At 35.1% G+C, this 57,671-nt stretch carries 58 protein-coding genes and 1 pseudogene (2 of these 59 running past the window's edge); 42 read left to right on the forward strand and 17 right to left on the reverse strand.

Annotated features, from left to right (window positions below; genetic code table 11):
• Positions 1–229, reverse strand: the 5' portion of a protein-coding gene (locus LA20249_RS00930; protein WP_057739168.1) for a DUF4430 domain-containing protein. It extends 152 nt beyond the left edge of the window; 229 of the gene's 381 nt are visible here — the first part of the coding sequence; it begins with the start codon at positions 227–229; its stop codon lies beyond the left edge, outside the window.
• A gap of 116 nt (positions 230–345) precedes the next feature.
• Here LA20249_RS00930 and LA20249_RS00935 point away from each other — a divergent pair, with 116 nt between their 5' ends.
• Genes LA20249_RS00935 through LA20249_RS00945 form a run of 3 tightly spaced genes read left to right on the forward strand, consistent with a single transcriptional unit; the run spans position 346 to position 3,414 of the window.
• On the forward strand, positions 346–1,227 hold the full coding sequence (locus tag LA20249_RS00935) for an energy-coupling factor transporter transmembrane component T (protein WP_057739169.1): 882 nt from the start codon (positions 346–348) through the stop codon (positions 1,225–1,227).
• Positions 1,161–2,756, forward strand: coding sequence for an ABC transporter ATP-binding protein (locus LA20249_RS00940; protein WP_057739170.1), 1,596 nt, complete (start codon positions 1,161–1,163; stop codon positions 2,754–2,756). The genes LA20249_RS00935 and LA20249_RS00940 overlap by 67 nt, the downstream gene beginning before the upstream one ends.
• Complete coding sequence (locus tag LA20249_RS00945; protein ID WP_057739171.1) at positions 2,746–3,414, forward strand: ECF transporter S component; 669 nt, start codon at positions 2,746–2,748, stop codon at positions 3,412–3,414. Before LA20249_RS00940 ends, LA20249_RS00945 begins: the two co-directional genes overlap by 11 nt.
• 50 nt (positions 3,415–3,464) lie before the next feature.
• Here LA20249_RS00945 and LA20249_RS00950 read toward each other — a convergent pair whose 3' ends face one another.
• Positions 3,465–4,184, reverse strand: a complete 720-nt coding sequence (locus LA20249_RS00950) for an MIP/aquaporin family protein (RefSeq protein ID WP_057739172.1) — start codon at positions 4,182–4,184, stop codon at positions 3,465–3,467.
• Between the two features lie 142 nt (positions 4,185–4,326).
• Here LA20249_RS00950 and LA20249_RS00955 point away from each other — a divergent pair, with 142 nt between their 5' ends.
• Both LA20249_RS00955 and LA20249_RS00960 read left to right on the forward strand, forming a co-directional pair.
• Positions 4,327–4,896: a cob(I)yrinic acid a,c-diamide adenosyltransferase gene (locus LA20249_RS00955; RefSeq protein WP_057739173.1), complete on the forward strand. Its 570-nt coding sequence runs from the start codon at positions 4,327–4,329 to the stop codon at positions 4,894–4,896.
• Between the two features lie 33 nt (positions 4,897–4,929).
• Positions 4,930–5,541: a sugar O-acetyltransferase gene (locus LA20249_RS00960; RefSeq protein WP_057739174.1), complete on the forward strand. Its 612-nt coding sequence runs from the start codon at positions 4,930–4,932 to the stop codon at positions 5,539–5,541.
• A 183-nt stretch (positions 5,542–5,724) separates the two neighbouring features.
• Here LA20249_RS00960 and LA20249_RS00965 read toward each other — a convergent pair whose 3' ends face one another.
• Both LA20249_RS00965 and LA20249_RS00970 read right to left on the reverse strand, forming a co-directional pair.
• Positions 5,725–6,525 (reverse strand): Cof-type HAD-IIB family hydrolase, encoded by an 801-nt coding sequence (locus LA20249_RS00965; protein WP_057739175.1) that lies wholly within the window; start codon positions 6,523–6,525, stop codon positions 5,725–5,727.
• A 37-nt stretch (positions 6,526–6,562) separates the two neighbouring features.
• Entirely contained in the window at positions 6,563–7,378 is an 816-nt protein-coding gene (locus LA20249_RS00970; protein WP_057739176.1) for a Cof-type HAD-IIB family hydrolase, read from the reverse strand.
• Positions 7,379–7,584: 206 nt separating this feature from the next.
• Between LA20249_RS00970 and LA20249_RS00975 the strand changes: the two genes are divergently transcribed.
• A complete protein-coding gene (locus tag LA20249_RS00975) occupies positions 7,585–8,628 on the forward strand; it encodes an alpha/beta hydrolase fold domain-containing protein (RefSeq protein WP_057739177.1) in 1,044 nt (347 codons plus the stop codon).
• Positions 8,629–8,682: 54 nt separating this feature from the next.
• Here LA20249_RS00975 and LA20249_RS00980 read toward each other — a convergent pair whose 3' ends face one another.
• Both LA20249_RS00980 and LA20249_RS00985 read right to left on the reverse strand, forming a co-directional pair.
• The gene (locus LA20249_RS00980) at positions 8,683–10,029 is read right to left on the reverse strand and encodes an MATE family efflux transporter (protein ID WP_057739178.1); all 1,347 of its coding nucleotides are present in this window, start codon (positions 10,027–10,029) and stop codon (positions 8,683–8,685) included.
• Between the two features lie 108 nt (positions 10,030–10,137).
• Positions 10,138–12,840 carry a glycoside hydrolase family 65 protein gene (locus LA20249_RS00985; RefSeq protein WP_057739179.1) on the reverse strand — a complete coding sequence of 901 codons (2,703 nt, stop codon included), beginning with the start codon at positions 12,838–12,840 and terminating at the stop codon, positions 10,138–10,140.
• Positions 12,841–13,044: 204 nt separating this feature from the next.
• On the opposite strand from LA20249_RS00985, the gene LA20249_RS00990 reads away from it, so the two are divergent.
• On the forward strand, positions 13,045–15,012 hold the full coding sequence (locus LA20249_RS00990; RefSeq protein WP_057739180.1) for a PTS sugar transporter subunit IIABC: 1,968 nt from the start codon (positions 13,045–13,047) through the stop codon (positions 15,010–15,012).
• Positions 15,013–15,463: 451 nt separating this feature from the next.
• On the opposite strand, the gene LA20249_RS11625 is transcribed toward LA20249_RS00990, so the two are convergent.
• Together LA20249_RS11625 and LA20249_RS01000 are read right to left on the reverse strand one after the other, a co-directional pair.
• Positions 15,464–15,616, reverse strand: a complete 153-nt coding sequence (locus LA20249_RS11625) for a hypothetical protein (RefSeq protein ID WP_157054441.1) — start codon at positions 15,614–15,616, stop codon at positions 15,464–15,466.
• Positions 15,617–16,302: 686 nt separating this feature from the next.
• Positions 16,303–17,022 (reverse strand): GntR family transcriptional regulator, encoded by a 720-nt coding sequence (locus tag LA20249_RS01000; protein WP_057739182.1) that lies wholly within the window; start codon positions 17,020–17,022, stop codon positions 16,303–16,305.
• A gap of 186 nt (positions 17,023–17,208) precedes the next feature.
• Here LA20249_RS01000 and LA20249_RS01005 point away from each other — a divergent pair, with 186 nt between their 5' ends.
• The 7 genes and pseudogenes from LA20249_RS01005 to LA20249_RS01030 all read left to right on the forward strand — a co-directional run bounded on the left by LA20249_RS01005 (position 17,209) and on the right by LA20249_RS01030 (position 26,704).
• Entirely contained in the window at positions 17,209–18,612 is a 1,404-nt protein-coding gene (locus LA20249_RS01005; RefSeq protein WP_083477940.1) for a PTS sugar transporter subunit IIC, read from the forward strand.
• 25 nt (positions 18,613–18,637) lie between these two features.
• Positions 18,638–21,250, forward strand: a complete 2,613-nt coding sequence (locus LA20249_RS01010; RefSeq protein ID WP_057739820.1) for a glycoside hydrolase family 38 N-terminal domain-containing protein — start codon at positions 18,638–18,640, stop codon at positions 21,248–21,250.
• Positions 21,251–21,305: 55 nt separating this feature from the next.
• Positions 21,306–22,604 carry a glycoside hydrolase family 125 protein gene (locus LA20249_RS01015; RefSeq protein WP_057739183.1) on the forward strand — a complete coding sequence of 433 codons (1,299 nt, stop codon included), beginning with the start codon at positions 21,306–21,308 and terminating at the stop codon, positions 22,602–22,604.
• Between the two features lie 290 nt (positions 22,605–22,894).
• Positions 22,895–23,652, forward strand: a pseudogene (locus LA20249_RS11790) (glycoside hydrolase family 3 protein); the annotation flags it as partial.
• A gap of 114 nt (positions 23,653–23,766) precedes the next feature.
• Positions 23,767–24,897 (forward strand): glycoside hydrolase family 3 C-terminal domain-containing protein, encoded by a 1,131-nt coding sequence (locus LA20249_RS11795; RefSeq protein WP_235806790.1) that lies wholly within the window; start codon positions 23,767–23,769, stop codon positions 24,895–24,897.
• 220 nt (positions 24,898–25,117) lie between these two features.
• On the forward strand, positions 25,118–25,303 hold the full coding sequence (locus LA20249_RS01025) for a hypothetical protein (RefSeq protein WP_057739184.1): 186 nt from the start codon (positions 25,118–25,120) through the stop codon (positions 25,301–25,303).
• A 102-nt stretch (positions 25,304–25,405) separates the two neighbouring features.
• Positions 25,406–26,704 (forward strand): SLAP domain-containing protein, encoded by a 1,299-nt coding sequence (locus tag LA20249_RS01030; RefSeq protein WP_057739185.1) that lies wholly within the window; start codon positions 25,406–25,408, stop codon positions 26,702–26,704.
• Positions 26,705–26,840: 136 nt separating this feature from the next.
• On the opposite strand, the gene LA20249_RS01035 is transcribed toward LA20249_RS01030, so the two are convergent.
• On the reverse strand, positions 26,841–27,698 hold the full coding sequence (locus LA20249_RS01035) for a MurR/RpiR family transcriptional regulator (protein ID WP_057739186.1): 858 nt from the start codon (positions 27,696–27,698) through the stop codon (positions 26,841–26,843).
• A 139-nt stretch (positions 27,699–27,837) separates the two neighbouring features.
• Here LA20249_RS01035 and gnd point away from each other — a divergent pair, with 139 nt between their 5' ends.
• From gnd to LA20249_RS01055, 4 genes are all read left to right on the forward strand, one after another.
• Positions 27,838–28,740: a phosphogluconate dehydrogenase (NAD(+)-dependent, decarboxylating) gene (gnd, locus tag LA20249_RS01040; protein ID WP_057739187.1), complete on the forward strand. Its 903-nt coding sequence runs from the start codon at positions 27,838–27,840 to the stop codon at positions 28,738–28,740.
• Between the two features lie 80 nt (positions 28,741–28,820).
• Complete coding sequence (gene gntK / locus LA20249_RS01045; RefSeq protein ID WP_057739188.1) at positions 28,821–30,356, forward strand: gluconokinase; 1,536 nt, start codon at positions 28,821–28,823, stop codon at positions 30,354–30,356.
• A gap of 69 nt (positions 30,357–30,425) precedes the next feature.
• A complete protein-coding gene (locus tag LA20249_RS01050; protein ID WP_057739189.1) occupies positions 30,426–31,778 on the forward strand; it encodes a gluconate:H+ symporter in 1,353 nt (450 codons plus the stop codon).
• Positions 31,779–32,056: 278 nt separating this feature from the next.
• Entirely contained in the window at positions 32,057–32,776 is a 720-nt protein-coding gene (locus LA20249_RS01055) for a DPBB and LysM peptidoglycan-binding domain-containing protein (RefSeq protein WP_371861832.1), read from the forward strand.
• A gap of 86 nt (positions 32,777–32,862) precedes the next feature.
• On the opposite strand, the gene LA20249_RS01060 is transcribed toward LA20249_RS01055, so the two are convergent.
• Both LA20249_RS01060 and LA20249_RS01065 read right to left on the reverse strand, forming a co-directional pair.
• Entirely contained in the window at positions 32,863–33,510 is a 648-nt protein-coding gene (locus tag LA20249_RS01060) for a TetR/AcrR family transcriptional regulator (protein WP_057739191.1), read from the reverse strand.
• A 64-nt stretch (positions 33,511–33,574) separates the two neighbouring features.
• Complete coding sequence (locus tag LA20249_RS01065) at positions 33,575–33,844, reverse strand: hypothetical protein (RefSeq protein WP_057739192.1); 270 nt, start codon at positions 33,842–33,844, stop codon at positions 33,575–33,577.
• Between the two features lie 195 nt (positions 33,845–34,039).
• Between LA20249_RS01065 and LA20249_RS01070 the strand changes: the two genes are divergently transcribed.
• The 4 genes from LA20249_RS01070 (at position 34,040) to LA20249_RS11630 (ending at position 36,881) form a co-directional block, all read left to right on the forward strand.
• A complete protein-coding gene (locus LA20249_RS01070; RefSeq protein ID WP_057739193.1) occupies positions 34,040–35,467 on the forward strand; it encodes a C69 family dipeptidase in 1,428 nt (475 codons plus the stop codon).
• Between the two features lie 350 nt (positions 35,468–35,817).
• Positions 35,818–35,949, forward strand: coding sequence for a hypothetical protein (locus tag LA20249_RS11955; protein ID WP_257790475.1), 132 nt, complete (start codon positions 35,818–35,820; stop codon positions 35,947–35,949).
• 3 nt (positions 35,950–35,952) lie between these two features.
• The gene (locus LA20249_RS01075; protein ID WP_057739194.1) at positions 35,953–36,636 is read left to right on the forward strand and encodes an alpha/beta hydrolase; all 684 of its coding nucleotides are present in this window, start codon (positions 35,953–35,955) and stop codon (positions 36,634–36,636) included.
• 92 nt (positions 36,637–36,728) lie between these two features.
• Positions 36,729–36,881 (forward strand): hypothetical protein, encoded by a 153-nt coding sequence (locus LA20249_RS11630; RefSeq protein WP_157054442.1) that lies wholly within the window; start codon positions 36,729–36,731, stop codon positions 36,879–36,881.
• Positions 36,882–36,954: 73 nt separating this feature from the next.
• On the opposite strand, the gene LA20249_RS01080 is transcribed toward LA20249_RS11630, so the two are convergent.
• A complete protein-coding gene (locus LA20249_RS01080) occupies positions 36,955–37,389 on the reverse strand; it encodes an ACT domain-containing protein (RefSeq protein WP_057739195.1) in 435 nt (144 codons plus the stop codon).
• 122 nt (positions 37,390–37,511) lie between these two features.
• Here LA20249_RS01080 and LA20249_RS01085 point away from each other — a divergent pair, with 122 nt between their 5' ends.
• From LA20249_RS01085 to LA20249_RS01120, 8 genes are all read left to right on the forward strand, one after another.
• Positions 37,512–38,204 (forward strand): NAD(P)H-dependent oxidoreductase, encoded by a 693-nt coding sequence (locus tag LA20249_RS01085; RefSeq protein ID WP_057739196.1) that lies wholly within the window; start codon positions 37,512–37,514, stop codon positions 38,202–38,204.
• Between the two features lie 3 nt (positions 38,205–38,207).
• On the forward strand, positions 38,208–38,390 hold the full coding sequence (locus tag LA20249_RS01090; protein ID WP_057739197.1) for a hypothetical protein: 183 nt from the start codon (positions 38,208–38,210) through the stop codon (positions 38,388–38,390).
• Positions 38,391–38,476: 86 nt separating this feature from the next.
• Entirely contained in the window at positions 38,477–39,334 is an 858-nt protein-coding gene (locus tag LA20249_RS01095; RefSeq protein WP_057739198.1) for an NmrA family NAD(P)-binding protein, read from the forward strand.
• Positions 39,335–39,475: 141 nt separating this feature from the next.
• Complete coding sequence (locus tag LA20249_RS01100) at positions 39,476–40,108, forward strand: DUF6198 family protein (RefSeq protein WP_057739822.1); 633 nt, start codon at positions 39,476–39,478, stop codon at positions 40,106–40,108.
• Between the two features lie 133 nt (positions 40,109–40,241).
• Positions 40,242–40,517, forward strand: a complete 276-nt coding sequence (locus LA20249_RS01105) for a hypothetical protein (protein WP_057739199.1) — start codon at positions 40,242–40,244, stop codon at positions 40,515–40,517.
• A 117-nt stretch (positions 40,518–40,634) separates the two neighbouring features.
• Positions 40,635–41,087 carry a MarR family winged helix-turn-helix transcriptional regulator gene (locus tag LA20249_RS01110; protein WP_057739200.1) on the forward strand — a complete coding sequence of 151 codons (453 nt, stop codon included), beginning with the start codon at positions 40,635–40,637 and terminating at the stop codon, positions 41,085–41,087.
• Complete coding sequence (locus LA20249_RS01115; protein ID WP_307724095.1) at positions 41,084–41,596, forward strand: GNAT family N-acetyltransferase; 513 nt, start codon at positions 41,084–41,086, stop codon at positions 41,594–41,596. The genes LA20249_RS01110 and LA20249_RS01115 overlap by 4 nt, the downstream gene beginning before the upstream one ends.
• A 3-nt stretch (positions 41,597–41,599) precedes the next feature.
• Positions 41,600–42,313 (forward strand): B3/B4 domain-containing protein, encoded by a 714-nt coding sequence (locus tag LA20249_RS01120; RefSeq protein ID WP_057739202.1) that lies wholly within the window; start codon positions 41,600–41,602, stop codon positions 42,311–42,313.
• Between the two features lie 75 nt (positions 42,314–42,388).
• Here the strand turns inward: LA20249_RS01120 and LA20249_RS01125 are convergent, their stop codons facing one another.
• Both LA20249_RS01125 and LA20249_RS01130 read right to left on the reverse strand, forming a co-directional pair.
• Positions 42,389–43,552: an MFS transporter gene (locus LA20249_RS01125; protein WP_057739824.1), complete on the reverse strand. Its 1,164-nt coding sequence runs from the start codon at positions 43,550–43,552 to the stop codon at positions 42,389–42,391.
• A 138-nt stretch (positions 43,553–43,690) separates the two neighbouring features.
• A complete protein-coding gene (locus tag LA20249_RS01130) occupies positions 43,691–44,464 on the reverse strand; it encodes an NrtR DNA-binding winged helix domain-containing protein (RefSeq protein WP_057739203.1) in 774 nt (257 codons plus the stop codon).
• Between the two features lie 236 nt (positions 44,465–44,700).
• Between LA20249_RS01130 and LA20249_RS01135 the strand changes: the two genes are divergently transcribed.
• On the forward strand, positions 44,701–45,330 hold the full coding sequence (locus tag LA20249_RS01135; RefSeq protein WP_057739204.1) for a WxL domain-containing protein: 630 nt from the start codon (positions 44,701–44,703) through the stop codon (positions 45,328–45,330).
• 66 nt (positions 45,331–45,396) lie between these two features.
• Complete coding sequence (locus LA20249_RS01140; RefSeq protein WP_057739205.1) at positions 45,397–46,437, forward strand: WxLIP family cell surface protein; 1,041 nt, start codon at positions 45,397–45,399, stop codon at positions 46,435–46,437.
• 121 nt (positions 46,438–46,558) lie between these two features.
• Here LA20249_RS01140 and LA20249_RS01145 read toward each other — a convergent pair whose 3' ends face one another.
• Positions 46,559–46,870 (reverse strand): DMT family transporter, encoded by a 312-nt coding sequence (locus tag LA20249_RS01145; RefSeq protein ID WP_057739206.1) that lies wholly within the window; start codon positions 46,868–46,870, stop codon positions 46,559–46,561.
• Positions 46,871–47,056: 186 nt separating this feature from the next.
• Here LA20249_RS01145 and LA20249_RS01150 point away from each other — a divergent pair, with 186 nt between their 5' ends.
• From LA20249_RS01150 to LA20249_RS01165, 4 genes are all read left to right on the forward strand, one after another.
• Positions 47,057–47,770 carry a hypothetical protein gene (locus LA20249_RS01150; RefSeq protein ID WP_057739207.1) on the forward strand — a complete coding sequence of 238 codons (714 nt, stop codon included), beginning with the start codon at positions 47,057–47,059 and terminating at the stop codon, positions 47,768–47,770.
• Positions 47,771–47,800: 30 nt separating this feature from the next.
• On the forward strand, positions 47,801–48,595 hold the full coding sequence (locus tag LA20249_RS01155) for a DNA/RNA non-specific endonuclease (protein ID WP_057739208.1): 795 nt from the start codon (positions 47,801–47,803) through the stop codon (positions 48,593–48,595).
• 81 nt (positions 48,596–48,676) lie between these two features.
• Positions 48,677–49,384 (forward strand): AzlC family ABC transporter permease, encoded by a 708-nt coding sequence (locus tag LA20249_RS01160; RefSeq protein ID WP_057739209.1) that lies wholly within the window; start codon positions 48,677–48,679, stop codon positions 49,382–49,384.
• On the forward strand, positions 49,371–49,697 hold the full coding sequence (locus LA20249_RS01165; protein WP_057739210.1) for an AzlD domain-containing protein: 327 nt from the start codon (positions 49,371–49,373) through the stop codon (positions 49,695–49,697). The genes LA20249_RS01160 and LA20249_RS01165 overlap by 14 nt, the downstream gene beginning before the upstream one ends.
• A 92-nt stretch (positions 49,698–49,789) precedes the next feature.
• Here the strand turns inward: LA20249_RS01165 and LA20249_RS01170 are convergent, their stop codons facing one another.
• Both LA20249_RS01170 and LA20249_RS01175 read right to left on the reverse strand, forming a co-directional pair.
• Positions 49,790–50,833 carry a zinc-binding dehydrogenase gene (locus LA20249_RS01170; RefSeq protein WP_057739211.1) on the reverse strand — a complete coding sequence of 348 codons (1,044 nt, stop codon included), beginning with the start codon at positions 50,831–50,833 and terminating at the stop codon, positions 49,790–49,792.
• A 52-nt stretch (positions 50,834–50,885) separates the two neighbouring features.
• On the reverse strand, positions 50,886–51,686 hold the full coding sequence (locus LA20249_RS01175) for a fumarylacetoacetate hydrolase family protein (RefSeq protein WP_057739212.1): 801 nt from the start codon (positions 51,684–51,686) through the stop codon (positions 50,886–50,888).
• Positions 51,687–51,835: 149 nt separating this feature from the next.
• Here LA20249_RS01175 and LA20249_RS01180 point away from each other — a divergent pair, with 149 nt between their 5' ends.
• From LA20249_RS01180 to LA20249_RS01205, 6 genes are all read left to right on the forward strand, one after another.
• Positions 51,836–53,026, forward strand: coding sequence for an NADH-dependent flavin oxidoreductase (locus tag LA20249_RS01180; protein WP_057739213.1), 1,191 nt, complete (start codon positions 51,836–51,838; stop codon positions 53,024–53,026).
• 154 nt (positions 53,027–53,180) lie between these two features.
• A complete protein-coding gene (locus tag LA20249_RS01185; protein WP_057739214.1) occupies positions 53,181–53,714 on the forward strand; it encodes a PadR family transcriptional regulator in 534 nt (177 codons plus the stop codon).
• Between the two features lie 30 nt (positions 53,715–53,744).
• Entirely contained in the window at positions 53,745–54,914 is a 1,170-nt protein-coding gene (locus LA20249_RS01190; RefSeq protein WP_057739825.1) for an MFS transporter, read from the forward strand.
• Positions 54,915–54,977: 63 nt separating this feature from the next.
• A complete protein-coding gene (locus LA20249_RS01195; RefSeq protein WP_057739215.1) occupies positions 54,978–56,144 on the forward strand; it encodes a cation:proton antiporter in 1,167 nt (388 codons plus the stop codon).
• Between the two features lie 86 nt (positions 56,145–56,230).
• Positions 56,231–57,331: a lactate oxidase gene (locus LA20249_RS01200; protein WP_057739216.1), complete on the forward strand. Its 1,101-nt coding sequence runs from the start codon at positions 56,231–56,233 to the stop codon at positions 57,329–57,331.
• Positions 57,332–57,509: 178 nt separating this feature from the next.
• Positions 57,510–57,671: the 5' end (the start) of an ABC transporter ATP-binding protein gene (locus LA20249_RS01205; RefSeq protein ID WP_057739217.1), read on the forward strand. The gene runs 1,596 nt beyond the window's last position; only the first 162 of its 1,758 coding nucleotides appear in the window; the start codon lies at positions 57,510–57,512; its stop codon lies off the right edge, out of view.

Consider the following 57,671-nt stretch of genomic DNA (forward strand, 5'->3'; position numbering starts at 1 on the left):
TAAAACCACCTTTTTCAGTAACTTTCCAGCCTTTTTTGAGACCTTTAGTTACGGTAGAGTTCTTCTTTAATTTAATGTTCTTCTTGGCAATTTGTTTCTTATTCTTCTTTAAGATGTAAGTCACCTTAATATTTTTAGTAGACTTAGCTTGAACTGTGGTAGCTGTGGCTGGAGCGAATACTCCTAGCAACATTAATAATGACAGTAGAAACGCTGTAATTTTTTTCATTGTTTTCCTCCTCGATTTTTACAACATCTTAAATTATAACAAAATTAAATCTTGATGAATCAAATAGATTTTTTTTTATTAATAAGTTAAAATAGGAATATTGAGGATAAGGGAAGGTGACTATAATTAATCAATTGGTTTTCAATTTTCAAAAGCGGACTAATAGTCTGACGGCTTTTATTTATTTGGTCAATGTAGTGTTGATTGCTTTGCTTTTTAACAAGCCACTGATTTCCTTAAGTACTTTATTTGCTTTATTAATAATGTCTTTTTTAGTCAAACGAGAAAATATCTTGAAATATTTGAGATTCTCAATCGTAATTTTTATCGTAACTTTTCTTTTTAATTTAGTTTTGAATCAGCGTGGAACTCATCTGCTGTGGGAATTATCCTTCTTAAGAATAACGCAAGAATCACTTCTGAACGGTGTCACTTTTGGTCTCTCATTTGTGAATTTGTTGTGGGCATTTTATTTATACGACGCCTTAGTACGTGTTAAAACAGTCTTTGAACTGTTATCAAGTGTTTTTCAAAGTATCGCTATAATTTTTATTCTAACAATTCAATTCATTCCCAGAATCGTACAACTTTATACCGAAACTAAGATTTTACGACTATTTCGAGTGAGTCAAAAGCAATCAGGAGTTAAATACACGATAAATTTAACAGAAAATGTTTTGAATAAGGCTATTGCCAATTTCATGAATGTCTCTGATACCTTGATTTTGCGCGGATTTCATAATCGGAAAAAGAAATTGGGAAAAGTAGAATTTCAAAAGCTTGATGGGATCATTTTAGGTATACTTTTTATAGCAATAATATTTAACTTAGTTTTGACGACTATTCAATTTCCGCAAAAAGAAATAATACTTATGGTCACTAATTTTTGTTTGATTATTTTGCCAATCTTAGTAGGAGGGATGGATTATTTATGGTGGAAATTTTACGGTTCGAAGACTACAGCTTCAAATATAATAACAGCCAAAAATTATCGCTGAAAAAAATTGATCTCTCCATTCGAAAAGGCGAATTCTTAGTTCTGATCGGAGAAACTGGCAGTGGCAAGAGTACGTTGTTGAAACAATTGCTGGCAGATCTGGTAGTGGGGACAAAAACTAGTGGTCGGGTGGTAACTGATTTAGCTTTGAATAATAATAATTTTTCCTACGTATCACAATTTGTCGACAATCAGATGATAATGGAAACGCCACGAGATGAGTTGAAATTTGTTTTAGATAACCAAGGCTGTACTCAAAATGAGATTCAACTGAGAATTACAGAAATAGCTAGCTATTTAGGAATTATTGACTTGTTAGATGTTGAAGCCAAGCATTTATCTGGTGGACAGAAACAATTGGTTAATCTGGCCAGTGCCTTGATTTTGAAACCGAAAGTGTTGTTGTTAGATGAGCCCACTTCACAGCTAGATCCGATTGCCTCAGAGAAATTGATGCAGATGATTCATAAAATAAATGAAGAGTTAAATGTCACAATTTTATTGGTTGAGCACGAATTAGAGTATGCAATTAAATTTGCCAATAGAATTTTGGTAATGGATGACGGTCAATTGATAGAAAATCAGCCTGTAAGAGACGGCTTAAAAGCTATTTATCAATTACCACGATTTAAAAATTATTTGACCCAAGTTGATCGGTTAGCACTGGAATTAAATTTGTCCGATGAACTGCCCTTGAGTAATAAGAGAGTCGGTCAATTAGTTCAAAAAAATTTGCAACAGTTGGTGCTTTCACCACAAATAAAGCCAAACACTAAAACTAAGGATGTTTTGAATGTTAAAAAAGTCAGTTTCCACTTCGATTTCAATGGACGTGAAGTAGTTGATAACGTTTCATTTGAACTACAGCAGGGACGCTCATATTGTGTAATTGGACCCAATGGCATGGGGAAGACGACACTTATGAAAGTGATGACGAAGCAATTGTCATCGCAGTCCGGTCAAATACGATTTCTGGGTAAAAAGTTACAAGCAGACTTTTATCAAAAGGCATTCGTTTTGCCACAGAATCCCGCAACTTTATTCATGAAGGACACGGTAGCTGAAGAAATAAATTATCAATTGCAGGAGAGTCGGAGTAAGCAATCACTCAATTCTATTTTAGAGAAATTTTCTTTACAAGGATTAGAAGAGATGAGTCCGTACGATTTAAGCGGTGGTCAACAAGAATTCTTAGCATTGGCATTAGGTTTCATTAAGAATCCCTTAATACTATTTTTAGATGAGCCGACTAAAGGACTTGATCCCAATAAACGGATTGAATTAGGCAAAATGTTACAAGCATTTCAAAAGCAAGGTGGAACTATTTTTACTAATAGTCACGATTTGTTATTTGCGGCACGGTATTTTGATCGAGTTGCGATGATGTTTGATGGTAAGATCAGTCAATTTGCTGAGCCGACTGAGTTTTTTAAAGACAAGTTTTTTTATACAACTGAAATCAACAAGGCTGTTCGGGATACTTTCCCTACGGCTTTAACTTGGGAGGATATTAAGAGACGTGAATCGTAAATCAATTTTATTATTAATTTTATCAATTATAGTTTTAGGATTAATGGCAGTTATTTCCAATAAGAATTATTTATTAGTGTACTTTGCTTTTTTGATCTTAACTTTTGGGATTTACTTTTGGAAATTTGAAAAAACAGCTCACAGCTCACGAGAAATCGTCTTTATTGCAATAATTTGTGCTTTGGCAGTCGTTGGACGAATCATTTTTGCGGCGATTCCATCAGTTAAGCCAGAATTGTTTATTTTAATTCTAGGAGCGATCGTCAGTGGACCTGAAACTGGTTTTTTAATGGGGACGATCATTGCCTTGGCTTCTAACATGTATTTTGGTCAAGGTGCTTGGACGCCATGGCAGATGTTTGCTTTGGGAATCATTGGGCTAGTTTCAGGCTTGATGCAAAACAAAGATATAGCTATTTGGAAGTTGACCATTTGGGGTTTTCTTACAGGATTCTTGATGGGGTGGATCATGGATATTTACTATATTATCGGTTTTGTAAATCCTATCAGTTTGAAGAGTGTCGTGACTTCAATTGCAGCAAGCTTTTACTTTGACTTCGTCCATGCTATTTTCACAGCAGTATTAGTTCTTATAGTGGGGAAACGCTGGATGAAATTGTTCAATCATTACAAACAGAAATATAATTTATTCCAATAAAATAAGTCAGGCAATCTATTTTGATTACCTGACTTATTTACTTATATAATTTAAGGTATTAATAGGTAGATCCAAGCTCCAACGGCACCACCAGCCAATGGTCCTAGAATAGGTACCCAGCTGTATGCCCAATCGGAGTCACCCTTGTTAGCAATCGGTAAGATTTGATGGGCAATTCTTGGTCCGAGGTCTCGGGCAGGGTTGATGGCATAGCCAGTTGTCCCACCGAGTGAGAAACCAATAGCAGTAATCAAGAGTCCCACCACGATTGGATTAAGCCCTTGAGTAAATTTGCCTCTAGTGAAAGCTAATAATGCAAAGACTAAAACAAAAGTTCCGATGAATTCACTGATGAAGTTCATTGGATAGTTTCTAATTGCTGGTTCAGTAGCGAAAACACCTAGAATTGCTTGTGAGTCATCAGTTTCTTTCCAATGTGGATAGTAATTGATCCAAACGATTGTAGCTCCTACGATTGCCCCTAAAGTTTGTGCAATGATATAAGGAACTACGTATGACCAATTAAAGACACCCGCAATTGCCATTCCCAGAGTAACGGCTGGATTTAAATGAGCTGGACTCAAAAAAGCAGAGCAGTATACTCCTAAAGTAACAGCTAATCCCCAACCTAAAGCAATGGCTACCCATCCGGCACCTTGAGCTTTAGATTTGTTCAAACTGACGGCGGCAACAACCCCATCACCTAAAAGAATCAAGATCATCGTACCAATAAATTCACCGATTAATTGTAACGTTAAACTATCGTGCATAAATTTTCCTCCCAATTAACTATGTCGACGCTTACATATTTTGATTATACATAGATACCGGAAAGAAAGCGAAAAAAACCTATCTCAAAAGTATTATTTGTTGGTATGATTTACACAAGAATAATTTTAAGGAGCTTATAAAATGAAGATATATACGCGAACAGGCGACAAAGGCAAGACAAGAATTATTGGAAATGACGTTTTGTATAAGTCAGCTCCAAGAATTGAATCTTATGGAACAATTGACGAATTAAATTCACTTGTAGGAGTAATAATTGCTAATCTATCAGATAAGACAATTATTTTAAAAGATGAACTTCAAGAGATTCAACAATTGTTGTTTGACTGTGGAACTGATCTAGCTATTTCTCCTAAGGATAAAAAACATGAATTCATTTTTACCGATGATAATAAAGCAGTCGATTGGTTAGAAAAGAAAATTGATGAATATTCTGATAAAGTTCCGGCGACACAAAAATTCATTTTACCTGGAGGTTCTAAAACCGCTGCTAATTTGCATTTAGCACGAACGGTTACTCGCCGAGCTGAGCGTCAAATAGTGGCTCTGTTACAAGAAGAACCAATCAATGATTATGTTTTGAAGTTCATTAATCGTTTATCTGATTACTTCTTTGCGGCTGCACGTTTCAGTAATGTATTAGATGGAGTAGAGGATATTCAGTATCGTAATAGTAAGCCGGTTTTCAGATAGAGCAATAAAATTTTTTTAGATGGAGGAAGATAAATGCGTTCAGAAAAAGAAAAAATGCTGGCAGGGGATTTGTACGTCGCTAATGATCCTGAGTTGAGAAGTGATTTTAAAAAGGCAAAGAAGTTATTGCGTGAATACAATCAGACTACCGAAGATCAAGGAACTCGCCGCCAAGAGATTCTAAAGGATTTGTTTAAAAAGACCGGTAATAAATTACCATCAATCACGCCGCCTTTCTATACTGATTATGGTTGTAATACCGTAATTGGGGATGACTTTTATGCTAATTATGAATGTATTATCTTAGATATTGCGAACGTTAAAATCGGTGATAATGTAATGTTTGGACCTAGAGTTGGTCTTTACACAGCAGGACATCCCATTGACAAAGTGATTAGGAATGAACATTTTGAATACGGCAAGCCGATTGAAATTGGCGATAATGTTTGGATCGGTGGCAACGTCGTGGTTAATCCGAATGTTAAAATTGGCAATAACGTTATTATCGGTTCTGGTTCTATCGTAACTAAAGATATTCCAGATGATGTGGTAGCAGTAGGAAATCCTTGCAGAGTCTTGAGAAAGATAGACGATAACGATAAAAAATATTGGGAATCAGAAAAAGCTAGATATTTTGAAAATTAGAAAATAATAAAAAAGCTAGGTAATCAAATTACAATTGCCTAGCTTTTTTAGATTAATTCATACATTAAATGTAGGGGGGAGGATAACCAAATATCTCCTATTTGATTATAGATACATCCTACCAACTACTTATGAATTTAGTATTTAGGAATTTTGATAAAGATTTAAAGTAAATGTGAAGAATTAGTGACGCAAATCAAAGAGTTCTTCCAAATGGCTTAGAACACCTTGTTGATTGTTGTCGACCGTTTGGTAAGGAGCAGTTTTTAAAACAATTGGACTAGCGTTTTTCATAGCGACCCCGTGACCGACAAAACGAAGCATTTCCAAATCATTGCCGCCATCGCCGAAAGCACACATTTGTTCAGGCTTGATTGATAATTTTTCCGCAAGATACAAAAGACCAGTAGCCTTATTGACTTGTGCTTGAATAATATCAATATCGCCGTGACCACTAGTTACGATTGAAACACTGGGACCAATCGCACTACTAAGCTTTTCCATGTATTCTTCGGTTTCATCTTTAGGACAATCAACTGAGAATTTTAAAATTTTATCGTTCAGATTGGCAAAATTACTGACACGCTTAGTTTTGGGGAAGTAGAATTTAGTCATCTCGTAGTAATCCTTCGGAACTGATTCCAAGACGTAAGCTGACTTTTGACCACAAACGACATAATTAATGTGTTCGATATTTTCAAGAGCGTCAATAATCTTTTCGACAAGTGACTGTGGAAAATTCCAGGTCTTAAAAATTTCTTGATGACTTCCGACCAGAGCACCATTCTCGGCTACAAAGAGTGTTTGCGGGTAATCTTTGAAGAAATTTTTGAGTTGATAATATTGATTACCACTGGCAGAAACAAAGTAAATCTGATTTTTGACCATATAATCGTAAATTTTTGAGAATCTCTTATTGTCAAAATGTTTGTCATCATCTAAAAATGTTGCGTCCATATCTGTTGCAACTAATTTGATAGTCATAGTAATTCCTTTCGAATTGGGTATTAGAGGATTTTTATTAATCATTAAAAACCAATTTATCTAAAGCTTTTGCAATACCGTCATTGTCGTTACTGTCTGTCACATAGTCAGCACGTTCCTTAGCGACATCAGAGCCATTGCCCATAGCGATCGCGTGTCCCACGTAATCAAACATAGGTAAGTCATTTTGCTCGTCGCCAAAAGCCATTATTTCGTCTTTTTTAAAGCCAAGAATCTTTACTAGAGTTTCCAAACCAGTACCTTTATTGGCAGTTGGATTCATTATTTCAATAAAATTGTCACCGGCTCGAACAACATAATAGTCGTTACCAAATTGATCTTTCACTGGTTGTTCATATTGATCAAGTTGATCTTTTTCGCCAACAACAGCTACCTTAGTGATTTCAAAGTCGTCGGGGAAATCTTGGGGAGTCCTGACAAAGATACCAGCTTTATTTTCCCAAGCTTGAACGATTGTAAAACGGTTGATATTCTTGTCGGCTGTGTAAACGTTACTTTGATCATCTAAGAAATAATAAGGCATCTTTTTTTCAGTCGCAAAACCAACAATTTTCTTGAAACCTTGATTGTCGATAATCTTTCGAGAAAGGATATCGCCGGAAGCCGTTTCGACTAAACCACCGTTATAGGTAATAACGTATTGTTCTTTACCTGAAATATTTAATTCCTCAAGATAAGGGCTGACACCAGCTAAAGGACGTCCTGAACAAAGGACTACTTTAATTCCTTTATCTAAAGCTTTGTCGAGAGCCTTTTTAGTTGATGGTAAAATTTTATTCTGTGAATCCAGTAATGTATCATCAATATCTAATGCGATCAATTTTATACTCATATTAACTCCCTTTAAAATATTAACTAAGATTAAAGCAATTGTACCAAACGGATAAAACGTTTTCAATTTAAGCTAGAAAGGACGAATTATTTAGTCAATTTTAATAAAAATAATTATTATAATTTAGTCTTCTTGATATTTAAACACGATATATACTATTTATAGCAGGGATGAATGCGTTTTAATAAAAAGGAATGGCTAATACTATGATAAATAATAATTATAATATTGAATTGCGTCGACTCAATTTAATGAAGCCGGTTGACATTCCCCATTTAAGAAATGTTCAAATGATTGTCAAAGACCGGGTTGATTCACATACTTATGATCCAACCGTTTGGGAGCATATGAAAAAATTACGTAAAGAATCAGACTTGGTTGACGATTTATCAAAATTACGTGAGGGAACAAAGGCAACGGGGGTACCTGATATTCTAGCTCCAAAGGTTCAAGTCGAATTGAAGTATAGTAAAAAAATGGGACGAAACGTACCTTACTTAAAAATCTATCGTCAAAATGAAAAGAATACTTATCAAAAGGCACTGTTTTATGTGCATGGTGGAGCTTACTACGGCGGTTGTGCCAAAGACACTTTGCCATTTTTACGTTTATTAGCAACAAAATTCGAGGGAGTAATTTATAGCATTGATTATGGCTTAGCACCAGAATACCCTTATCCATTAGGGGTAGAGGATTGTTTATCTGTTTTAATTGAAGAGGCCAATCACTATACTCAAGTTTCTTTAGGCGGAGATTCCGCAGGTGCAGCTATAGCCTTAGGAGCTAGTCAGCTCTGTCAAAATATGGGGATTTGTTCGATATACAAACATGTTCTCTTTTATCCTACGGTAGTCCATGGATCAGATCATCAAGGTCCTTTGTGGAATGATCACTTGATTCCTATTAATCCAGGACAAAGAACCGTCTTACACAATAATTATCTTCAATTTAAACAATTAGATAAGATTATGACGAAATATTATTTGAATGGTCAAGATTATGATCTATCCTCACCAATACTTTCGCCATTGAAAGCTGATCCGTTAATGTTTAAAAAAATCTTAGTTTTGACAGGTGAATTTGATCCGTTCAGATTACAAGATGAAGCTTTCGCTCAAAAAGTTGGGATAGCAGGTTGTGAAGCTAAGTATATTCGTTACGGAGGACTAGCTCATGCATTCTTGAATTACGTTGGGCAAGTTCCAGCAGTTGAAGACGCTTTAGATGAATGTGCTAATGAATTAAATTAAAAATAAAAATATCTGTATCAGTTGGTGGAATCACTAACAGATACAGATATTTTTTTATTCAGTCAACATATTTTTCATATTTCTAAGTTTCTTGATTTCAAAATTCCAAGTACTTACCAGAACTAAGACGGAACCACTCCAAGCCAGCGGGTTGGCTAATGCGGCACCATAGAATCCAAAGAAGCGAATCAATACGATTCCGGCAAAGACTCTCATTAATAACTCTGCCACACCTGCAATAGTTGGGGCTTTTTGATTTCCCAAACCTTGTAGCGTGTATCTAACAATGAACAAAATTGAAAGGATGAAGTAGGTAGAACCGTTGAAGTAGTAGTAAATTTGAATTAAGTTCAAGACGTTTGTCTCACTGCCGTTCATAAATAGATGTGAAATTGAACGTCCAAATAATATTAAGAGAAATCCAATAACTAAACTGGAAATCACGGAGACTAGGATACCATCCTTAACACCTTTGAGGATACGATCGAATTTTCTAGCACCCATATTTTGAGCAGTGTAATTAACTAAGGCTAATCCAAAACTAAAGGCAGGTAAGGTAGCAATCTGTTCAACTCTGCCGGCAACTGTATAAGCAGCCACAGCGTTTGCTCCAAGTGTATTTAGCATGAATTGTAAAATAATTGAACCAATAGCGATGATTGATGATTGGAATCTCATTGGTAAACTTATGCTCAGCAATTCTTTAATTTCTCCCATATCAATCTTAAAGTCCTTATGAGACAGGATAAGATATGGAATGTGTCTTCTGATATAAAAGTAGAGGACAATAAAGGTAATTGTTTGAGCAACAACAGTTGCTAAGCCAGCTCCAGCCACACCCATGTGTAAATAGAGGATGAAGACTAATTCCAAAAGGATATTAAGAAGCGTACTTACGATTAGGAAAAATAGTGGTACACGGGAATCACCCAGAGCCCGCATGGTATTTCCTAGAAAATCAAAACCTACGAAAGAAAAAATTCCTGCAAAGATTATTTCCAAAAAGATAAATGAGTCATGCAGTAAAACTTTTGGCGTCTGCATTGCAATTAAGAGTGGATAAGCCACTAGTAAGGCGATGACTGTAAAGAAAACAATGATGAATAGTGAGATCATAATTCCTGATGCAAAGCTCTTTCTCACTCCGGCCTCATCGTGAGCACCATATTTTCTCGCGGTTAAAATTGTTAAACCACTGGTCATGCCTTGTGCAAAGCCGATCACTAATCCTGTTAACCCCCCAGTTGCACCAACACTAGCTAAAGCATTGACACTGATAGTTTTCCCAACAATTAAAGTATCAATGAAACTGTAAAATTGTTGGAAAAAGTTACCTAATAGTAAAGGAATAGTGTACAGAAATATAACTTTCATAGGTCTGCCATTTGTCAGATCTATCATATATTTAAACCCCTCCATAAAGATTATGAATATTCTATCATTTTATTTTTTATTGGTAAGGGGGTTAAGGAAATAAACCTAAGTTATTTTCTGAGTAATTTGTCACACCTAATAAGTTAATTGGATTTCTTGATTAGCGACTAATGGTAATTTTTTACCTAAGAATCTAATTTCAGTGTCCTTATCGGTTGTAACGATAAAGGTATTGTCTGTCACTCTGAAATTGAAGTTAACTTTTTGGAAAGTCATGTTAAAGTCGATTTCTTCCCATTGCTTAGGCATATGAGGATTTATTTCAAGCATTTTGCCACGATAATCGACGCCAGCAAAGTAAGAAGTAACCACATTTAACGTTGCTCCCATAACACCTAAATGGATTCCTTCGGCCGTTGTTCCACCTTGAATATCATAGTAATCACTCGTCAAAGCTTCATAGAATAGCTTCCAAGCTAATCTGTCGTCGTTAATCTTTAACATCAACATTGAGTAGACGATTCTGGAAAGCGTGGAGCCATGAGTAGTTCTGGCAATGTAATATTTGATATTGTCACGGATAAATTGTTTAGGATTATTGATAGGATAGCCAAGTTCAGACATTATTTCGAAGAAAACGTTATCCCGGAGGTTGAAGAGTGGCATTAACGTATCAGCTTGCTTGGCGACTTGATATTTATCAGGTGTATCGTTGTGAGCTTTGAGAATTCGATCCATTCGGGAAATATTTCCGTACTTTTGACGGTATTTAGTAAGATCAAGTTCCTTCAAGTTAAAATAGCCTTCAAATTGTCCTAAGATATCGCCTTGAAATTCCAAGGTGAGATTGTGTCTAATTTCATCCAAGTCGTCAATATCTTCTTTGGTGAAGTGAGACTCTTTGAGATTGTCATCAATTACTTGAGCGGGCAAATTCTTAATTAAGTGAGTCAATTTCTTAAAGAACCAACTGACCATAATATTGGTATAAGCGTTATTCTTGAGTCCTTGATTCTTAGTATCTCCAGGATATTCTTCGTGGAATTCGTCTGGTCCCATGACGTTAGAAATGGAGTATTTGCCAGTCGTAGAATCCAATTTTGCTTTGCTGATCCAGAATTGAGCAATCTTAAGTAACATTTTGAGACCGTATTGATTCATAAAATCATTATCTTGAGTGGCATTGTAGTAATTCAAAACATTATAGGCAACGGCTAATGAGACGTGACGCTGCTTTCGTGAATTATCGGGGTCCCACTTATTAGTGATGGGGTTGAGATGAACTAGTTGTGATTGTTCATCGCCATACATCCCGCTTTGCCAAGGATACATTGCTCCATTATAGCCGTTCTCAGAAGCATAATTTATTGCTGCATCTAGTCGATTGTAACGATATTTCAAAAGATTCTTGACTAGGTCTGGTGAATGCAAGATGTAGAAGTTCATGTCGAATAATTCATCCCAGAAAATGTGTCCACGATAACCCTCGCCAGTTAAACCACGAGATCCGACGGAAGCGTCAAGATTCTTATTGGCGTCATTTTGAGCAGCAATTGTCATACTGAAACTATTTAAATGTAACAACTTTTGAGCGGTGATATCGCCAGTTATCTTGATACTTTCCTTTTTCCAAATTTCATGCCAAACCGATTGATTAGCACGATAAGCGTTGTCAAAAGACGACATGAATTTATGGTTTTTAGCAGTTGTAACGAGGTCAGTTTTGGTTTCAAGTGATGTGAAAATGCTGACAGACTTTTCCATAGTATATGTCTGATTCTTAACTGCAAAAAATTCAACGGTTTGATTGGCAATTTCAATGTCATTTTGAGCAGAATATTCTTTGACGTCAATTTCAGGTAGGGAAATATTAGTTTTAATTGCTAACTTTATTTTTGATTGAGTTGTGTGAGCAAATAAAAGTAAATCTTTATCGTAATTTTCCATTGAATCTACAGCTAGATGTTTATTAGCCAAATTGCGATAACGTTCAACGTTAGAATTGACGATTGAAGCATCAGTTTGAGTTAGGAAAGTAATATTTCCCGAGAAGTTCAAAGGCGTGATGGAATATTGTAAGTAATAATCATGATAATTTTTGAGATCAGCAATTTTTTTCTCAACAATTTTTACTTGTTTGCCATCATTTAATTTAGCAATCATCGTAATTGTTAAAATTCCATGTTTCATATCCAGTGAACGGATTGATTCGAGAATTGATTCCTCGTTTATCTCAAAGTAAGGTCCATCGTCGACACGGAAGGTAATGTATTGTGAATTTGGTAGATTGACGAGGTCTTCATTGATCACATTTCTACCATTAATAGGGGTTGCTAGTTGGTTGAAAACACCAGCTGCATAAGTTGCGGGATAATTGTCTTCATTATATTTAGCTTCTAGGTAGGTTCCCCTTAAGCCTAAAAAACCGTTACCAATTGTTTGCATAGACTCTTGCCCGTATTGGCGTTTGCCATGACTAGTACCGAGATAGTCCAAGTGCCATCCAGAATAGTGGCGTTCTTGGTTGGTAGCAAAATTGAGATTAGATTCGTTGACCTGCGTTTGATTAATGACGGGGATGTGAAAGACATCCTCTAAAGAGTTTTTGCAGTCGACGAGTTGATTGTTATATTTAATCAAATCTTTATTTAGTAAATTTTCATAAGGATTTGTAAGAACTAAGACGCTGATTGGCATATAGATCTTTTTTTCAAATTCTCGAAAGTTTTCTTTAAGTTCTAGTTCAGAATTAAGTTCGTAACTTTGTTCATTAACGAAGTCTTGATCATCAGAATAATGAATAACACCGTTGGTAAATTTAAGATACAAGGGTTTCATAATTAATTCCTCCATAACCTAATTACTTGTTTTATTTGTTTAAACATATTCATACAATATATATTATACACCCGATTTATGTAGTTTTAATACGAATTTAATAATTTAAAATATTCTAACTTGATGTTTATACATGACAAGATGTATTATAGTGATAGATGGAAGTTGTAATCGGTTACTAAAATTTAAGGAGGCGCTATCTTTATGAAAGAAGTAATTAAAATGCTTGCGCCAGTTGATGGTCAAGCAATTGGAATTACTGAGGTTCATGATCCAATGTTTTCTGAAAAAGATATGGGCGATGGTTTTGGTGTCATACCTACTAATAACGAAATATTAGCCCCTGTTTCAGGAAAAGTTATGTTAGTAGCATCTACTAAGCATGCCATTGGATTCAAAACCGATGATGGTCTTGAAGTGTTGCTTCACATGGGTGTCGATACTGTTGAACTAAATGGCACACCATTTGAATTGTTCGTTAAAGAAGGCGATACAGTAAAGGCTGGCCAGAAAGTAGCTACAATGGATATTGCGGCTGTTAAAAAGGCTGGTAAAGTTACCGATGTTATCGTAGCTATTACTAATAGCAATAAGATGGTTAAAGAAGTCAATGTAACAAAAGGCGATATTAAAGCCGGAGTTAACGTTGCTGAGGTCAATTTAATGGCTCCAGGTGAAACTTCTGCTAAACCATCTAAGAAGATAGATTACGATCAATTAGGTAAGGATATTGTTAAAAACGTTGGTGGAGTAAGTAACGTTGATAATGTTATCCACTGTATTACTCGGGTTCGTTTCTATCTTAAAGATGACAACAAGGCTAATGATGATGTCATTAAGAATATGAAGGGCGTTTTAGATGTCGCTAAAGCTGGTGGACAGTATCAAGTTGTTATTGGACCAGCTGTTGAAGATGTTTACGATGCAGTTGTTAAAGCTTTGGGACCATCATTTGGTGGCGACAGTGCTGCAAAAACTGAGAAAAAAGTTGCTCCAAAGGGAATTTGGCCTAAGACTAAATTCTACTTCAGTGCTTTGATCGGAGTCATCACTGCCAGCATGATGCCCGTTATCGGGTTGTTGGCTGCTTCAGGTATTTTAAAGGGATTATTAGCTTTAATAGTTTCAGCTAAATGGCTGTCTGATAAGAGTTCAACTTATATGATTATCAATGCCATGGGTGATTCAGTATTTTACTTCCTACCAATCTTAGTTGGTTTCACAGCTGCTAAGAGATTAGGAGCAAATCAAATAATTATGGGTGTCATTGGTGGTGTTTTAGCTTATCCAACGCTAGTTCAAATCGCTACTAAGACAACCAGTACTTCTATGAATATCAATGGTGATTTCTTTGGTATTCCGATCCACATTGCTAACTATACATATTCAATCTTCCCAATGATTGCTGCTGCATGGTTGGCTTCCAAGATCGAACCTTGGTTGAAGAAACATATTGTTATGTCTCTTCGGATGATTCTAAGTCCTTTGCTAGAAGTCTTTATCGTTAGTGCAATTATTATCGTAATCGTTGGACCAATCATTACTTTACTAAGTTCTTACTTAGCAAGTGGTATCGTTGCTCTATTGAAGTTCAGTCCAGCAATTTCCGGATTGATCATTGGTGGATTTTATCAATGTTTGGTTATCTTCGGTTTGCATTGGGCCGTTATCCCAGTTGTTGCTAGTCAAATCGCTACAACCGGACATAGTGCTTTGAACGCTATCGTTTCAGCAACTATGATTGCTCAAGGTGCCGCTGCAATGGCCGTCTTTGTAAAGACAAAGAAAAATATTGATATGAAACAAATTGCTGGTGCCGCAACACTTTCAGCCTTTGCTGGAGTTACAGAACCTGCAATGTATGGTATTAATTTGAAGTATGGCCGCATTTTCTGGACTGCTAATATTGGTAGTGCCGTTGGTGGCTTGCTAACCGGATTATTACATGTTGATATGTGGGGCTTCGCTGGTTCCTTGATTGGATTTGCTTCATTTATTAATCCAAAGGGTATCGATGCTAGTTTCACTGGATATCTAATTGCATCAGCCGCAACAATTATTGTAGCCTTTGTATGTACTTACCTCTTCGGATTCAAAGAAGAAGATCTTGAGAGCAGTCATGCTGTTGAGAAGGTAAGATTAGGTAGCCGTGAACCTGCACAAGCTAACTAATAAAAATTGTTCAAGAACGTACTTGAAGTGAAGAGAACAGGACATGAGTTCTAATTCAAAATAAAAACGAGATGATAATTCCAATTATTGGAATTTGTCATCTCGCTTTTTGATATTTGCTATTAATGCTAATCCCCGTTTCAATTTTTACATTTTCAAGACCTCTAACCGAGACTCGATTGACCAACTTCACTTGAAAGGCTTTCTTTAGCTTTATTTTTAAACTATTCCCAATTTGCATTAATACTCATTTGTCTTTGATTTCTCATTATTTGAAACTTTGAACAGTCCTGTTAAATTTTAAAGCTTGTTTTGCAATCCAACCTTTTCATCTTGGACTTGGTGTGTTTTAAAATTGAATGGCGTCATTTAACCAACTAATTTGATCTGATTGTGAGATATTGTATTTAGAAACAAATGTTTGAAATTCGGCTTGCTTATTTTCTGGTAATTAACTTAAAAGCTCATTAACCTCGTTGTTGCCTGTATTTGAAGAAGTGATCCCTGTAGCAGCATTTACTGTGAGCGCTTCAGAAATGAAACCACTGAATAGTGTTACTGCATTCATTGATAATAATATTGATTTATAAATACTTGACGTCATAATTTCCTCCGTGTTTATAATTGGTACACGAAGTGCAATAACAGAGGTGAAAATAAGATGCAAGAAGCCGTGTTTCATTTACTATATAATGCGCTAAAATATTTAATAATATTTCTAATCAGCTATGTATTAATTTGTTTACTAATCGCTATCTTCAAAACACTGATAGATTGGCTAATAAAGAAAAAAGGGGGAACATTTAAAAAGAATTTTTTGAATAACTTTTTAAAAATTTTAGACCCGTCAAAGTGGATTTATTTATTTTATTAAAGATTGAAAATTGAATATTATACAATAACCCCGACTTAGGTTGGTACACTTCTCTGGAATTCTAAGATTCTCCAATGTGAAAAAAACTCAAAGGTATAAAAGTTGCCAGGTTGCTTGAATGGTTATTAAATGCAATTATTAATAAATATTCAATATTTAGAGATGATGAAAGTCAATTTTTTACTAAAGGAACAGTCCGAAACTGTTTGAACAATTTTAGAACTAATTGTGACCGGGACATAATTTCCGATTCAAAAAAACATGATAGAAATTTCCATTAAATATGGAATCTCTATCGTGTTTTTTTGATATTCAGTTGGACGCTGGAAAATATCATAATAAAGAGCAAATTCACTTTAGTATTTATAGCTAATCTCCTTTTATTTTGGAAAAATACCTACAAAACAAAAAAGTGATTACCAGAATTCGTTTCTATGTATATCAATAACAAATTTTGAGTGATTTTCATCAAATCTAGATTTGGAATATTCAAAAGCTTCACCTTTCTGATCGTACGCAATTTGTTCAATAACTAATAAGGAAGCACCTTCGTCAACATTTAAGGCTTGAGCGCTTTCTTTGCTTGCGGACTCGGCATAAACGACTCTTCTGGCATCCGTCATGAAAATCTTCATTTTTCCACCAAGATAACCATAGATAGTTCCCTTTAGAATAGTTTCATCTAATGGAGCGATTCTTGTGGGCATAATTGTGTGCTCATAGCTATAGATTTTATTATCACGTAGACGAACACGCTTAATTTCATAAACTGGTTCGTTAGCTTTTACTTTTAGATTTTTTTGTTCAATTTCACTAGGTAATCTTGCACCAAAGAATAGTATTTTGCTGGTTATTTTTTGATCCCGATGAGAGTAAGTGGTCCCAATAGGAAGATCCAAAGGAAGTAATTCAGGTGAGTTTTCATCCAATTGCGGACGAACGTATGTACCACTGCCTTGCTGAGTGTGTATTAAGCCTTCATCAATCAATAGATCTAAGGATTTTCTCAAGGTTATTCGACTAATATTATATTTCTTTGCAAGTTCATCTTGAGTGGGCATTAATGTTCCTGCACGATAATGATTTCGCAAAATATCTCTTTTTATATCTGAATATACTTCTTTATACCTATACAAATTTTCCACCTCAATTGCCTTTGCTAAGGCTAATTATATCACTCACCAATAATTTGTATACAAATATAGCAAAATATATATAAATTCATATATACAAATTTTAAGAAACGTCTTTACATAAATGTAAATCACGATATAATTGATGTTGTGGAAAGCGCTTCCAAATAAATCAAGGGGTTGAATATAATGAAGTTTGACGTTAAAAAGGTTCAAGAGCCTATATTAAAAGCTTCAGTATGGGTTCAGGGTAATAGCATTCTTCAAGCTATTAAGAATGCCTTCATCATGACTATTCCGTTTACAATTGTTGGTTCTTTTTCAAATGTTATTAAAATGCAACTTGATCAATTAATTAAAACTCAACATATTCATAGTGAAATTTTAACCAATATAAGCAATTTATTTGGTTACTTGAATGCGGCAACATTAGGAATTATCGGAGTTATTGTTGTTTTATCTTCTTCATATTCTTATGCAAGAGAGTTAAAGAAAAAGTATAAAGAAGTTAACGTATTTCTTGCTGTTATTTTAGCTTTGGCAGCATACTTCGTAATGGTTCCAAATAATGTTAATTTTGCGGACCCTAAGGCAAAAGTTATTCAAGGATTCTCCACTAATTTCTTTGATTACCAAGGAATGTTTACAGCCTTAGTTGTAGGTATGATTGCAGTTTGGGTTTATGCTCGCTTTGGTAAAACTAAGTTCAAAATTAAAATGCCCGATAGTGTACCGCAGAATATTTTTGATTCATTTGCATCTCTTGTACCTATCACTGGCGCATTAATGATTTTTGGTATCATTCGTATTATTATTCAAAGTTTAGGTTACACTTCAATTATTGAAATTATTACAGACGTTTTAGTTAAACCATTATTATCTGTCGGTACTGGTTTGCCTGCAATTATTGTAGTGATTTTGATGGAACAAATTTTATGGTTCCTAGGATTACATGGATTTAACATCGTTTGGGGTGTTGTTTCAGCATTCTGGCTACCAATTTATTTACAAAATTGTGCACAATATGCAAGAACTCAGAGTTTCGCTGGTATTGGAATTGCCCCTAATACAATGACAAATGTTTATGCCATGATTGGTGGTTCTGGTGCTACATTTGGTTTATTAATTGCCATGCTTATCTTTACTCGAAAAGGTGAAAAAGAACGTGAAGTTGCAAAACTGGGATTCATCCCTGGATGCTTTGGAATTAATGAGCCTATCATCTTTGGTTTACCAATTGTTTTAAATCCTATTATGTTCTTACCATGGATTTTTGTACCACTTATCAATGCTGTTATCAGTTATGTCGTTACTAAGATTGGATGGGTTGTGCCGTTAGTTGTTTTGAACTCCGGTAGTGAGCCGATATTCTTCAGTACTTGGCTAACCGGTGCGTTCCATACAAGTCCAGTTGTATTAACACTTGTATTAGTTATTTTGGATACATTCTTATATGCTCCATTCGTAATTTTAAATCAACATAGTGAACGTGCTGTCATTGCAAAACAAAATGAACAGGAAAACGAAGAAGATAAATCAGTTTTCAAGAATGATACTAAAGAAGAGCCAAATAATGGTCCTGAAACAGCTTAAAAATACTGAGAAAGAAGATTCAACAATGAAAAAAGTATTCGTTATTGCTCATACTCATTGGGACTTTGAATGGTATTTCACTAGACAAGATGCTCGTATTCAATTCATATATCACATGGATGAAGTACTTCGAGCTTTGAAGAATAATGTTATTGATTACTATCTACTAGATGGACAGATGTCTATTATCGATGATTATTTGGAAAGTGTACCAGAGAATGCCCCAGAATTAAGAAAATTTATAAAGTCCGGTCGTTTATTTGTAGGTCCTTGGTATACTCAAGTTGATGAAATGGTTACATCTGGAGAATCGATGGTTCGTAATTTACAACAAGGAATTAGGCTTTCATCTAAACTAGGTAGAAGTGTTCCTATTGGATATTTACCTGATTCGTTTGGTCAAAGTCAAGATATACCGAAAATCTATAATGGTTTTGGCATTAAAAATGCTGTTTTCTGGAGAGGAATGCCTAAAGAAAAATCGGCTAGGTACTTCTATTGGACAAGTGATGATAATTCAAAAGTTCTAGTTGCCAATCTAAGGAATGGATATCCGGTTGGTGTTGATTTAATGGAATCGTCAAATTATTCTGACTTGTTACATAAAATTAGTACAGATACTAACGTAGTTAACTTGGTACTTCCTGTAGGTGGCGATCAAAGACCTGTCGATTTTAATCTAAAGCAAAAAATAAAAGAGGCTAATGATTCACAGGATGAATTTAAATTGGTAGAAGGAACATATCCTGAATATTTTAAAGAACTTGCTAAGGAAAAGAATTTACCTATTTATTCTGGTGAGTTTGTAGATCCTAGTACCTCCAAAATACATAGAGGAATTTATTCTTCTAGAGCCGACCTTAAAATGATGTATGACAGAATAGAAAGATTGATGACATATGAGGTAGAACCACTAATGGCCATGGCCCGATATCATGGAATTGAAGTGAAACCAGGAATAATTTCTCAAATTTGGAAGACCGTTTTTAGAGGTCAAGCCCACGATTCTGCAGGAGGGTGTAATAGTGACGAAACTAACCGTGACATTTATCATAGAGGAGAAATCGCCTTACAATTAGGATTATCATTGAAGGGCTACCTTCTTCGCAAATTAAGCAGCAATGTTACTGATAAGATGGATTTGTTTTTCTGGAATCCCACTGTTTCATCTGTTACTAAAGTTCATAAAATATTTGTTATTACAAAGAATCCTAATTTTGAACTTGTGAATGAAAAAGGGGACAGAATAGAATATCAAGTTATTAAACAAGATAAGGTTAATAGAGCGGTATTACGCCGTAATAAAAAGGAAATGGTATCAGATTATTATTACAAGACAACAATTGCCGTAATGCTAACTATTCAGCCTACTGATTGGACCGGTATTTTAATAAAGGAAGATGTTACTGATAAAAATATTGCATCTAAAGATTCTACTTTAATTGAAAATGAATATTATCAAATTTCAATGAATCATTCTAATCTTACACTGACTGATAGGAAGAATGGAAAAGTTTATCATGACTTTCTTACTGTTGAAGATGGCGGAGATGAAGGGGATACGTATGATTATTCACCGGCATACAAAGATTGGACTCTATCATTAAACTTCAATGATTCTGTGGTTAAGGGAATTAGAGGGGAACTATATAATTCACTTTCAATCAAAGGCGATTGGCTATTGCCAGCGGATTTGGTAGAACGAAGTAAGAAACAAAAGAATAAAAAGTTAAAATACGATTTACAACTTACTTTGGAGAAAAATAATCCAGTAATTGGTGTGATATTAAAATTAACTAATAATGTTTTGGATCATCGATTAAGAATGGTGATTAATACTGATATAAATGCTAAGAATAGCTATTCAGATACACCATTTGGAACAATTAAACGTCCAGTGATTGATCCACATTTGAAAGATTGGAAAGATATTGGCTATCACGAAGAGCCAACTTCAATAAGACCATTTCTTCATTTCACTAATATCCATAATGATGAATCAAGTGTTTCATTTGTTGGTCTAGGAGAAAGGGATTTTCAAGTAATTGGTGATTCATTCAATAGACTTGCTGTGACATTATTTAGGGGAGTTGGATTTTTAGGTAGACCTGATCTATTAAGGAGACCCAGCGATGCCTCTGGACTACAAACTAGATATGTTTCGACACCTGATAGTCAACTTCAAGGAGATATGACATTCAGAGGTGGTATCGTTGTCGGCAAGAAATTTGATCCTTCCAAATTACAGAGAGTACATAATTTACTGAGTGTTGATGATTTATTCTATCAAAATCAAGATATAGACAAATTTACGATGCGTGTTCAATATTTTAGAATTAATAAAAATATTGAAACATTAGTCCATAAGTCGTTAGTTGATATAAAAGCTGATGATTTAGTAAAAAGTTCATTTACATCAACAACGGATGGGACGGGCTTAGTTGTAAGATTATATAATCCATTTAAAAATACGCTTAAAAACCCTGGTAGTATCTCATTGTATGATAATTGCAATATCAAAATTTTGGACCTCAATAATCAAGTAATTGAAAATGGCGTTGATAATGTTAAAGAATATGAATTGTCATCATTTGGTCCAAGTGAAATAAAGACGTTTGGAATATACCCAATTAAATAAAAAACTAAAACACTCTATTCATTTAGAGTGTTTTAGTTAGTTATGGAGAATAATTATGAAGGAAACAGTAAAAGGTAATGTACTTGAGTCAGTAATCACTGATCTTAATCAATATTCTTCTAAATATGAATTAAACAATACTAAGAATACAAAACTGTTTAGAAGTCTATTAACTGATGTTTTGATCAAAGCAACGAAATATGAAGATGATGGCTCATATTTTGTGAAAACTGGCGATATTCCTGCTATGTGGTTAAGGGATGCTACATTTCAAGTTCTTCCATATGTGTCATTAATCAATGAGGTACCAGATTTGTATGATTTATTAACAAGAGTATTGAAGAGAGAATTACGTTTTGTAAAAATGGATCCATATGCTAATGCCTTTAATCAAACTTCATCGGGAGCACATTGGAGTGATGATGATTCGAATATTCCCGTCTCTGATCATGTTTGGGAAAGAAAATTTGAAATTGATTCATTGTGTGCACCATTATTTTTAGCAAATAATTTATATGAAAAAACGGGAAATACTAACATTTTTGACGAAGAATTTTGGAATACATTATCAATAATTATGGATGTATTCAAAATTGAACAGCATCATAACACTTCACCATACTATTTCAAGCGAAAGGATTGCCCTTCAAATGATACTTTGCCAAATGATGGAAGAGGGACTCCAGTCACATATACAGGTATGATTTGGAATGGATTTAGACCAAGTGATAATGCATGTGTTTATGGTTATCACATTCCTTCTAATATGTTTGTTGTTTCTGTTTTAACGCCATTATTGGATAGGGTTCCCGAAAAATTTGAGACTTTGAAAGATGAAATGTCAATTTTATTGAATGAAATTAAGTCAGGAATTAAACGTTATGCAATTGTAAAATTACCAGATAATTCGTTTGGATATGCTTATGAAGTCGATGGTTTGGGGAATTATAAGTTAATGGATGATGCAAATGTACCAAGTCTTTTATCACTTCCATTCATTAAATATTGTTCAAAAGATAATCCGTTATATCTAAATACACGTAAATTCATTTTGAGTACGAAGAATCCTTACTATTATTCAGGAAAATTATTACAAGGAATTGGAAGTAATCACACTCCAATCAATTACGTTTGGCCTATCAGTATCGCTATGGAAGGATTGACTTCAGATAATTTAAATAAAAAGGCTCATCAACTTGATGTTATTTCGAAAACAAACAATGATACGTCCCAATGTCATGAGAGTATTGATATGGATGACCAAAGCAAGTATACGAGAGATTGGTTTTCTTGGTCGAATATGACATATTGCCAGTTAGCATTAGATTTTATTAATAAGAATGTAGGGAGGTAATACTCTTGTCCCCTTATCAGAATAAAAATCTAACTATTAGAGAACGTGTCAATGATTTGATTTCTAAGATGACATTACAGGAAAAAATTGGACAAGTTAATCAGCATCTTTATGGATGGCAATCATATTATAAGGATTCATCAGGTATTAATTTAACTAATAAATTTAAAAATCATGTTAATTGGGGACAAGGATTAGGTGCTTTGTATGGATTATTTAGAGCCGATCCATGGTCTAAAAAGAATTATGACAATGGTATTCGTGTCAATGAAAGCACACGTTTATCAAATATGATTCAATCATATGTCATTAGTAAATCTCGCTTAGGAATACCAGCTTTAATTGTCGAAGAAATGCCTCATGGACATCAGGCATTAGATTCCGTAGCATACCCAACGAACATTGGTAAAGGGAACACATTCGACCCAGAACTTATAAAGAAGTCAGCTGAATTGCAGGCTAAAGAACTTCAGATTAAAGGTGGAAATTTGGCACTTGTAAGTTCTTTAGATTTATTGAAAGATCCTAGATGGGGAAGGTCGGAGGAGACTTTTGGGGAAAGCCCATACTTAACAGGGTCCTATACGAGAGCAATAATTAATGGCTTTCAAGGCGATCTCATTGGTGATACTAATTTTTTGGATGAGAAGGTATCACAAAATGCTCGTAAGCACGTTGGCGTTGTAATTAAACATCTTATTGGACAAGGAGAAGCATTAGGTGGGCATAATTCCGGTACAGTTCCAATGGGACAAAGAGAATTCTTGGAAGTGTATGGTCCTCTTATTTCTAGTCTCAAAAGATCTGTCGGGGTGATGGCTGCATATAATGATATTGATGGAGTTCCTTGCCATGCAAATCGTTATCTGTTAGATAATTTATTGCGTAAAAAAATGGATTTCAAGGAATTGTCATGGCTGACGGCACTGCTTTGGACCGATTGGTGGATCTTTATGGCAATTATAGTGACGCAGTATTTGCTGCATTGAATGCTGGAGTTGATTTGAGTCTTTGGGATGATGTATATATGCATATAGCTGATGCAATAGAGCAACATCCTCAATTATTAGTTGATTTAAATAACTCGGTAAAACGTGTACTTTCAGTAAAGTTTTTATTAGGACTTTTTGACAATCCATATATTGATGAGAACGATACGACTATGGAAGAGATAATATACGAAAGTAATAGTTTAAACTTAAGACTGGCATCTGAAAGTATAACTTTAGTTAAAAATGGAGTACCATCAAAAAAAAGTTCCAGCATATTACCGCTTAAAAAGAAAGTAAAACTTGCCGTAATTGGTCCACACGTAAAAAATATTTATCATTGGTTAGGTGACTACACTGCCCCTCAACTAAATAGTCAATACACTTCATTTATTGAATCCTTGCGTGAATATACCTCTAATATTACATATATTAAAGGAAGTAATATTAGAGAAACCATTCAAGGTAATAAATTAATTAATGAAGCAGTGAATATTTCCAGTAACGCTGATGCCGTAGTGCTAACGATGGGTGGTTCATCAATGAGAAACTTTGATATGAGTTTTTTAAATAATGGTGCTATGAGCAATGAAAGTATTCTAAGGAACACGGATACGGGAGAAAATGTAGATGTTGCAAGTCTTAGTCTTGGAGGTAATCAAATTGATTTATTAAAAGCCTTAAAGAAGATTGGGACGCCGATCATTGTAGTTATGATTCAGGGTAGGCCTTATGATATTACAGAGGTAATGCAACTAGCAGATGCCGTATTGATAGCATGGTACCCCGGACAGCAAGGTCCTAAAGCTGTATCAGATATTTTATTTGGAAAAACTAATCCAAATGGTAAATTGCCAATCAGCTATCCTAGAAATACAGAACAATTACCTGTTTATTACTATCAGAGAAGGGTTTTAAGAAATGAAAATTATTTTGATGAAACGGGATCTCCTCTTTTTGAATTTGGTTATGGACTCAGTTATGCATTGTTTAATTATAAAAACTTGAAAATAAAATATAAAGATAATATTATTCAGATCTCTATAGATATAAAGAATATATCTAGTCGGGATGGTAAAGAAACAATATTGCTATTTTCAAGCTTCTTTGGAACTGATGTACTTCCACGGCAGAAGCAATTAATAGACTATAGGAAGGTTTTTTTAGAACCTAATCAAACAAAAACAATCCATTTCAGGATTAAAAGTAATAAACTATTGTATGTAGATAAAAATATGCAATGTAAAAAACCGAAAAAAATTAAACTATCAATAAAGAAACTAAGTGAATCACTTGAATTATAGTGAATTTAATTTTGGTGAAATGGTATGTAACCGAATTATTGACACATCAAAATTCAGATAGAACAAAAGGAAACACAAAAAGACGTCAGATAATCTTTTTTAGATTACCTAACGTCTTTTTGTGTACCTCACGATTAAACAATAGATACTCTCCTTGATTTTCCCATAAATAATTTTCCTGTATAATAGACTAATTATTACCTCAAGGGAGTTTATTAAGATGTATGAAATTTTTAAAAAAGTTAATTTATTGTTTGTCTATGAATTGGTGATCTTAGGAGTAATTTATTTTGCCTTGATAACTTTTCAAGTCATGACGAAAAACTTCAACGGTAAATTAATATTATTGGGTCTAATTATTTTATATTTAGGACAGTTAGTATATTTCGGTCGTAAGAGAAAATAATAATATTTAAGTTTTCATTAAACTCGGCATGATGACAGATTGAGAATGCTATCATAGAAGTGATTTAGGGAGTAATAAATAAAAATTTAAGAGGATGTAAAAATGAAAAAAGAAAAATTTTTAGTTGCTGTTGCTGCTTCAATTATGTTAGCTCCAGTCGCTTTGAATTCTTTACCAACAGAAACCGTTGATGCAGCTGCTGTTGGAACAACTTCCGCTGTTACACCTATTTATGATGCAAATGGTAAATTAACTGGTCAATCCTTATCGGCCGGTAGTAAGTGGAAATTAGGTCAACAGATTACACTAAACGGAGTAGCTAATTATCAAGTTGCTACTAATGAATATGTACCTGCAACATATATTACAAATGTCGTTGGTTCAGCAAATCCAGAAGATGACACACAAACTGTTGGACGTTATATTTCAAATAATCCTGATGCCGGAAAGACTGTTACAGCTAAGCAAACATTGAGTATTGTCGACGGTTATGGCAATGAAACTGGAAGAACTTTACCAGCTAATAGTCAATGGAAAATTGGTCGAACTTTACACGTTAATAAGATGATCTATTACGAAGTTGGGACTAATGAGTATATTCTTGCTACGGATGTTTCAATTGCTGGCGAAGCGGGAAATTCTAATGAAACTGTTCAAGATGTAAACTTTGGAAAAACAGCTACAATCAAAAATACTCAACAATTAGTTGATAGTAGTGGTAAAGCAATCGGAGTTAGTTTACCTACAGGTAGTAAGTGGAAACTCGGTAGTTATATGAAGTTAAATGGTGTCGGATATTATCAAGTCGCTACTAACGAATGGGTTTTGGCAACTGGTATTAGTGTCGATAGTAATACTACTAATAATGGAAGCTATATTATTGGTGGAAGTACTGCTGCCGGTAAAACAGGTACAATAACGGTAAATAATGCACCAATCGTGAATGGCGCTGGAATAGCAACTGGACAAACTTTAAGTAAAGGCAGTCAATGGAAAGTCGGCAGTCAAACTTTGAATTATGACAAACAAGCCTTTTATCAAGTTGCTACTGATGAATTTGTCTCTGATATGTATATGAATATTAATAGTGATAGCACTACTACCAATACTGCTAATACTACTAATTCTTCAGGTGTACCAACACCAGGTAATGGTTTGATTGCAACATTGACAAAGAATCAGCAAGTTTACAACTCATCAACTAATTCATATGGTCAAACTTTACCAGTCAACTCAGCTTGGAAGATTAGTCAATTAGTTGTTAACAAGTACGGCTCATATTGGGGTCAAGTTGCTACCAACCAATGGGTTTGGATAACTGATACAAGATTGAACAGTGGACTTAATTTGAAGAGTAATTCGTATTATGAACCAGAATTTGCTACAAGTATTGATAAGTAGATAATAAAAAACGGTGAATATTTTCATCGTTTTTTTTCGTCCAAAATTTATTAATAATAATTAACATTGATTGTCGTAATAAAAAATAGACTTAATATTTCGTATATACGAGGTATTAAGTCTATTTTGATAGTCATTATTTATTTAGACGAGTGTCATTGATAGTTTCGCGGATTTCTTGAAAGATATCAGTAGTTTGCTTGTCATCCTTCATGGCAGTTAAGACGAATAGTGTATCTATTAAGGAAATTTGAGCAATGATAGCGTGCAGTGCTTCATCTTGATAATTAGTTTCTTCGGAAATTGACAGCAGAGTCAGATCAGCTAATTTGGTTAAGGATGAATTACCGTAGCTTGTGATACCAATTGTTTTAATATCTTTCTCACGGAGTTTTTGAGCTAATTTTAAAGCGTCTCTGTTTTCGCCACTGTGGGAGATCACGACTGCACAAGTATCGGGCTTTAAAGTAGTAGCCATCATCAATTGCATGTGGAAATCATTAGCAAAAAGGGGCGTTTTATCAGAGCGTAAGAACTTGTGGTATCCATCTAAGGCAACAATTGCAGAAGCTCCCAACCCAAAGAAGGCGATGGAATTTTTACTGGTAATTATCTGAACGGCTGCTTGAAGTTGATTTTGGCTCAAAGTATCAATAGTAGCGTTCAAAGCTGATACATTAGATGTGAAAACTTTTTTCGCCATTTCTTTAAGCGTGTCGTCAGGATTGATCTCTTGAAAGAGATTATTAGTTTCCCTTTTAGTGGTTGTCGATGTTAAAAGATTTATTTTCAACTCTTGAAAGTTGTTGAAGCCTAATTTCTTAGCGAATCGAGAAATCGAGGAAATCGAAGAATTAGTTTTTTTGGCTAAGTCAGTAATAGTCAAAGCAGAGCTAGTTTGAGGATTTTCTAGAAGATAGTCGGCAATATCTTTCGAAGTTCCAGTTAAGTTATCATAGTAGGATTTGATTAACATATTAATATTATTTTGCATAGACTTTACCTCACACTAATAAAATAGCATAATCATTTCCTTTTGAAAAGAATTTTCTTCAAAACTGTTGATTTTTAAAAATAGTTTTCATATAATATAGTCAATAAATGAAAACGCTTTACAAAAGGAGACGTTAAATATGAATTTAGCAATGATCGGTTTAGGAAAAATGGGTATTAACCTGTGTGAGAATTTAATTAGAAATGATAATCAAGTCGTCGCTTTTGATTTAAATGAAGTAGCTAGACAAAAGGCTAGTGATATTGGAGCACAGAATGTTTCTAGTCTCAAAGAAGCCGTTGCAGCTTTAAAAAAACCAAGAATCGTTTGGGTAATGTTGCCCGCTGGTAGACCAACTAACGAAACAATCAACGAACTAAGTCAACTTTTGGATCAAGACGATATCGTCATTGATGGCGGAAATTCATTTTATGAAGATTCACTCAAACATAATGAGATATTAAAAGCCAAAGGAATTAAATTCTTTGACTGTGGAACTTCCGGTGGTAAGAGTGGTGCTAATAAAGATGGTAATTTCATGATTGGCGGCGACGATTATCAAACCTTCCAATATATTGAACCAATTTTCAAGGACATTGCGATGAAAGATGGTTACTTGTACACCGGCAAAGCTGGAAGTGGACATTATCTCAAGATGGTCCATAACGGAATTGAGTACGGGATGATGGAAGCCATTGCCGAAGGATTTGATGTTTTGGAACACAGCCAATTCAAATATGATAATGAAGCCGTCGCTAAAGTTTGGTCAAACGGTTCCGTTATTCGCGGTTGGTTGATGGAATTAGCTCAAGACGCTTTTTCAAAAGACAACAATTTGGAACATATCAAAGGAATCATGCATTCATCTGGCGAAGGCAAGTGGACCTTAGATGAAGCCTTGAAGTTGCAAGTTCCAACCCCAGTTATCGGCATGTCCTTGATGATGAGATACCGTTCATTAGAAGATGATACCTTCACTGGAAAAGTTGTTTCTGCCTTGAGAAACGAATTTGGTGGTCACGCAACCGATAAGTGTGAATAATTTTAGATCAAGAAATCTAAAAAAACTCTCAAGGTATGTAATAATATTAATTATTTAGAAAAAGTGTAAGGAGTTTGATTATGGAATATATGGTTGGCGTTGATATTGGAACAACTAGTACCAAGAGTGTCTTGTACGACATGAAAGGGAAGGTTATTGCATACGCTAATAGTGGCTATCAATTGTATCAAGATATACCTGATATGGCAGAGGAAGATCCCGAAGAGATTTTTGATGCCGTGATTGAAGTTTTGAGCCAAGTGATTCGTAAGGGTAAAGTTCAAAAGGATGAATTGAAGGGTGTTTCCTTTTCATCAGCAATGCACAGTTTGATTTTAATGGACAAGGATGATCAACCGCTAACACGTGCAATAACTTGGGCTGATAATCGTGCTGCTAAGTATAGTGAAGAATTAAAAGAAAATGGTATTGGGGCTGAGATTTATGCCAAAACTGGTACACCAATCCATCCAATGGCACCTTTGTCAAAGATTCTCTGGATCAAAAACGAAAAGCCAGAGTTATTCAAGAAAACTAAGAAATTTATTGATTTAAAATCATATGTATTTTTCCGATTATTTGGAACTTATAAGATGGAATATTCCATCGCTTCCGCAACTGGTATGTTCAATATTTTCAAGTTGAAATGGGAAAAACAAGCACTAGATCTCCTAGGAATCTCGACACGGCAATTACCAGAATTAGTGGAACCAACTGATACTATTAAAGGTATTAGCTCTAAATATGGCAAAGTCTTAGGAATTACCAAGGATGTACCATTCGTGTTTGGTGCCAGCGATGGCGTCTTATCAAATCTAGGTGTCAATGCGATTGACCCCGGAGTGGTAGCGGTAACTATCGGTACTAGTGGAGCTGTTCGAGTAGTTGTTGATAAGCCAGTTGTTGATCCTAATGGAAAATTGTTCTGTTATGCCTTAACCAAGGACAAATGGGTTGTCGGCGGACCAGTCAATAATGGTGGAATTGTCTTTCGCTGGGTAAAGGATCAATTGTTTGCTCCAGAGAAAATTACCGCAGAACAAATGCAAGTTTCTACCTATGATATATTGACTCAAATTGCTGAAAAGATTCCAGCTGGATCTGATGGTCTATTGTTCCATCCTTATCTTGGTGGTGAAAGAGCTCCAATTTGGGACGCTTATGCTCGAGGTTCATTCTTCGGATTAACCAGAAAGCATACCAGGGCTCATATGGTAAGAGCTGCTTTGGAAGGAATTGTTTATAACCTTTATATCGTTATGTTAATGATTGAAGGCATCACTGGAAAGCCTAAGAGTATCCAAGCAACCGGAGGCTTTGCTCGTTCAGCACTTTGGAGACAGATGTTAGCTGATATTTTTGAGCAAGATGTAACGATCCCCGAAAGTTTCGAAAGCTCATGTCTAGGCGCAGCAGTTTTAGGGATGTATTCATTAGGTTATATTGATGATCTCTCGGCTGTAAAAGATATGGTTGGTGTGACTGACGTTCACAAGCCAAATGAAAAGAATTTTGAAGTTTATCGTGAATTGTTGCCAATTTGGATAAGACTATCAAGAGTCTTGGAACCAGAATATAAGAATATTGCTGAATTTCAGAAGAAACATATGAAATAAAAAGTGCGCGCAAACGCGCTTTCTTTATTCAGAATGTTGTAAGCGGTAACAAAGAGGAGGAGACTATTTATGGCTTTCTTAGTATTAATTTTAGGTGTAGCTTTACTATTATTTTTAATAATTAAATTAAAGATGAACACCTTCGTTTCATTGATCATTACTTCTATAGCTGTTGGAATTGGTTTAGGAATTCCGATGACTAAAATTGCCACAAGTATTCAAGACGGGATAGGTGGACAATTAGGTGAATTGTCAATTGTCTTTGGTTTTGGCGCTATGTTAGGTCGACTGGTAGCTGACGCTGGTGGTGCCTATCGAATCTCACATACTTTGATTCAAAAGTTTGGGAAAAAACGACTTCAATTAGCAATTGTTTTAGCATCATTTATTATTGGTATTGCTTTGTTCTTTGAAGTAGGGATGGTTCTTTTAATTCCAATCGTCTTCGCTATTGCACTAGAAGCCGGAGTTTCAATTCTTTATTTAGGAATTCCCATGGCAGCAGCACTTTCCGTCACACACGGATTCTTACCACCACATCCTGCACCTACAGCTATCAGTGCGGTTTTGAATGCTAATGCAGGTCATGTCTTGTTGTACGGAATAATTGTAGCGATTCCAGCTGTTATTGTTGCAGGACCAGTTTATACTCGAATTGCTAAAAAAATTGTCCCTGATGCATTTAATCGAAAGGGTAATCTATCTGCTTTAGGACCACAGAAGAAGTTTGAATTAGAGAATACTCCAGGATTTGGTATTAGTGTTTTAACATCGTTGTTTCCAGTTATCTTAATGGCAATTACAACAGTTTATCAATTAGTCTTTAATGGTGGATCTGTTCCTAAAAATCCTTCATTATTAGATTCAATTATTGCCTTTATCGGAACTCCTGCTATTACAATGACGATTTCATTGTTGGTAGCCATGTACACCATGGGTTGGGCCAGAAGATTCAAAACTCCAGAAATTATGAAGAGTCTGGAAGATGCTGTTAAATCAATTGCTATGTTGCTACTAGTAATTGGTGGTGGCGGTGCCTTCAAACAAGTTTTGATTGATGGCGGTGTCGGTGATCAAGTTATGAAATTATTCACTGGCGTCAATATCTCACCACTACTATTGGGTTGGTTAATTGCAGTTGTTTTGAGAATTGCTTTAGGTTCAGCCACCGTTGCTTCATTAACCGCAGCTGGATTGGTACTTCCATTGATGACTTCCGCTGGTGTAAATCCTGCTTTAATGGTTTTAGCTGTCGGAGCAGGATCATTAGCTGCATCTCATGTGAATGATGCTGGTTTTTGGATGTTTAAAGAGTATTTTGATCTGACAGTTAAGGAGACTTTGTTGACCTGGACCGTTTTGGAGAGCTTGATTTCAGTTGTTGGAATCATCTGTGTCATGATTTTAAGTATCTTTATTTAATATTTCCTATAAGAATACTCTCATATTTTCAGAATAAGTTTTAATTATTTTCAAATTAATAAATTTCAGAATACTATTACATCAACGATAAAACACATATTTGTTTCAAACATATTACTAAAATTACAGAAAAACTCAATTTTGTAACTTGACGGACGTTTCTATGTAATAAATACCTGTTAGTATATGCAACATAGCAAATGAGGGCTAAACAAATTAAACATTAAGGATGTAATTAATTCATGAAAAAAGTTTTATCTATCGCTTTAGTAAGTACTATGGCTTTGACAGCAATTGCAGCAACATCACATACTGCTCAAGCTGCAGTCTCACTCGACAGTAACCATGTTCAAGTTGAAGCAGGTGACACATATAAGAGTATCGCTGCTGCTAACGGCATTACAATCGCCGAACTAGAACAAGCAAACGGCCGTGAAGTTGGCGGATTTGACTTAATCTTCCCTGGTGAAACAGTTACATTGCCAGGTGCTACTGCTACAACAGCTACAACTGATACACAACAAGCAGCTACATCGCAAGCAACAACTCCACAAGCTAGTGTTGAAGAAACAAGTTACCAAGCACCAACACAAACACAAGATACACAAAGTACACAGGCTACAACACAAAGCGCACAAACAACACCAAGTGCTACACAACAAACAGCAAGTACAACTACTAGTGCTGCAAGTAACACAACAACAAACACTAATACAACAAGTACAACAGGTACATCACAGGGTACATTCAAGATTTCATTCTATGACCCATCTGTATTAGGTTCAAATATGGGTTATGGCGGTGTTGCTGCTAACCTTTCAGTTTTCCCTAAGGGAACACAATTGAAGATCACACTTTCTGACGGTACAGTATTGTACAGAACAGTTAATGATACAGGAACATTTGCCTACAGCAACCCTAACCAATTAGACGTTGCTATGCCAAATAACCAAATTCCTTCATACGGTGTTACAACAGCATCTGTTGAAGTAATTTAATTAATAAATTTAAACAAATAAAAGAGCCGATGAATGAAATATTACTTTCATTCACCGACTCTTTTTGTTATTTATTATTTGTAAAGCTATTTTATTGGTGTCAATCCCTTAACGATAAATTCCGTAACATGTTCTATTTCCAAGGGTTCGTCCCACTTTTTTCCATCTGCAATAATATAATGTTGAATTAAGTATCCTAAAATATTTGAGGCTATGAATCGAAGAATCTCCAGATTGTTCCAATCAATCAATAAGTTCTTCTCTTTTAATTCATCCAAAACCTGATTGAACTGTTGAAAAGATTTTTTAGGAATACTCTCAATCAAACGAACGTGTATTTCTTGATCGTAAATAAATTCACTTAAGAATATCTTCATTATCTTGTAGTTGTATTTAAAAAGTGAGATACGGTCATTAATCATAGTTGTTAAAAAGTACTTTAAATTAAGAGTACCGTTCTGATAGGCAGTTTGAGAAAATTGATTTATATCTTGGGGCAAGATTTTATTTGTCAAAGGTGTCAGAATTGCCATTAATAAATCTTCTTTATTATTAAACTTACGAAAAATGCTTCCTTCGGAAACTCCAGCATGTTCAGAGATTTCTTTAGTTGAAGTGTTAGCATAACCTTGTTTAGAAAACAAATCAATTGCTGAATGGAAAATCAATTTTTGTTTTGGTGTTAATTTTTCAGTTTTTTCTGCTTCACGATAAATATCAAATTGATTATCCATATGCTACACCTCATTTTATTGATACTTCCATTCTATCCTAAATGGAATCTAAGAGGTAAACTTTTTAAGCATGTTTGACATTAGAATTATTTCTGTAGCCGTAGTAGAACTGAATAAGAGCAATGACAATATTGACATAGTTCATAATGTTAAACCAAGTATCGATGCCACTAACTTTTGTAACCCCGAAGTAAACCCAGAAACCAATAATAATTGCAACTACATTGATCCATGCAAAAGTCTTTTGTAACTTTTGATTGTTGGTTGCAAACCACATCCAAATAACATTAATAACGAACCAAATTAATAAAATCCAAAACATTGTAGTAAACATAATATCCTCTCCTTTTTATGATAGTGAGTACTCACTATCTGTTTACAAAATTGATTATACTTCTTTTCTTTTAAAATGCAATGAGAAAAATAATTATTTTATTTAATGAATTGAATATTACAAATTTTCTAATAAATCCCCTAGCTTATCAATTCTTTTAATCCTATACTGGATTATAAAGAGGGAGTGAACGAAATGAAAAATCCTAGTTCTGATTGTACTGAAATTCTAGTTGGTAAAGCCGCTAGTATGGATGGTTCCACTATAGTTGCCCGTAACGAGGATGGCTATGGCCCAATTAATCCAATTAAATTCGTAGCTCACGCTGCTACTGATCAAAAAGATGCTTACTTTGTTTCCAAAACTACCGGAGTAAAGGTGCCATTACCTAATCACTCGTATCGTTACACTGCTACACCACAAGCTGATCAAAGTGATGGTCAATATGAAGAGGCTGGTATCAACGAATTGAATGTTGGTATGAGTTCCACCGAAACGACTGCTACTAATGCTCGAGTTTTGGGGTATGATCCATTAGTCCATGATGGTGTTGATGAAGAAGCAATGCTAACGTTAGTTTTGCCATATGTTAAAACAGCTAAAGAGGGAGTTTTGCGTTTAGGAAAGCTCTTGGAAAAATATGGTACAGGCGAATGTAACAGTATTGCCTTTAATGATAAAAATGAGGTCTGGTTATTGGAAACAGCAGGTGGACACCATTGGGCTGCAATGCGCTTGCCAGATGATGCTTATGCCATTGTTCCTAACCAAACTGTGGTAGAAGAAATTGATGTCAGTGACGCTGATAATTATTTGGTAGCCACAGACCTAATTGACTTCGTAGAGAAACATCACTTAAATCCACAACCAGGTCACTTTAACTTCCGAGAAATATTCGGTACTCAAAGTGAAGCGGATGCTTATTACAACACGCCTCGTACTTGGTATGGACAAAAGTTGTTTAATCCTGAAATTGAACAGTCTCCAACATCACAAACTATGCCAATGGTTAGAAAGCCATCTAAGAAAATTGCAATTGAAGATGTCGAATATTTCTTGTCATCACATTACAACGGGACTAAGTATGATCCATTCGGTACATTTACTTCTGGCACTGATAAGGAACAACGTCAATTCCGCTCAATTGCGATGGATAGAAACCAAGCTTCTTCTATTCTACAAATCAGAAATGATGTCGATGATAATCATGCGGCTATTCAATGGTTGGCAATGGGCTTCTTTGCATATAGCCCTTACGTGCCTTTCTATACGAATGTTACTGATACGCCTGAGGATTATAAGAATACGACCAATGAAGTCTCAATCGACAATGTTTATTGGTTGGAAAAGACTTTGTCAGTTATGATTGAGCCTCATTATCACGAATATTCAGATATGATCCATGCTTATCTTGACGCATGTCAATCATATGCTCGTCAAAGAATTGAAGTCACTGATGAAGTGATTGATGGCTTTACCAATGACGTTTCGGAATTCTTAACTGAAAGTAATTCTAAGACAGCTGGTGAAGTTTCAAAGAGAACTCACGATTTATTTAATAATTTAGTTAAAAAAGGTCTGCTTCTTTCAAAGACAACTTGGGAAAAAGGTCAGAATTTATAAGATAATTCAAATCTTTTTTATATTGAATAGAGTAGAATATAACGTGGTCAGCTTTTAAACAGTTAGGCAAATGAACTAGGGTAATATTACTCTAGTTCATTTTTTTAAAGCAAAAAAAGCTATATTCTGTTCTGCACTTACACTACAAATTATAGCTAATAGATGATTATGTCCCAAACTTGGGCTGTTTTTATTATTTAGTTGACTTAAATTGAATCTGTTCTAAAATTTGGTAATGAATTAAGTTGATGTATTTAATAAAGGAGAAGTGAGCTTGCGTCCCACAGTTGAATTTATGGGTATCACGCTTCATAATAATGAAAAAATCTAATTTAATAGTGAGCTTAATTTTGGCTATCTTATGTTCAGTCTCTGCAATCGTAATCTTAGAGCAACCAGTTCTGGCGAAAGCACAAGCTACTCAAAATTCAAGACGACAAATGCCAACCCTGTTCTTTCATGGTTTTGGTGGAACGGTTTGATCTATGGACTATCTAATTGATCAATCCCAAGCCGATGGCTATGCGACCAGAACTTTGACAATTTTTGTGTCTCCTCAAGGAAAATTGAGTTTTGACGGAGGATGGCCTAAAGGAGCTAAGAATCCTGAGATTCAAGTTTTGTTTGGTAACAACCATGAGTCAGATTACCATCACACAGCTAAATGGATCGATAAAATTTTGAAAATGCTTCATCGTAAATATAATGTGACTCGATTTAATGCGGTGGCTCATTCTTGGGGGAACAATGCGATTATGTACTATTTGGAACACTACAGTCGCAAAAAGAATCAACCACAAATTGATTCATTAGTAAATATAGCAGCTCCAATGCAAGTCTTAAGCCGGGATATTTATCGTCGCAATGATTGGCGATATTCTCCGCAATTGCATAAGGATTTCAAATCATACATTGCTCCAGATTCTAATATCAGAAGACTGCATATTCGAGAATTGAATATTATTGGACAACTGTCATTTAGAGATCATTTTGACAAAGCTGTGCCAGTTTCTTCAGCCCGTTCATTGAAGAGAGTTTTTAGAGGACCCCATCAGACGTATCGTGCCAGAATCTTTACAGGACCCAGGGCAGAGCACAGTGCCTTAACGCGACGAAATCCTAAAGTCCTACATGATATTGAAAATTTTCTGTGGTCAGATGATAGATAACATGACAAATTCATTACAAATTCATTAATTCGTCACATTTTTCCGATAGAGTGTTTGTTAGAAAATTTTAATAGGGACATATAGGTGAAAAAATGAATTTCTTAATAATGGCAGTGATTTTCGTTTTGGGAATTATTTTCTTAATGTCAGGCAGTCACATTAAGAGTGCATTTATTTCCAAAATTTTTTATTTCATTGGTACCTTTGGTGTAATTTTGGCAATGTATATAGCTTGGCCGAAGTGAACATATTTATATTTTTAAATCAAAAATCCCCATTAAGATGTAATTTGATAATTACATCCTAATGAGGATTATTTTATTCAATCGAAATTAAATGAACATTATCGACAGAATTAGATTCCCTTAATTTATCAAATAGATCATCAATAGTCCCATTTAAATGACTGATATCTAAAGAGATGACAACTGTCGCAATTCCATGAATTGGAATGTTTTGATTAATCGTTAGAATACTGGCGTTGGATTCAGAGATATCAACGAGTACCTTGGAAAGGATTCCTTGTTGATGGTGGAGCATCATAGAGATGACAGCTTTGCGATCATTCATTTCTTCATCAGGTAAAAAGATCATGTCTTTGTATTTATAATAAGTACCTCGACTGATACCGACTTTTTTAACCGCTTTACTAACATTATGAACTTTCTTAGTTTCAAGTAAATTACGTGCTTTGATTACTCGATCAAAGGATTCCGGAAGAATAGAACTGTCGACGATATAGTATTTTTCCATATTTATCTCCTTTTAATTAATGCTATTTTCTAAATTATATCATTTCATTTGGGGATTAATCTGCAATAAACTGTATTAGTTTATCGTTTTTTGCTATTCTAAAGGTGATTGGAGATGTTAGTTTGAAAACGTTAGTGGTAGTTTCTCATCCGGAGATAAACAATTCTCAGACGCAACAATTTTTATTGCAAGGAGCTAAGTTGCTAGATGTCACACGACACCATGTCGAAGGCTTGAAAAAAATTGATGTCGATAATGAACAGAGACTGTTAATGGAAGCGGATCGAATAATTTTTCAATTTCCGCTCTATTGGTATGCAGCCCCAGCTGGTTTGAAGAATTGGGAAGATAAAGTTTTAACACGTAATTTTATTTACGGCGATGGCAATGATAATTTGATGGATAAGGAATTTGGTATTGTTGTTTCCACAGGAATGCCTCTAAAAGAATTTCAACGTGGTGGCAGTGAAAATATTACGATTGATCAAATTATGGCGCCATTACGAGCAATCGCTGATCGTGCCAAAATGAAAGTCTTACCAGTCTTTACGATTGCACAGTTTCAATACATGAAAGAAGAACAACAGATGCAATTACTGATTGATTATCAACGATACTTAACTCAAGAATATCCTGATACTTTAAGTCGTCGTGAAGAGTGGTTTGAACGTGAATTTTCAGATCGTCTCAAAAACTTTGATGAAACAAATTGTACTGAATGTGAAACAATCTTGAATACCTTTATTCAACAAAAAGAAGATTTGGAGCAGTTAAAAAGTACAATCAGTTTAATCAAACAAGGAGAGGATGATTGAGCTATGGAAGATAGTACTGGTAAATGGTTGAGTGACCAAATTACTGATCTAGCTGGCAAGCAAAAGCAATATGAGAATCGTGCATTTTTAGTTGCAATGGAAAAGACAGTCAAGGAACAAAATGAACGCTTAAAATTGCTTAAAGGCGAAGTGGATGGTCGTCTTTGGAATCATGAGCAATGGTAATTCAAAAAAAGGACGAATAGTCGTTCTTTTTTTATTGTATTATTGTTACTTTAATATTAACATGCAGATGAAAGCGGGGTAACTTTATGAAATATATTATCACTGGAGCAAGTGGCCATTTAGGAAGTCACATTTTTAATGAATTAATTAAATTAGTGCCAAGTTCACAGGTGACGGCAGCCGTGCATACTCTTTCAAAAGCTAAGGATATTGCCGATACTGGAGCCAAGATAGTAGGAATTGATTTTTTACAGGAAAAAAGTTTGATTGAGGATTTTTCAAACCAGGATCTATTGATTTATGTACCTAGTAAAAGTCATGATAGCATAAGTCGAGTGACAGAGTTGGAGAATGTTTTGACGGCAGCTAAAAAAAGTAATGTTGGTCATATTCTAGCTATGGGATTCATTGCTGATCAAGCTAACAATCCTTTTGATCTATCGGCTTTTTATGGATATTTACCACGTCGTTTGGCATCTTCAAAGATTCCTTATACCATTGTAAGAAATGCTTTATATGCGGATCCATTGGTACCTTATCTGCCAGAATTAGTTCAACGTCAAAATGTTATTTATCCAATGAAGGATCAAGCGCTGTCTTTTATTAGTTTACGTGACAGTTCGAAAGCATTTGCCAAGGTAGCTTTTGATGAGTCGTTATTAAAGAATGGACGCATTTATACTTTGACCCAAGATAGAAACTATACCATGACTGAACTGGCACAGGTTCTATCGACAGTTTCTGGAGTTAAGATTGGTTATCAGCCAGTTTCTTTAGAAGAGTTTGCTCAAATTTATAATGAAGGCAATGAAGGACACATGCTATCGTCAATGTATGATGCCGGACAAAAAGGGCTCTTAAATGAGATTAGTGATGATTTTAAGCTGATTATGGGTCACGATGCTCAAAAGTTGACAGAATTTCTACAAAATTCAGTGAAATAAATCACTCAAATATTACAAGAAAAATTGCTTGAGATTGAAAATTAAAGAAAATATTTTTGGCAAAGCCCTCAAGTTGTTGTAATATATTCAGCATACTGTGTGAGGGGTGATAGTATTAAAAATTCTATACAAACGAGAATAATTGGTTTAGTCAGTGGGCTGATTTTGAACGCATTTGGTAATGGACTTTGTATTTCTGCCGATATGGGTAGTGGATTATGGACTGCCGCAGCGGTCAATTTAAATAAATGGTTTGCGATTAATATTGGCTTGGTTTTGTTCATTTTTGGTGTCGTTAATGCTTTGACTAACCAATTTTTGATTAAGCATTTTGATGGAAGAAGATTAGTAGGACAGATACTCTATGTATTATTCTTTAGTTATTTTGTTGATATATTTACTAATTTATTAACTGCTGTTGGTGTACCTAATTTACCAATCGTAGTAAGAGCAATTTTATCTTGTTTAGGTGTCGTCTTTTTCTGTGTTGCAATTTCGCTTTATCAAAGAGCTAATATTGTCATGCATCCTAACGATGATACAACCAATATATTACGATTCTTTTATTTGAAGGGTAATTCCACTAAGGCTCAGATCATTGATTTCTTACCACCAATTATTATTATTGTGATTGCAGCCTTTGCGATTCATAATGTTTATTCTGTCAATATTGGAACGTTGTTCTCCTTTATGTTCAATGGAATTTTGATTGCAACAGCCGATAAAATTATTTGGCCACAATTGAAACATAATTTTAAAACCGTCAATGATTAATCTAAGCTTAATAGTTTTTTAACTGAAATTTTTATTTATTAGTCGTATAATAGAAATACAAGATATAGGAAGCGCTTACAAATTGGTGCTATCTTGTGAGAGGTTTTAATAATTAATTAGGTGGTGCGTATTGATGAAACTAAATGACAATACAGAGGCAAAGAGAATTTTATCGGAGCTATATACCGATATTAATAATGAAAAAGAGCTCGATCAAAACGACTATAGTAAAGATTTCGTATTGAAAACATATAATTTGCTAGATAAGAATTATTCAGAAACATACTTATTTGGTCGTTTGCGAGATGATCGTCAAGTTCAAAGTGTTTTGAAGAAAATGGACAATGGTTCAGAATACAAAGAAAAGATTGATCAATACTCACGTAACCTAGGATATGCAGTTAATTAATTGAGAAAGAGACAACATAGCAGTCGAAAAGATTGCTATGTTTTTTTTGTTTAAAAATTGTTGCAAATGCAACAATTCGATAGTAAAATGATTTTTATAGAAGGAGAGGTAGTAATTGTGGTAGAGATCTTGCGTTCAATCGGAATTATTGCTCGTTCACTAGATTCAATCAGTAATATTGAATTTAAAAAATATAATTTAACTAAAGGGCAATATTTATATTTAGTTAGGATTTATGAAAATCCTGGTATTATTCAGGAAAAATTAGCTGAGATGATCAAAGTCGATAAGACGACTGCCGCTCGAGCTATAAAGAAATTGGAGAATAATGATTTTATCGTTAGAAAGCAATCATCTGATAACAAAAAAGAGAAGAAACTCTATGTTACAAAAAAAGGTAAAGAAGTTTATCCAACGATTTATCGAGAAAATATTTACTCTAACAAAATGGCATTAAAGGGTTTAAGTCCAGCTGAACAACGGCAAATCTTTGAATTATTGAAAGTAGTCGAAGATAATGTTGCTTCTGATTGGGAGTACGTTAAGAAAGGAAATCATCGTCAATATTGAAAATAACTAAGTGTAAACTAAATGATGTACGAACTTTAAAAGAGTTAAGTGAAACAACTTATAGACAAACCTTTGGACAAGATAATACTGAGGATAATATGATGGCTTACTTAAAGGAAGCTTATAATGAGGCACAATTGACACAAGAATTGGCTGATCCAAATTCAAGCTTTTATTTTGCCTATTATCAAGGTAAATTAGCCGGTTATTTGAAATTAAACATTTTTGATGCACAATCGGAAGAAATGCCGACTGATTATTTAGAGGTTGAAAGAATTTATTTTAAACAAGATTTCCAACATTTAGGATTGGGTACACAGTTGCTTAATTTTGCAATTGACCAAGCCAATATTTTGAAGAAGAGCAATATTTGGTTGGGTGTTTGGGAATATAATTATTCAGCACAAAAATTTTATCAGAAACTTGGGTTTGAAAGATTCAGTGAACACAAGTTTATAATGGGAGATTCAGTTCAAACTGATTTTCTCCTAAAAAAGGGATTGAGGTAAAAAATGACAAGAGTTATTGTAGATAAAGAATTTTGGGAGTTATTTCCAGAAGCACAGATCAGTACTTTAACGATTCATAAAATAGATAATCATGTATATGAATCAGATGATCCATATTTTGCACAATTGCTTAAGGATGGAGCACAAGAGTCAAAGAAGTTTATTGAAAATGAAGTATTTCGTGATAATGAGGTTGTAGATGAGTGGCGTCAGGCCTTTAGAAAATTTAAGACTAAAAAAGGAGCTCGCTGTTCAATTGAGGCATTATTAAAACGTGTATCACAGGGACGTGAGTTCTCACCAATCAATCCATTAGTTGATATTTATAATAGTATTTCTTTGAAATATGGAGTTCCTTGTGGTGGTGAGAATCTTAATGCGATAGATGGGAATCTCCACTTAGGTAAGGCTAATGGTGGAGAGAGTTTCAAACCATTAGGATCAGATGAGGATGCTCCCGCATTGCCTGGTGAAATTATTTATTATGATAATACAGGAGCAATTTGTCGTTGTTTGAATTGGCGAGAAGCTCAAAGAACAATGCTGACTGAAGATACGACTGATTCTGTTTTGGTAATTGAGGCAATCGATCCTGCTTCAATAAGAAGAGCGACTGAGGCCATCAATGAATTAAAACAATTGGTAGAAAAGTATTTTCAAGTTACTGGTGAAATTAAACAGTTAACAAAGAATGATTTTGAAACTGAAGAGCTATAAACAAGATAATTATGAACTAAAAAGCCAAGACGTTAACTATACGCCTTGGCTTTTCAGTTATATAAATAATGATTTCTATTCTAGGACTAAAGAATCCTTTTGGTCTTTATCGACCATTCCAAAAATCAAAATGATAATTCCCAGAATCAAAGAACCAACAAAATAAAAGAAAATTGTAGCAATACTTAGATTAATGCTGAGTGAGAAACCAATCAAGTAAGGTCCGATGGTTGCTCCGATTCTACCAATTGATTGAGTAAATCCGATACCGACACCTCTGATTTCAATGGGATATTGGGTGGGTGTTAGAGCAATTAATATTCCCCAAGCACCAAGAGTGAAAAATGATAAAAGGCAACTACTGAAGACGACTAAGAAGGTATTTTGAGCTGTTCCAAATAAGAATGCTCCGATGATTGTGCCGACTAAGTAAATTTCGAGGACTTTTTTACGAGTTAGTTTACCCATTAAATAGGCTGCTAGAAAATAACCGGGTAATTGAGCGAAACTCATCAATAAGGTATAACCGAAACTGTGGACAACTGAAAAGCCTCGTTTGATTAGGACGCTAGGAAGCCAAAGAAACATGCCGTAATAAGTAAACATGATGATGAACCAAAGTAAGCTCAGACAGATAGTAGCACGACGGAAATCCTTTGCCCAGATTTGACTTAGGGCAATTCTGAGATTAAGTTTCTCGTTTTTAATATTGGTTTGAGCAGGCAAGTGGCGACGTATTACTAAAGTGTAAAGGGCCATGACTGATGTAACAATGACTGTAAAACGCCAACCATAGATCGGCATGAATAAGAAGGCTAAAAGAGATGCAACGATCCAACCAATTGCCCAAAAACTATCGACTAGAATAAGCATTTTGGAGCGTTTGTGACCAGAAAAGGAGTCGGCGATAATGGTGGTAGCCACTGGTAGTTCGCCACCTAAGCCGATTCCCGTGATGAAGCGGACAAGCATGAATTGAGAGACATTTGTCGTTAAAGCTAGAACTAAATTACTAATAGAAAAAATCAAGAGCGTAATAATAATAATATTCTTTTTGCCAAATTTATCAGCTAAGTAGCCGAAAAGAATTGCACCGACCATCATACCAACGGTTGTGATAGAACTAACTAATCCAATCTGATTGTCATTCAAAAACCATTCCTTTTTGATTAAGGGCATGATAAATGATAATAATGCTACATCGGCTGCGTCAAAAAGCCAGGCAGTACCAATAACCATTAAAAGCTTAAGGCCACTTTTTTCCTTAATTTGAGCATTCAAAATCTTAATACCTCCTAAAATTATATCTAAAAATAAATTATTTAATTAAAAGTAAAATTTACCTTTAGTAATGCAAAACAAAGACTATCATTAGTCTTATTTGAGGTCAAGCGATAACCTTAATTTGTACAACTTAGCGGGCCGACCACTTTTGCCGTGTTCAGTTCCAATTTCGGTAAAGAGGTGAGCATGAGTTTTTCTAAAGTTGGAGTTATCAATATTTTGGAAGGGTTCCTTCCAAAATGTTGCATAGACTTCGCGAGCTTCTTTTAGTGTAAAATCGTTGCCTAAGATTAATAGAATCGTTGGCAAATAATTTAGACGGTTAGTAACTCTTTGAAAGGCATGACGTAAAATCAAAGCGTGATCGCTAGTCAGATACTTAGCATTATCATATTTTCCAATATCTTTGTAGAATTTATTATCCGATACTTTCTCACTCAGAGTTTTGAAAACTAGGTCATTATGTTTCAGAATAAAACAATCTTTATCGTAATCTATCTCAAACCATTGAGCATCTTTTGCCCCATACCCAGCGGTTAATTTTGGCATATAGGGGAGATAGGTCATGTAACTGAGAGCAATTTCACGGTCATTGATGGAGCGATTGATGTCACTAAAGGTCGCTAGTTGTTCGGTATAAAAATTTGGCAAATCGATACCAATTTTTTCCCGAATCAAACGTAGTGACGCTTCTTCGGCATTTTCATTTGCTCGTAAAATGGTGGTAGGAAGTCCCCACTTGTCTGTGTTATAGCCGAGTGCATTTTTGATTAGTAGGATCAAAACTTTGTTGTTCGATGTATCGAAACTCCAAATGATATTAACAATACTGATTTTTAAATTGTTATTTATCGATGTGTCTGTCATTATTCAACCTCATTTATAATATGGATTTATTATAATTTACTTGTTGTATAGTTCCAATGATTTGACGGTTTTATTCTTGTTTATTGAATAGAAAAATTTTATAACATACGTGGAGGTTAGGAAAGACCTCGGGATGATATAAGATATCACTCCTCCCCTGAATCCATGAGATATCATCCTTGGTTGGGTTCTGAGTCATATCGATTTTATATCGGATATGAGGGGGGAAATAGATTATGAAAAAAATGTTAAGAAATAGTTTAATGTTAGGCGCTGCAATTTTAGGAATTAGTTCAGTTGGCGGTATTGCACAAGCTGCGACAACACCAACAACGACTCCAACGACAAGTACGACAACGACGACGCCATCAACAACTTCAACAGCTACTGCAGATATTACACCTGGACAGATAACAATTAATTCGGGACCAAGTTTCCTCTTTGGTACAGTTAAAGGTTCAGCTAACGATACAATGTACACATCAACGTCTACAACTGGTAATGTATCGGTTTCTGATGCTGCATCTGGGACTGGTTATACAGTAAGTGTTACGGCTAGTCCATTTACAACATCAGGTGCAAATCCTACGACTTTGAAGAACGCACAATTATTATTGGATGATAATGAGACAGATCCTGTTAAATCAGTAGATAGCGACAATGTTTCAACACCACCAACAATGATTGCTAACGCGATATTGTCAAGTGATCCAGTTGATATATTGAGTGCACCCGCAGGAACTGGTGTTGGTGCTTATACAGCAAGCTATGGTAATGGAGATGCTGAACTCAAAGTACCAGCTGGTAATATCGGCGGTTCTTATAGTTCAACATTGAACTGGACATTATCTAACGCACCATCATAAAAAGGTATTTGAGGGTCTGTGACAAGTTTTGTCACAAGCCTTCTTTTTTTGGAAAGGGATGTTCTTTTGAAAAAGTATCTTTGGACTCCAATTTTTCTTTGGATAAGCATTATTGCAATTCTAGGTTGTAACGGTGAAAAGGTTAAAGCTGCTACAAACCCACCGGTTAGTTATAACGTTATGCCGGAATTATCCAGTAATCAGATTAATAAAAAGGTTGGCTATTTTGATTTAAAAATAGCACCAAATCAAAAAGAACAAATCAAATTCAAAATCAATAATAATGATACTAAAAAACATAGTTATACTATTTCTATTAATCGGTCTGCAACGGATAAGAATGGTGTGATTATTTATAATAAACATAATGTAAAACCAGATAATGATTTGAAGTGTAATATTGAGAAGCTAGTTACTTATCCTAAACATATTTCACTAGCACCAAAGACATCTAGTGAGGTAACAGTCAATGTTACTGGTCCTTCCAAGAGGTTCGATGGAGTTTTGCTTGGTGGAATTTTCATAATGGAAAATAATCAAGTTAGCAATAAGACCACTAAAAAAGGTGTGACACTAAAAAATGAATATAGTTATGTTTTAGGGCTTCAACTACAAAATAATGAGAAAAATATTCAACCAGATTTGAAATTTGTTAAGGCTTCTGAAGCAAGCGAGAATGGTCAAGTTTATGTTGACGCTAAAATCGACAACGATGTTCCTAAGGTTGAACAGAAATTTAACGTAGCAGCGAAAGTGACACCACTCAATAGTAAGAAAGTAATCTTACGTTCTGAAAAAGAAAATGTTTCTATGGCACCAGACAGCTACTTTGATTATCCGATTAATGTTAATACTGTGACTGGATCTAAAAAGAGTAATAGATTACGTCCTGGCAAATACATGGTTTACCTCAATATTAAGGACAATGGCAGTCAAAATATTTGGCGTTTGCAACGGAAAATGACGATCAGTCGTGCACAGACAAGACGGATCAATAAGAAGACACCAGTTAATAACAATAAGAAGTTAATAATTCTTATTATTGCCATCTTAGTAATAATTGCTGGATTAGTAATTTGGTATTACAGAAAAAATAGGAAAGAATAATTGAAAAATTATTTTTGTTTAAAATAATAGCACTTATTTAGGCATAAACTGCATCGGTTAAAAATTGATGTAAATCCCAAATAAGTGCTATTTGATTCTAATCTATAGCTATCTTCGCTTTTTAGAAGACGTTAATAAGAACTGTGCCAGATATAACTAAGAATAAACCAACTACAGAGTAGATGGAGATTGATTCATTGTAGAAGACGATTCCAGCAATTGTAACGAGTATTAATCCAACGCTACCCCAAGTGGCATAAGTAAGACTTAATGGAAGTCTTTTCAAAACGTGGGAAAGAACAAACAAGCAGATAAAGTATGACGCCAAAGTTCCCACTGTTGGTAATAGATTGGTAAAACCATCCGTTTTCTTTAATAGTGAAGTTCCCAAGACTTCAAAACCGATGGAGACCAATAATAGTAAGTAGTTCATAAGCTTTTCCTCGATAAAAAAATTTCTCTCAATATCATACACGATTATTTTGAAAAAAACACTAATTATTTTTCGTTTTTGAATAATAAATTTAAATATATTTTGTTATGTTTAAATGCTAATTGACAGTTGGATTAGAATATATTAATTTTATTAGAGATTTTAAGGGGATAGGTGGGGCTTAACTTGATATTTGATAATGATTGGGATTTTTTAAAAATGCAATTGAAATCAGCATGGGGAGAAAAAATGCATTTCATCTATACATTGCTGATACCAATACTGATATTATTTCTGAATAAGAATTTATATTTTCCAGATGATATTACGATTTATATTTATTGGTCATATATCGTTGTGACAACTGTTTTCCATGGTTTTCTCATTAATTTAGTTCGTTGGCGTGAGAATGGTCGCTTTAAAAACATTTCTTTGTTGGTGAAATCTGATCATACAGTGATTTTAACGAATATCTTGGTTCAATTGATTGTTATTCAAATTGAAATTGCTTGTTTTAATCTAATTATGGCAATATTTGTAACGCATCTTTCTTGGGAAACCTTTGTTTATGGATTTTTGGCTTCATTTTTGGCGGTGTTGATCAGTTCCAGTATGTGGTCAATGTTTTTATTGTTAAAATTGAAACGAGGAACTTTTAATATATTAACTGGTTTGATATTTATTTTGGGCTTAATTAGTCTAGGAATTAGACCACAAGGAATAATGAAACATTTTTTAGTAATCGTTAGTCCTTTTCAACTAACTTACGAACTTTATAATATAGCTTTCAATGAGACTAGTTTGCAAGTTTTGTTGGGTATATGTGTCGGGGTATATATAATAGTAGGAATAATTCTACTTTGGAAAATCTCTTTGAGAACACCACGACATAGGCTATAAAAATATCCGAAGTTTTGAAAGGGAAGTACTTTGAAAAAAATAATTGTATTATTAATGTTATTACCGACTTTACTCACTGGCTGTACTAATGGAAATGGAATTGATTCTAGCAATCAAACATCCACCAAAAATATCAGTGAGTGGACTTATCAATCAGGCGATAAACCGGTGAAAATAATTAATCATGATAATCCGACAACTATTAAAGAATCTGAGTTTAAATATTCCCATATTAACTATGGTGGTTTAGACAAATTGCAGCGGACGAAGGCTGTAACAGCTTATTTAACAAAGAATAATCTAGGTCATTCTAATACACGAACAAGACAAATTTGGCGACCAACTGGTTGGCACAATCAGCCTAAATATATTGATGGAACACGAGTTATTCCCCAAAATCGTGGCCATTTGATTGCTTATACAGTGACATTCAACTTAAACAATAAAGGACAAGAACAAGTAGGAGAACTTGGTAGTATTGACAATCCTTATAATCTTTTTACGCAAACAGAGTTTTCTAATCAACAGACGATGACGCAAGTGGAACAAAAAGTTCGAACAGCTCTAGCTCAAAATAAGAAGGTTATCTACAAAGTTGAACCAATTTTTCGTGGTAATGAATTGATGGCTCGAGGAGTTTGGGTTCAAGCACTAACAACGGATGGGTCTATGAAATTTAACCGCTATCTGTTTAACGTTCAAGATAGAATTAAATTTGACTATGCAACAGGAAGGTCGGTAGTTGATTATAAGTTACGGGTACCAGCTGTAGAAAACCAAGCAACTTATTATAAGCATGCATATCACCCTAAGTATCGACACTAGTTTGTTTTTCTCTAATTGACATTTAATTTAATTATAATTAATATTATTATTTATATATGTCTATTTGAGAGGGATGAGTCTATGGACGATAGTTTAAGCGTTGACAGTGCTCTTAAAGACACATTGCCAACCGTATTTGGATATATTGGAATTGGAATTTCGTTTGGAATTGTTGCTGCTGCAGCTGGATTGAGCGTCTTGAATGCCACCTTGATGTCACTGATAGTTTACGGAGGCTCAGCACAATTCATTTTGGTTAGTTCATTGGCTATTGGAACACCGATGGTTTCGATAATTTTATCGGTTTTTTTAGTTAATTCACGAATGATTTTGATGAGTATGACCACAGCCAATTTTTTTAAAAAGAATTCGCTCTTTGAGAATATCCTCGTGGGTAGCCTGATTACCGATGAAAGTTTTGCACTCAGTATGAACAAGTTGAATTTCACCAATGGCAAATTGTCGTTCAAGTGGTTCAATACTGTAAATTTATTAGCTTATATAGTTTGGGCAGCGTCGACTATGGTGGGAGCAATGCTTGGTAAAGTTATCAGTGATCCTAAACAATTGGGGTTAGATTTTGCTTTGGTAGCTATGTTCATTGGTCTATTATATTTACAAATTATTAACGACCATGCGATTTCTTTAAAAATTCAATTGATCGTAGTGTTAATTATGTTGCCATTAGTTTATTTTGGTCTGGTATTCATTTCTTCAGATCTGTTAATCTTAGTTGTTACTTTAATAGGTTGTACGTTAGGGGTGGTCTTGAAACATGCCTTCAACTGAATTTATTATTTGGACTATTATTGGCTGTGGAATCGTCACTTTGTTATCAAGAATCATGCCATTTATTTTGTTAAAAAAGTTTAATCTCCCCGCTAAAGTGGTGGAATTCTTAAGCTTTGTACCAATAACAATCATGGCGGCACTTTGGTTTGAAAATTTGTTCGAGCAGCATTTAGGTCACTTGCCGCAAATTAATTATGAAAATTTATTAGCTTCGGTACCAACAGTTTTAAGTGCCATAATAACGAAAAAACTATTAGTGATCGTTATTGTTGGTATAGTATCTCTAGCAATTGTTCGATTGGTTATTTGAATAAATTAATAGATAGTAAAATAGGTAAAACAATAGACCAAGGTAGTCAAAATACGATTGCCTTGGTCTATTATTTAGACTAAAAAAATCTGTTAATCACTAACGACAACATAGGACTTAATAACTTTTCGATCTCTCATTTCTTGATAAGCACTATTAATGTCATCTAATTTGAAACTCTTAGTAAAGACTAGTCCGGGATTGATTTCACCGTCTAAAACAGCCTTTAATAAACGTTGTTTATCGTAGGTTGAAACGGATGCGGGTCCACCAGCAATAGTAATGTTGTTAGCAAATGGAGTAGTTATGTCCATATTCCCTGTGTGTGGCAAGCCAACCCTACCGATAATTGCTCCGGGACGTCCAACTTGTAGAGCGGTTTTAGTTGATAATTCAGTTCCAACACATTCCAAAACGGCATCGGCACCAAATCCGTTGGTCAAAGCAAGTATTTTCTTAACACCTTGATCGCCACGTTCAGAAACATTATCTGTAGCACCAAATTTCTCAGCTAAAGCTTGACGGTCAGGATGGCGGCTAGTTGAAATAATCTTTTTAGCACCAAGCAATTTTGCAGAAATAATACCACAAAGTCCTACAGCACCATCGCCCATGACGACGACTGTGTCACCACTTTTGACATGACTGACTCTAGCTGCATGATAACCAGTAGCTGTAACATCAGCTAAGGTCAACAATGATTTGAGCATGCCTTCACTATAATCGCTGGGTTTGCCAGGTACCTTGATCAAAGCCCATTGTCCGTGTTGGAATCTGATATATTCGCCTTGATTTCCATTACTGAAATTATCAGTGTGTGATTGACAATCGCCATCAAATCCAGCTAGACAAGCAGGGCAATGTCCACATCCATGAGTAAATGGAGCAATCACAAAATCGCCAACCTTGACAGTGGTGATATCTGAGCCGACCTCTTCGACAATTCCAATTGCTTCGTGACCGTCGTTTTCTGAATGTTTTGCCTTATCCTCTAAACCACGATAAGCCCAAAGATCGGAACCACAAACACAAGCACGAATAACTTTTATGATGACGTCGTCAGGCTTTTGGATCGTAGGTTTGTCCACATCCTCGATTTTTACTTCACCGACACGTTCGAAAACAGCTTTTTTCATATTTTTCCCTCCATAATATTATGTGATAATTATAACGTTCTTTTCGTAAATATCATTGCATATTGATAGTTAGTTGTCCCAATTGATCAATCTTGCTGACTAGTTGATCGCCAGATTGTAGGAATTCCTTGGGGTTTCGACCGAATCCTACTCCACCTGGAGTACCTGTAAAGATTAAATCTCCTGGGAATAATTCTGTGATACTTGATAAATAATTAACAAGTTTCTCAGGGTTAAAAATTAGATTACCCAACTGGCTGTGTTGTTTTTCTTGACCGTTGACTTCTGTAGTAATAGTTAATGAAGTTAGATCTGGAATCTCATCAGGAGTTGTCAACCAAGGTCCGATAGGTGAGAAGTTTTGATAAGACTTAGCTAGGGAAAATTGTGGATTCGAATTGGCAAATTGGAGTTGACGGTCGGATAAGTCTTGACCGACCATATATCCAGCAATATGTTTTGAGGTATCGGTTAATTTGATATTGCGACCACCATCGCCAATTACGATGACTAATTCGGTTTCCCAGTCGGTTTGGGGACTAGGAATCTTGACGGTAGGATTAGGTCCGGTTAATGAACTGACAAATTTAGTAAAGATATTTGGTACCTTGGGAGCTGAAGTGTGCAGCTCATTCATGTGGTCGCGATAGTTGAATCCCACCGCAAAAATCTGTTGAGGTTTTTGAATAGGTAGTGAGAAGTCATTTGAGTCAGGTAGGCTTTCTTTTTGACCCAAATTTATTTCTTCGTTTAAATGGGGAAGCATTTCCTGTAAATTATTAAAACCTTTGACTGGTTGAATGTTGTCAGAATTGATAACGACAACTTGATTATGGTACATTGCTAATTTCATTTTGATGATCCTTTCGAGCTTTATTATCTTTATTTTAGTACAGTCTAGATTTTTATTAACAAAATATTTAGGAAATTGTCATTCGAATGAAAGTGTTTACAAGTGTCGATATTGTGATAAAATTAACATGAAAGTGAGGCTCTTGTAATATGACAGATTATAATTTTTTGAAACCATATACTTTTGAAAAAAAGGGAATTACGGTTAAAAATCGGATTGTTATACCACCAATGACTGAGGAAATGAGCTTTTCCAATGGAGAAGTAACGGCTGATGAATTGCGTTACTATCATATTCACAGTGGTGGAGCTGGTATATTTATTACGGGTGTTGCAAATGTTAATGCTTTAGGAAAAGGTTTTGAGGGTGAACTTAGTGCTGAGGACGATAAGTTTATTCCTAGCCTGACAAAATTAGCTTCTGCAATTCACAAAGATGGGACAAAGGCTATTTTGCAGATTTTTAGTGCAGGGAGAATGTCTTCAACAGCTGTTCTACGGGGACAACAGCCAGTCAGTGCTAGTGCTGTTAAGGCGACCCGAAAGAATTCAGAAACTCCACGTGCTTTAAGTGAAGCTGAGGTTGAACAAACTATTAAAGACTTTGGCGCAGCAACTAAGCGTGCGATTCAAGCGGGGTTTGATGGTGTTGAAATTCACGGAGCTAATACGTATCTGATTCAACAATTCTTCTCACCGCATTCTAATCGTCGGACTGATAAGTGGGGCGGCAGTCTTGAGAAGCGGATGGCTTTTCCTTTAGCAGTCGTTGATGAAGTTCAAAAGGCAATTGATAAATATGCTGACAGACCATTCTTGATGGGATATCGTATTTCACCAGAGGAAATTGAAGAGCCAGGTATTAGATTCGATGATACATTGAAATTAGTCGATGCCTTGAAAGAGAAACCTTTGGATTATCTTCATGTTTCTATGGGAAATGTCTGGAGAAAGTCGTTGAATGATAAGACAATTACGACACCGTTGAATTTGACAATTAAAAAACATATTGGAGAGCTTCCCCTAATTGGTGTCGGCGATATTCAAAGTCCGGCAGACGCTAAAAAGGTTCTTGATGAAGGAATTGATTTTGCTGCTTTAGGTCGAGAAATGTTGCGTGAACCACATTGGGTTCAAAAAGTTATTGCGGGCGATGAGGACGCTATTCGTTATACGATTGCACCAGCTGATCATGAGGAACTTGGTTTAGTTGGAACATTCTGGGAATTTCTATTACAAGGATTCCACGATGGTTTGCAGTTGAGCAGTGAACCGCATACTCTAGAAGATCGTCAAAAGTTTAATGCCACTTTGGATCATATTTTTGGTGGCGGTAAGTAAATATAATTTTGTTGTTAAAAAAGTCGATATGATAACCATTTTGAAATGGCGAACATATCGGCTTTTTGGTTTCTTCCTTATTTGACAGAAATATCAGACTGATATATATTGAAAAAAGTTGTTTTATATCAGGCTGATATATAAGGAGTAAATTATGTATGATTTATTTGTTTTAGGACAATTGATGGACGAATCTATGAGTGGCTATTTGATGCAACAAATCTTGCAGCAGTTGGTAGGGCGTAATCGTAAGATCAGTTTTGGAATGATATATCCGCTTTTTAAGCGATTAAGTGAAGCAGGATATATCAACTTAGTGGAAGAACAAAGTGATAATGGGAACCGCCCTAAAAAAGTGGCCTCAATTACCAAAGAGGGTCGGATTCGTTTTAAGGAGTTAATGGAACAAGTAGTACCGTTGAATCCTAATCTAGAATTTACTTACAGTGTGAAATTTCGTAATTTTCATCAGGTTGATTTGAAATTACGTCTAAAAATACTGGGTGATTACCGAAATTATTTGTTAGAGAATCAAAATTTATTAAAACAACAGTTTCATGATTTACCACAAACAAATATTTCTCAACCGGACCTAGAAAATGCCAAATGGGTCATTGATTTAGACCAGATGAAAACTAAGGCTGCATTAGATTGGGTCGAAAAAGCATTAAAAGAGTTTGAAAAATAGGGGGAATTTCTCTTGGAAGAACCAGAAACAATGTCACGCAAGACCATCTTATTGATGGCAGTAGTCACAGGAGTCATTGTGGCTAATTTAAATTTTATTCAGCCAATTGAAAATCTGATTGCAACTGACTTCGGAATCTCAAAAGCAGTAGTCGGTATGTTAGCTATGATTACTCAACTAGGCTACGCGTTAGGATTATTACTAATTGTCCCGCTGGGCGATATTTTCAATCGTTATCGGTTGATTCAATTCATGATGATTCTATCAATTATTTCATTATTATTGGCCTTTTTATCACCGAATGCGACAATTTTCGCCATTGCGACGGCTTTGATCGGTATCACTTCGGTAGCACCACAGATAATCATTCCTTATGCAGGTTATTTAGCTCCACCACTGCAAAGGGGAAAAGTTTTAGGAATAGTCTTAAGTGGATTATTGACGGGGATTCTTTTGTCACGGTCATTTAGTGGATTATTAGGTAGTATTATGCCATGGCAGGATATTTATTTAATTGCTGCAGGGATCGACTTGATCTTTTTAGTCATCGTTAATCGTTTCTTGCCTCGCGATGAACGTGGTCATCAAGATTTGCGTTACTGGCCAGTTATTAAGACGTTGCCAAAATTATTTGCCAGTCAAAAGGCTTTGAGAAGTTCAGCCATAAACGGATTTTGTATGTTTGGGATGTCGAATGTTTTGTGGTCTACTTTAGCCTTTTATTTAGCAGCTCAATATAATTTAGGCAGTAATGTTGCCGGCTTGTTGGGATTATTAGGTATAGCAGGAGTTTTAGTAGCTCCTTGGGTAGGTACTTTAGTCGATGAACGTTCGCCACGATTGACAATTGGCTTGAGTATGATTTTTTCTGGAGTTGCTTTTGTGATTTTTTGGTTGATCGGTGCTTGGTTGATTGGTTTAGTTATTGGAATCATTCTCTTGGATTTAGGAACACAGTTCAGTCAAGTTTCCAATCAAGCTATCGTACAATCGTTGAATCGCAAAGAAAGCAGTCGTAATAATTCTATTTTTATGTTCAGTTACTTTTTAGGTGGTTCATTTGGAACTTTATTTGCTACTTGGGCTTGGAGTCATTTCGGCTGGATCGGCGTTTGTTTAGTAGCACTTGTCTTCCTGATTATTGCTATTGGTGATCATTTTATTATTGGAGAACCTGAAAAATTAAATAGAGAAGCGTAGTTCGATTCGTTTTATTTTGTAAATCATTTCAAGTGTTATATTATTTTTCCGAGGGAATAATATATGGAAAAATTTTCGCTATTAATTGTTTTATTTGCGGCTTTAGCTACGCCGTTAATTACTGCTAAATTTCATTTGCAAAGAATGCCGACAGCTATTTCTGAGATAATTATGGGAATCATCATCGGAAAGACTGGTTTCAATTTTGTGCAGCCAGATTCTAGTCTGCAATATGTTGCTAATTTAGGTGTGATAATGCTGATTTTCTTAGGTGGTATGGAAATCGACTTCTCTTTACTGGAACCTAAGAAAGGACAATATTCGCCATTAGGAACGTCACTTGCTGGGTTTGGATCAATCTTCTTTTTGTCATTGATTCTAAGCGGAATCTTGTATGCACTGGGTATTTTCAGTGAGTTTATCTTAGCGGTTATTTTATTTAGTACGATTGCTCTAGGAGTTATCATTTCACTATTGAAAGAAGTGGGACTACTCGATACTGACTATGGACAGACGATTTTACTGACGTCGGCTTTTGGTGAGTTCATTCCATTGGTAGCCTTGACAGTTTATGCGGCGGTAAAACGTCAGAATTATTTGTCGGTTCTAGGTTTACCAGTGATCTTTATCATTGCAATTATCTTATTGAGGCGATTTAACCGAATTTATGTCTTCTTTGAAAAAATAGATAAGTCAACGACGCAACTTGATATTCGTTTGGCCTTTTTCTTGATTTTTACGTTGGTAACTTTTGCTGAACAAATTGGTGCTGAGAATATTTTAGGTGCATTCTTAGCCGGAGCAGTTATGAAATTGTTACGGCCCAAGGAAGATACTGAGGAGAAATTAAGTTCAATGGGATACGGGTTCTTTATTCCAGTTTTCTTTATTACTACTGGTGTGAAATTGAATCTGCGAACATTATTAACCAATAAAGAAGCTTTGATTCTGATTCCGGTCTTCTTCATTGCCTTTATTTTGTCAAAGACTATCGTCTACTTTGTCTTCAGAAAGAGATTTGGAAGACGTTATTCAGCTGCGGCAACAATCTTAGCTTCAACAACGATAACTTTGGTCTTGCCAATTTTGGAAGTAGGAAAGAATCTGAAATTGATCACAACTCCACAAGCAGGAGCAATCACTCTGGCTGCAATTATAACTTGTTTAATTGGACCAACGTTGTTCAATAAAATTCTTAGCAAAGGTAACACTGAGACAAAAGAAGCCTAATCAGGAATAAATTTAAGCAAAGTTTAACAAGGTGCGTTACACTAATCCTGTTAAGAAAAAACTAACAGGAAAAGGAGTCTTTTTTAATGAAGAAAAAATATGAAGCAAGTACCGAAGAAAAACATTTGGAAATTGTAAATATTGCCAGTCTTGAAAAACGCGTCAAGGACCACATGAGCAATGAAAAGGGTGCTTTTGGCTATATCCGCGGCGGTTCAGAAGACGAGTGGACTATGAAGCAAAACACCGAAGCTTTCAGTAAGAAAAAGATTATGCCTCGTGTCTTGCAAGGTATCGATCACGCCGATTTAAGTACAAAATTATGGGACATTGACTTGAAGACTCCAATCATTGAAGCTCCATCAGCTGCCCATGGGTTAGCACATGCTAAAGGTGAAGTTGATACTGCTAAGGGTGTTGCGGATGCCGGTTCTATCTTTTCAATGAGCACTTATGGAAGTACTTCTGTTCAAGATGCAGCTGCAGCTGCACCGGATGCACCACAATTTTTCCAACTATATATGAGTAAAGATGATAAATTTAATGAATTCTTGATTAAAGAAGCTGTTAAAGCTGGCGTTAAAGCAATTGTCTTGACGGTTGACTCAACGCTTGGTGGCTATCGTGAAGAGGATATTATCAATAAGTTCCAATTCCCACTGCCAATGCCTAACTTAGCTGCCTTTTCAGAAGGCGATGGCGAAGGTAAAGGCATTTCTGAGATTTATGCTGCTGCTAAACAGGGAATTGTTCCTTCCGATATTCAAAAGATCAAGGATATGTCTGGTTTACCAGTAATCGTTAAGGGTATTCAATCCCCTGATGATGCAGAATTGGCCATTGATTTTGGTGCTGATGGTATTTGGATCTCAAATCATGGTGGTCGTCAATTGGATGGTGGACCTGCCTCATTTGATGTATTACCCACAATCGCTTCGGCTGTTGATAAGCGTGTTCCCGTTATCTTTGATAGTGGTGTAAGACGTGGTGAACATGTCTTCAAAGCCTTGGCCAGTGGAGCTGATTTAGTTGCAGTTGGTCGTCCAATTATTTATGGATTGAATCTTGGTGGCGCTCAAGGTGTCACTGATGTAATCAATCATTTGAATATGGAGTTGTCAATCACAATGCAACTTGCCGGTACTAAGACAATTAATGATGTTAAAAATAATCAATTATTAGATTAGTAAAGGGTTTAAAAAATAATCAATTAGCGGTATTCTTATTTAATTATGAGAATATTGCTATTTTTTTATAATTAAATTATAAAATAGCAAAGAAAACGTTTTCTGAGTTGTGTTAAAGTCGACTTTAGGGTGTAGAGTGATGTTAATGCATTTTAGATAGATTGTAAGGTGAGATGATATGGGGATTTTTTCTCGTTTAAAGTGGTTTTTTAAAAACCAGTGGAGACAATACTTAGTTGGAGTCATTGCTCTGATTGTGGTTGCGATTTTTAATGTTATTCCTCCACGGATCATTGGGGATGTAGTAGATGCCGTCAGCAAGCGTAATATGACGGCACAT

This window comes from Companilactobacillus alimentarius DSM 20249 (genome assembly GCF_002849895.1).
In the GTDB taxonomy this organism is placed as follows: domain Bacteria; phylum Bacillota; class Bacilli; order Lactobacillales; family Lactobacillaceae; genus Companilactobacillus; species Companilactobacillus alimentarius.

Coding starts and splice junctions, on each gene's coding strand:
- LA20249_RS00940 (WP_057739170.1), top strand. CDS start 1,161: ATGGTGGAAATTTTACGGTTCGAAGACTACAGCTTCAAATATAATAAC.
- LA20249_RS01055 (WP_371861832.1), top strand. CDS start 32,057: ATGGCTTTGACAGCAATTGCAGCAACATCACATACTGCTCAAGCTGCA.
- LA20249_RS01070 (WP_057739193.1), top strand. CDS start 34,040: ATGAAAAATCCTAGTTCTGATTGTACTGAAATTCTAGTTGGTAAAGCC.
- LA20249_RS01050 (WP_057739189.1), top strand. CDS start 30,426: ATGGCTTTCTTAGTATTAATTTTAGGTGTAGCTTTACTATTATTTTTA.
- gnd (WP_057739187.1), top strand. CDS start 27,838: ATGAATTTAGCAATGATCGGTTTAGGAAAAATGGGTATTAACCTGTGT.
- LA20249_RS00965 (WP_057739175.1), bottom strand. CDS start 6,525: ATGACTATCAAATTAGTTGCAACAGATATGGACGCAACATTTTTAGAT.
- LA20249_RS01090 (WP_057739197.1), top strand. CDS start 38,208: ATGGAAGATAGTACTGGTAAATGGTTGAGTGACCAAATTACTGATCTA.
- LA20249_RS01035 (WP_057739186.1), bottom strand. CDS start 27,698: ATGCAAAATAATATTAATATGTTAATCAAATCCTACTATGATAACTTA.
- LA20249_RS00990 (WP_057739180.1), top strand. CDS start 13,045: ATGAAAGAAGTAATTAAAATGCTTGCGCCAGTTGATGGTCAAGCAATT.
- LA20249_RS01125 (WP_057739824.1), bottom strand. CDS start 43,552: ATGGTTATTGGTACTGCCTGGCTTTTTGACGCAGCCGATGTAGCATTA.
- LA20249_RS00970 (WP_057739176.1), bottom strand. CDS start 7,378: ATGAGTATAAAATTGATCGCATTAGATATTGATGATACATTACTGGAT.
- LA20249_RS01160 (WP_057739209.1), top strand. CDS start 48,677: ATGGACGATAGTTTAAGCGTTGACAGTGCTCTTAAAGACACATTGCCA.
- LA20249_RS11630 (WP_157054442.1), top strand. CDS start 36,729: ATGAATTTCTTAATAATGGCAGTGATTTTCGTTTTGGGAATTATTTTC.
- LA20249_RS00980 (WP_057739178.1), bottom strand. CDS start 10,029: ATGATAGATCTGACAAATGGCAGACCTATGAAAGTTATATTTCTGTAC.
- LA20249_RS01010 (WP_057739820.1), top strand. CDS start 18,638: ATGAAAAAAGTATTCGTTATTGCTCATACTCATTGGGACTTTGAATGG.
- LA20249_RS01170 (WP_057739211.1), bottom strand. CDS start 50,833: ATGAAAAAAGCTGTTTTCGAACGTGTCGGTGAAGTAAAAATCGAGGAT.
- LA20249_RS00985 (WP_057739179.1), bottom strand. CDS start 12,840: ATGAAACCCTTGTATCTTAAATTTACCAACGGTGTTATTCATTATTCT.
- LA20249_RS01105 (WP_057739199.1), top strand. CDS start 40,242: ATGAAACTAAATGACAATACAGAGGCAAAGAGAATTTTATCGGAGCTA.
- LA20249_RS01180 (WP_057739213.1), top strand. CDS start 51,836: ATGACAGATTATAATTTTTTGAAACCATATACTTTTGAAAAAAAGGGA.
- LA20249_RS00975 (WP_057739177.1), top strand. CDS start 7,585: ATGATAAATAATAATTATAATATTGAATTGCGTCGACTCAATTTAATG.
- LA20249_RS01080 (WP_057739195.1), bottom strand. CDS start 37,389: ATGGAAAAATACTATATCGTCGACAGTTCTATTCTTCCGGAATCCTTT.
- LA20249_RS01060 (WP_057739191.1), bottom strand. CDS start 33,510: ATGGATAATCAATTTGATATTTATCGTGAAGCAGAAAAAACTGAAAAA.
- LA20249_RS01135 (WP_057739204.1), top strand. CDS start 44,701: ATGAAAAAAATGTTAAGAAATAGTTTAATGTTAGGCGCTGCAATTTTA.
- gntK (WP_057739188.1), top strand. CDS start 28,821: ATGGAATATATGGTTGGCGTTGATATTGGAACAACTAGTACCAAGAGT.
- LA20249_RS01165 (WP_057739210.1), top strand. CDS start 49,371: ATGCCTTCAACTGAATTTATTATTTGGACTATTATTGGCTGTGGAATC.
- LA20249_RS01095 (WP_057739198.1), top strand. CDS start 38,477: ATGAAATATATTATCACTGGAGCAAGTGGCCATTTAGGAAGTCACATT.
- LA20249_RS01005 (WP_083477940.1), top strand. CDS start 17,209: ATGAAGTTTGACGTTAAAAAGGTTCAAGAGCCTATATTAAAAGCTTCA.
- LA20249_RS01195 (WP_057739215.1), top strand. CDS start 54,978: ATGGAAAAATTTTCGCTATTAATTGTTTTATTTGCGGCTTTAGCTACG.
- LA20249_RS00960 (WP_057739174.1), top strand. CDS start 4,930: ATGCGTTCAGAAAAAGAAAAAATGCTGGCAGGGGATTTGTACGTCGCT.
- LA20249_RS01025 (WP_057739184.1), top strand. CDS start 25,118: ATGTATGAAATTTTTAAAAAAGTTAATTTATTGTTTGTCTATGAATTG.
- LA20249_RS01030 (WP_057739185.1), top strand. CDS start 25,406: ATGAAAAAAGAAAAATTTTTAGTTGCTGTTGCTGCTTCAATTATGTTA.
- LA20249_RS01190 (WP_057739825.1), top strand. CDS start 53,745: ATGTCACGCAAGACCATCTTATTGATGGCAGTAGTCACAGGAGTCATT.
- LA20249_RS01200 (WP_057739216.1), top strand. CDS start 56,231: ATGAAGAAAAAATATGAAGCAAGTACCGAAGAAAAACATTTGGAAATT.
- LA20249_RS01075 (WP_057739194.1), top strand. CDS start 35,953: ATGGACTATCTAATTGATCAATCCCAAGCCGATGGCTATGCGACCAGA.
- LA20249_RS01145 (WP_057739206.1), bottom strand. CDS start 46,870: ATGAACTACTTACTATTATTGGTCTCCATCGGTTTTGAAGTCTTGGGA.
- LA20249_RS11795 (WP_235806790.1), top strand. CDS start 23,767: ATGGAAGAGATAATATACGAAAGTAATAGTTTAAACTTAAGACTGGCA.
- LA20249_RS01015 (WP_057739183.1), top strand. CDS start 21,306: ATGAAGGAAACAGTAAAAGGTAATGTACTTGAGTCAGTAATCACTGAT.
- LA20249_RS00950 (WP_057739172.1), bottom strand. CDS start 4,184: ATGCACGATAGTTTAACGTTACAATTAATCGGTGAATTTATTGGTACG.
- LA20249_RS01130 (WP_057739203.1), bottom strand. CDS start 44,464: ATGACAGACACATCGATAAATAACAATTTAAAAATCAGTATTGTTAAT.
- LA20249_RS01120 (WP_057739202.1), top strand. CDS start 41,600: ATGACAAGAGTTATTGTAGATAAAGAATTTTGGGAGTTATTTCCAGAA.
- LA20249_RS01065 (WP_057739192.1), bottom strand. CDS start 33,844: ATGTTTACTACAATGTTTTGGATTTTATTAATTTGGTTCGTTATTAAT.
- LA20249_RS01175 (WP_057739212.1), bottom strand. CDS start 51,686: ATGAAATTAGCAATGTACCATAATCAAGTTGTCGTTATCAATTCTGAC.
- LA20249_RS00955 (WP_057739173.1), top strand. CDS start 4,327: ATGAAGATATATACGCGAACAGGCGACAAAGGCAAGACAAGAATTATT.
- LA20249_RS01185 (WP_057739214.1), top strand. CDS start 53,181: ATGTATGATTTATTTGTTTTAGGACAATTGATGGACGAATCTATGAGT.
- LA20249_RS11625 (WP_157054441.1), bottom strand. CDS start 15,616: ATGACGTCAAGTATTTATAAATCAATATTATTATCAATGAATGCAGTA.